This is a genomic window from Exiguobacterium sp. Leaf196 (assembly GCF_001423965.1).
Taxonomy (GTDB): Bacteria; Bacillota; Bacilli; order Exiguobacteriales; family Exiguobacteriaceae; genus Exiguobacterium_A.
Genome location: NZ_LMPV01000001.1, coordinates 246,454 through 304,124, shown reverse-complemented (window position 1 = coordinate 304,124; position 57,671 = coordinate 246,454). Strand labels below are relative to the sequence as shown.

Genomic DNA, 57,671 nt, shown 5'->3' with positions numbered 1-57,671 from the left:
CCCGTTCTGGAACGTTCGTTGCCATAACAGCCGGTCATCCGCAAGTACAAGGTATCCTGTCCCGTCTCCTCGAAATCGAAACTGCATCAATGCTTGATCTTGTTTCGAGTACTGCATGAGCCGAAGCGTCTGAATATCTTGTTCCATTAGACGAACCTCTTGTTCAAGCGGAATCCAGTCCGGTCGTTTTTCAAATAGTGCCGGCAACAACAAAACAAGTAAACAAGCAATGATTGTCAGTACCGCCGTCATCTCAAATAAGGTAAATCCTTGTTCACTTCGTAAGTTCGCCAGTCTTCGGATCATACGTATACGTCTCCTGATCACAGACGAGGGCATTCGGTTTATCGGCGGTTCCCCGATTGATCGTCTGGAGCGATTCTGGGTACTTTTTCTCTTTGGCGTAATACAAATTGACCTCCGAACGAATGACTCGAATGTTCGCCTCACAACTCACACCTTTCGCCTGATCCTTTCCACTTGTCATCGTTGGAATCAAAACGAGCAGTAACAACGAAATGATCAATAAGACGGCTGCCATCTCCAGTAAAGTGAATCCGTCCTGTCGTTTTAAGAATTGTTTCATCGTATCGTCTCCTCTGTTTAAAATGGAAGCTGCTGTATCGCTAGCTGAATCGGATAATATAAGATGAGAAACAACGTTCCTGTCATGATCGTCAATCCCCCGTACAAAATCGGCTCGATCCATAACAACTTTTTCTCTAACTCCTCTTCCATCGACTCATGCAAGAGCGTCGCTTGTTCAAGCAACAACGGACCAAGATCTCCACTTTCTCGCGCTAAATGGACGATTCCAATCGTCTCGGCTTCGATGATCTCATCTTCGCCAAGCGCTTCTGCAAGTGGTTCCCCCGCCTGTTGTTTAGCATGCAAACGAGCGTACAAATGACCTTTTTTATTCGCTTGTCCTTGCTCTAGATGACGAAAGGTCTCTTCGAGCGAAAAGCCAGCATCGATAAACGATCCTACTTCGATCGTGAATAAATAGCTGTAGTAGAGACGAATCAAACGCTGTAACGGTTTCAGTCGTAAAATACGGTTTAATGGAAAGAAGCGAAAGAAGAGGTAACCGGAGGTTAACAAAATAACGGGAATACTTGCGAGCATATATTTCGCAGAGGGGTGAAGAAGAAGATGAAGAAATGAGGGGAGAGTTTTCGGGTCCGACATCTCGAGGAGAGATGGAAATACGTAGAGGGCGTAAAAGAAGAACAGCAGGAATAGACTGGTCGCTAGAACAAGCGGATATCGGATCATCTTCCAAAACTTCGATCGCATTTCTGTTTCGAGGTCGAGCAGTTTCACGATTTGGCGAAGAACAAGCAATGGTCGCTCTGTCCTTTCTCCAACAAAAAGAAGTCGTTTTAAGGTATTCGTTAACGCAAGCGGTTCAAGGGATGCTGCAAAGGAGTCTCCTTTTTCAAGACGTTGCTCCATTTCTCCGACCACTTCCGAGAACGGATGACGCTCGAATCGTTTTAAAATGAGTAGCGTCTCTTTCGCGGAAATTCCTTTTGATAACAAGCGATGATATCGTTTTAAGAACCGACTTTGATTGCGGCTTGTAAGTTTCTGACGGTACAGCGGACATCCTCTCCTTTTCGCTCGAGATGAATGATGCGTTGACAGACAGCTAGCTCTGACTCTTCGATACCTAAACTGCGCAATCGTAATCGCGCTTCATCAATACTTCCAGCGTGTAGCGTAAACAACACGACGTGACCACTAAGGGCAGCATTCATCGTCAAACGTGCTGCCTCCCTTGTCCGCACCTCACCAAAAGCAATCCAATCTGGATCCGCTCGCAGTATTTCCTCAAAACATCGCGTAGCAGTGAAGCCTGCTTTTTCATTTAGTTCCAGTTGTAAGACGTTTGGTACCGTACATTCCACCGGATCTTCAATCGAGATGATTCGTTTTTCTTCCATTGCACTCATCAAGGAATATAACATCGTCGTCTTTCCTGCACCTGTCGATCCGGAAATGACGATACACCCATGTCGTTGTTCAGCTAACCATGCGAAGTCCAATTGATCATGTAACGTTTGTAAAGCCGTTTCTCGAGAGACTGTCGAACGATAAAAACGCCACGACATCGCATCCCCTTGTCGACTCGGTAACAACGAGACACGCATTCCCTTTTTCCCATGTGGATACAAGCCACTTTGCGGAATTCGTTCATTTTGTTCCTTTAAGTTCGCCTCATAGCGAATATGGCTGACAAGCGTCCGGTAACGTGTCAGTTCTACGTCATCTTGTTCACACAGCCCATCGCTCGTTCGACAAACGATTCGGACGCGAGTCTCGTTCGGAACGAAATGAACATCTGTTGCACCGAGTGCTTCGAATCGTTCCATGAGTTGTGTCGTCCATTCCTTCATTTCTACTCACCTCCCTACAGCAAACAATACACAAAAAAAAGAAGCCGACCAAACCGGCTTCTTTATGATACGTGTGCAATTGTCCGATGTTTACGCTTCGCTAATGTCTCAAGACCCGGTTTATCATACCCGATAACGAGTTGTTTTCCATCAGTGATGATTGGACGGCGTAACAACTTCGGATTGTCACTCATGAGGCGTAATAACTCACTGAGTTTCATGTCTTCAATATCAATGCCGAGATCTTTGAAGGCTTGACTGCGTGTTGCGAGCAAACTTTCAATCCCGTCTGTCGATAATTTTAACAGTTCCATGAGTTCATCAACTGTTGGAGCATTTCTGAACAGATGACGTTCCTCTACATCAACATGTTCCTCTTTTAACCATGATTTCGTTTTACGACATGATGTACAGCTTGGATATGTGAAAAAGACTAACTCATTCGCCATTTTTGCTCCTCCTCTCAAAGTGTGGGGTTTCATTACAGTTACTATAGCACGACATTTTGACTTTGTACACCTTTTGTACAACTATTGTACAACTTTTTTTGAAACTTCATCTTTTGTTCACAGTTATTCCTTAACAATCACTAGAACAGGATAGACGAATGATTGTTTGCTTGGTAAAATAAGTACGTATATTGACTATCTGTCGGATTTAGGGGGTTATAGGAATGGGGAGAATGTACCGCGTACTCGGTTTCTGGACTGGTATCATCGCAGTCATGGCATTTATCGGCGCATTGGGTGGCGATGCAAGCTCAAGTGAGCATACGGATTCATTTTTAGTCATGGGCTTCGTCTTCTTGGCACAAACTGTCTTTTTTGCAGCGCTTGGTTACTTGCGTTTAACTGAAAAAACGTATGTCTATATCTTTGGAGCTTACTTAACTGTATTTTTCATCGTCTTTACGTACTGGTCGAACTTCCAGATGTAATGAAAAAACTCGTCATCCTCTTGGATGACGAGTTTTTTTGCTTATAGAAACGGATTGGTTTTCATCTCTTGTCGGATCGTCGTATTTGGACCGTGACCCGGATAGACTGTCGTGTCTGCTGGTAGTTCCGCAATGAGTCGATCAAGCGAACGCATCAATACGTCTTGATTCCCACCATAAAGATCCGTTCGCCCGACGCCTTGTTGGAATAGGAGATCCCCACCGAATGCGATTCGTTCTCCCTTGAAATAGAACGTCACACTTCCTGGTGAGTGTCCTGGCGTCTCAAGTACATGCATTGAAAAGTTACCGATTGCCAATTGTCCTGGTTGTAACAGGTGATCGGCTGGCTTCATGCGCATCGGCGGCATGCCGAATTTTGCCGAACCATTCCATTCTGGATTACCAAGCCAGCCTGCCTCTTCCGCATGAACGTAGACAGGAGCTTCCGTGAAGCGTCGTAACATATCCACACCACCAATGTGGTCAAAGTGAGCATGGGTCAAAAGGATTCCTTTTAAGGTTGCTCCTCGACTTTCAATTTCATCGAAAAAACGCATATCTTCTGTTCCTGGATCAATGACGAGACACTCCTTGTCCTTAAATAACAAGTAGCCATTCTCAGATGCCATACCGGAAGTGATCATGACGATTTCCATTCTATAAAACCCCTTTTCAATAGACTCTTCCCCTACTATACACGAAATTGTCGAAAGTTCCTGCAACGCCCTCTCGACTTTATCCCGAGAGTCGGATAAACTAAAAAGTGAGATTTAAGTGAAATCTTCGTGAAATTCATAACGTGATTGTTTAAGGGGGAGTACGTCATGCATTTGGATCAACCAATCGGTTGGCTTTTCTTCTTCGTCGCACTCGTCGGTGTTTGGGCCGTCGTTCGTTCACTTAAGAAACGCCAAATGTTTCCACTCGTATTCGCAGCCCTAACTGTCGTCTTATTCGGCTGGTTTGGGATTGCGACATTGATTTACGGCGGTATTCCATCGTAATCAGAGTACGCTAAAAGAGAGGTGCCTCGAGCATCTCTCTTTTTTGTTATTTTATAAAAAGAGTAGACCTACTAGAACGTAGACCTACTCTCAGTATTATCTTACTTATTTTGAAGTTTGAAGGAAACGTAGCAAGTCGCCATAGATGACTTTATCTGAGAGTCCTAATTCTTTCTCAGATTGTTTCGTAGATTGTTTACACATTTCCGCTTGTTCCCCGTCCTTCACTTCTTCTCCTGTCTTACGGTCATAACATGTTTCTTGCGTGTAGACCGTCTTATCTGTTACGACAGAACCGTCACGGAACAACGTATAGTCTTTATGTTGTTTTGAGAAGAGATCGGTACCGAACAAGATCTCATTCTTGAAATCATGACCTAACAGATGAAGCAATGTTGGTTTGATATCGATTTGACTCGCAACATTTTCGTGTTTGACACCCTTTGTTTGACCCGGTAAATGAATGACGAACGGTACACGTTGCAGTTGCGCAACATCATACGGAGTCAACTCATCTTTGTTCATGAGTTCTGCCATCGCAGCATTATGGTTTGTTGAAATACCGTAATGGTCACCGTATACCATGAAAATCGTATCATCCCACGTACCATCTTTTTTTAGACCTTCGATGAACTTACCGAGTGCCATATCTTGATACGCTAGCGCCTGAACGTAGTGGTTCAGTGTCGTAGAACTCGTTTCAAGCGGTGGTACGAGTTCATCTTCTGGTTTTGGCATCTCGAATGGATAGTGGTTCGTTAACGTAATGAATTTCGAATAAAACGGACGTGGTAAATCTTTTAACATCGGAAGTGACTGTTCAAAGAACTTGTCATCGAGTAAGCCCCACTCCGTCAAATCTGCTGGATCCCCTAAATCATAATCCGTCTCCGAGAAGAAACGATCTACGCCGAAACTGTTATAGACGATGTCCCGGTTCCAGAATGACTTGTTATTCGCATGGAAAACAGCTGAGTAATAGCCATCTTCTTTCAACATCTCAGGTGTTGCACGGAATTCGTTCTCTCCGTTCGTAAAGAATGCAGATCCACGACCAAGTGGATAGATCGAATTCTCAAGAATGAACTCAGCATCTGACGTTTTCCCTTGTCCTGTGTTGTGATAGAAGTTATCCCATGAATGGGATTCCTTGATCAATTTATTCAAGTTCGGTGTAATTTCTTGACCGTTTGGTGCTTTTAAACCAACGGCAAATGATTGAGCTGACTCAAACGAGATGACGATGACGTTCTTACCTTTATACTTGCCGAACATCGCCGGATTGGCTGCAGCATGCTTCGAATCGATGAAGTTTTGGACTTCTGATAACTCAGAGCTATCCGCAAGTGCTTTTTGCGCAGATGTCTTCGACTGGATGAGTGCGTCATACATATGGAAGTTAAATGTTCCGATGTTCTTAACGAGTAATTCCCGGTCAAAGGCACGTGTCAATAATTCTGGACGTTCTGTCTCAGCAAGCGTCAAGTTTCCAAGGAAGACGACGACTGCTGCGACGAATGCAAGAATTGCGCGCCCACGTGACGCGACGTTTTTGGACATATCCATTTTCCGTAAGAAAAATGGTAAGATGATCAAATCGCCGACGATCAGTAAATCAGCCCAACTTAAAAGCGATGCGAGTGAAGCTGAAACCGTCTCTGCATTCGAAGTTTGGAACAATACTGGCAACGTCAAGTAATCATTAAAGAAGCGGAAAAAAATGATGTCCGCATATAAAATGATGGTTGCGACGAACAGTGTACCGTAGATGAACCATTTTTGGACATTTCCTCGGAAGAAGAAGCTAAATCCAAACATGAAGAGCGCTGAACTAATTGGATTAATTAGTAGAATGAATGCTTGCGCGGAATTCGTTACGGGAACGTTGAAGAAAAGTGTATACGCTAAATACGTTTTTAACCAAATCAATAAGGTCGCAATCCAAAAAAGCTTATGCTCTTTATAAGTACTGCGAACGCCTTGACCCATCTTTAGGCGCATTCGCGACCAGATGTTTGCGTCTTGCTGCATAAAAACCTGCCTCCTAATTTACATGTGCTTTCTGCTTTCAGTTCACACAACTTACATCATAATGTACATATACCCATATCACGTGAAAATTTTACGCTTAGTTTTACAAAAATGCAACCGGAATCCGGAAGATACTTAACAATCACACAATTACTATACGTTTGTAAACAAAAAAAAGATTCGCCGGAGCGAACCTTTCATTGAAATTGAATATTATCATTTTTTCAAGAACATTTGCTTAGCAAGCCATGCACACCCGATGACTCCAGCATCGTTTCCGAGTTCAGCAATCTTGAACGTCGTTGATCCAAAGACACGGGGTAACGCAAACCGTTCAAATTGCTGACGTAGTGGTGCAAGCAGTGTTTCACCTGCTTTCGAGACACCACCACCGATGACGATGATTTCCGGATTGATACTATTTGCTAGATTTGAAATCGCAAGTCCGAGGTGGAACGTCACTTCCTCTACAACATCCGTTGCGATACGATCGCCTTTCTCATACGCTTCAAATACATCTTTCGCCGTCACTGCTTTAATGTCATTCAGTAGCGATTCTTGTCCTTTACGTTTCTCAAGACCAAGACGGGCGATACCCGTTGCTGAAGCAATCGTCTCAAGGCATCCTTTACGTCCACATCCACACATGACGCCATCTTCAGGCAACATCGTGATATGACCGATTTCTCCTGCCATTCCGACCGTACCGTGAACGATTTGTCCGTTCGTGATCAGACCACCACCGACACCCGTACCAAGTGTGACCGCGAGTAATTCTGTTGCGCCACTACCGGCACCTTTCCACATCTCACCGATCGCTGCTGCGTTCGCATCATTTTCAAGTACTGCCGGTAAACCTGTCAACCGTTCGAATTCACCAACGAGTTCAAAATTATGCCACCCGATGTTGACTGCCTTTTCAACGACACCCGTATTAAAGTCGATGAATCCTGGCGCACCAATACCTGCTCCGACAAAATCCTCTGGTCGTTTGTTGCTTTCTTGACACTTCTCAAAAAATGATTTTGCAATATCTCCTGGAATTTGTGCACCATCATTCAGGATCACCGTCTCAATTTCCCATTTTTCTACGATGATGCCTTGCAAATCCAAAATTGCCATCTTCACTGTCGTTCCACCGATATCAATGCCGAGTAACCATTTCATTGCTCTGTCTCCCCTATGCTCATATAATGTCTACTTGTTCATTTTAACGGACACACTCGCATTGCGCAAAGGGTTGCGCAACCTTAAACATTATCGGATTGTGAACGTTTTAATTCATGTCGTAAGATGAGTTTTGCTGAATCATACTGACGTTGCTCCAAAACGCCTGCTTCTTGCAATTCATCAAGTTCGAGCATCATCATCGCAATATCTGATGCTCGATCTCCTAGATAGATGAATGTTCCATACGTCTTAAGTAACTGTTGTACATCATACAGCGTCTTCATCGACCATCGGCTCCTTTACATACGCATGTAGCAAATCATAGGTCGCTTGTAATGACGTCTCATGTGTTCGTTCGTAAGAATGGCTCGATTCAATCCCCGGACCAAATAGTCCGTGTCGAACATCATGTCCCGCACGCACTGCTGCCGAAGCGTCCGAGCTATAGAACGGATAAATATCAACTTTATATGGGATACTATTGCGTTGTGCTAGACGTGTTAGCTGATGACGTAACGCTAAGTCATACGGACCGGAACCATCTTTTGCACAAATCGAGACCGTGAATTCGTCAGAGTGCTGACCATCTCCTAACGCACCCATGTCGACCGCGATATATTCTGCGACTTCTTCCGTGAATCCAGCATTTCCACCGAACCCAACCTCTTCGTAATTTGAAATCAGGATCTGGACCGTGTGTGGCAGGTCGATGGTTTTCCATTCTTTAATCAATTCAAGCAACAAAGCAACCGATGCTTTATCATCGAGATGGCGCGATTTCACAAACCCAGTTTCCGTATAGAGGAAACGCGGATCAAACGTCACGACGTCTCCTACTTCAATCCCCGCGACGCGCGTCTCTTCGGCTGTCGTCGAACGAATATCAAGTCGGACTTCAATATTATCAGCGGACCGTTCCGTTTTGTTCGTCTCGCGTGACGTATGGACACTCGAATGATGGAAAACAACCGTACCGGAAATTGTTTGACCGTCCATCTTATGCACGAGACAGTTCTCTCCTTCGATCGCTGTCCAAGCATAGCCCCCTAATTGTGATAAACTGAGTCGTCCCGTTGGTAAAATCTCTTTTACCATTGCCCCTAATGTATCGACGTGTGCCGTCAGTAACCGCGTGCGAGTTGAGGCACCAGGCAAAGTCGCTAAGATGGCTCCTTTCTCGAGTTTTCGATACGTGATGCCTTCTGCCATCAATCGCTTTTCTACGTATGTAATCGCTTCTTTCGTCGAACCTGTCGGACTTGGAATCGAGACCAGCTCTTCAATCGTACGTATGACTTCTTTCATGTTCATTCGCTCCCTTTCAATCGGACTACAACGTGCTATCCGCTTTGTTTTCATGATAACAAATATTCATTCTTTGTCGGTACTGATATCCTACATCCACTACGCGAAAAAGCTGTAGCACTTTTTTGCTACAGCTTTTTGTCCACACCATATAATGAACTTAGACGTATTTTTTCATCCAAATATCATCACGGTATGTGCCATCTTCTAATTTTACGGAGTCTGGATCTTCGGCATATACTTCAAAGCCGAGCGATTCGTAAAGACTTTGCGCTGCTTCATTTCCTGATAATACGGCAAGAATGACTTGCTCAACGTCTGGTAACTTCTTCGCCTCGTCGATCAAGGCCTCCATTAGAGCACGACCGGTCCCTCCACGATATGCAGGCGAAACATATACTCCGGAAATCATCGCTTTGTGCGATTCACGTGACAGTTCATATGGCTTGACCTGACCAAACCCAAACAATACATCGCCGTCGAACATACCGAGCCAAATCTCATCGGAGTCGGGTTCTCCTTCTAGACCTTCTCGTACTTCGCGGAGCGGGGTTTGCTGTTCATCGTCAAACGAATGACCGAACGCATCTGGATGATTCTTTAATCCCTCAAGGCGTAGATTCCAGTATTGTTCTGCATCCTCTTTAGTTAATTTTCGAAAAGTATACATGACTGTCGATTCTCTCCTTTTTTGGGTTTCATGACGTACAAATAATAACGGAAAAACGCTTCTATCTCTTACTTAACCCTTTTCTAGTAAAATAAAACCTAGATTTTTTTCTCTTTTAATTTCACTTAAATACAGTAGTGATGTTTGCCTCTTTTTTTCTCATAACAAAAACTCAAAGGTGGACACTAAGATACAGGATCACCATTTGAGTTTTTAAGCTCTCTATTTATGAGGTTTTCGTCATGCTTTGCGCCGTTAATCTTGCAAGACAGGTTCGAGTGTCTGACGCAATACATCAGCAGAATGATGAAACTTCTTCATTTCTTCTTCCGTCAACGCGACTTCAATGATTTCCCGCACACCTTGACGATTGATGATCGCCGGTACTCCGATGTGAATGCCGGAAATCCCGTACTGCCCATCTACATACGCCCCGACCGTCAACAAACAGTTCTCGTTCCCAAGGATGGCACGCACGATTCGAACAAGTCCAAGTCCAATCGCATAATAAGTTGCTCCTTTACGTTCGATAATATGATAGGCAGCATCCCGAACGTTGATATAGATTTGATCAAGGTCTGCTTGAGAATAACGATCGTCCTCAGCAAGTAGTTCATCAATTGTTTTTCCATAAATACGGCTATTACTCCAGGCAGCGAATTCCGTATCTCCATGTTCTCCAAGAATGTAGGCATGGGCATTGCGAGAATCGATGTGAAAGTATTCTCCAAGCATTTGACGCAGACGTGCTGTATCGAGCACCGTTCCTGATCCAAATACGCGTGATTTTGGAAGACCGGAATATTTCCAAGCCAGATGTGCCATGATATCAACCGGATTGGAAGCCACGACGATGAGACCATCAAAACCAGAACCCATAATCTGACGAATCATTTCTTTCATGATCAATGCATTCTTTGCGACGAGATCGAGTCTCGTCTCTCCTGGTTTTTGAGGAGCTCCCGCCGTGATGACGACGACCTCAGCCTCTCGGCAGTCCATATAATCTCCAGCCCAGATCCGCATCGGTGAAGAACTAAACGGGGTTCCGTGGTTCAAGTCCATCGCTTCACCTTCTGCTTTTGCTTTATTGACGTCAATGATGACAAGTTCCTCACAAAGTCCGGCTGTTGACATCTGATAAGCAAAGCTTGAACCGACCGCACCTGCTCCGATTAACGCCACCCGTGTTACTTTCGCATGTAATTCCATCTCGTTATGTCCACCCTTTCATTCGTTCTAAGAGTTTGTTAACTATCTCACAAATAAATTGTAACATCTTTCACATTCTTTGTAATATGTGAAATTAATCACATTTGTCCATTTTGTGTCATCGATATCCTAACATAAGGAATTACCCTGTCATACTTTTCACTTACCAGAATCGGACGATGATAAACCCGATTCCACTCGCTAGACCACTCGTCATGACGTTTACCGCATCATTTCCAAGAAACCAAATACCCGATACGTAAGCTGTCGGTTGTCCATGATGCTCTCGTTTTTCCGTACGTTCCCCGCAAACTGAACATTCATACACGCGTTGCCACATTGCTCCAAATAGTGTATCGAGCAGACTTCCAAGGACACCGATACCTGTCACAAGTAAGGCCTCTGTCAAAGAAAGAGAGAAGATCCACTGCGCTGCTAAAGCGATGAACGCAGCTCCAGCAATTGTTCCTAACGTTCCGATTAACGACATCGCTCCGCTCGTTCCTGCTGGTACCCGTCGTAATGTTTTCAAAGACCATGGATCACGTCTTGAGAGTGGACCGATTTCCGAAGCCCATGTATCGGCATTCGATGCCGCGATGACGAATAGGAATAACAAGAGATACGCAAAATTCATCGTCATGGCGTAGGCTATAGCAGCGACGAACGCTACTCCTCCATTCGCAAGTACTTGCCATCCGTCACGTGCACCCTCTTTTTCGACGATCGCGTCCACGGATTTTTTTCTAGAACGCCCAATTTTCGATAAAAGACTCGAGCTGCCAAAGAAGAGTAAGAGCACCACTAAACCTTTCAAGCCGAATCCAAATGAGACACCACTACCGACGAGCATTGTCAAGACAGCCCCGCTTGTCGTCAACAAGCGAAAATATCGTCCAGTCCAGGCGAGAATGAGACAAAATAAAATCGTAACACTTAACATCGGATAACCTCTTGGTCCGTGACGATGAGATCAACTGGGATATCGAAGTCTTCCACTTCAAAATCTGGAAAGAGCTGTTCTGAAAAGGCGATGGATACTTTACAACCTGTGTATGTCACGAGTGCACGATCATAATAACCGCCTCCCCACCCTAAGCGATAGCCATCCCGTCGATAGGCGCGTCCCGGAACGAGACAAAATCCCGCTTGATCAAGTGTAGTGCGACGAGCTGAATCCATTGGTTCTGCGATTCCCATCTGATTATGCTGCAATTGATCTTCTGGTCTGTATTCATAAAAGACCATCTCTTCTCCGACTACTTTCGGTATCAAGACCGTCTTGTCCTCTTGCCACGCTTGTTTAATCAATATGCTTGTATCACATTCATTTCGAAATGCTAACGTGATTGCGACACAAGTCGCTTGTTGCCATTCAGGCAATAACAAAACATGTTCGTGTATTAACCGTTCCTTTTCAGCACGGTTCTCCATCACATCTAATCTTTCTTTGATCAGACGGCGTACTTTTTGTTTGTTCATAACTGTCTTCCTTTCCACAAAAAAAGCCATCACACGAAGTGACGGCTTCCATCTCAATTATTTCACTTCACGGTGAAGTGTGTGTTTACGGAGACGTGGGTTGTATTTCTTCAACTCAAGACGCTCTGGGTTGTTACGCTTGTTCTTTTTAGTGATATAAGTACGGTCACCAGTTTCAGTGCAAGCTAATGTGATTTTAACGCGCATGGAATTCCCTCCTATCTAGCTCTCGATGTATCAAGTGATTTTGCTTTACATAAGGTTAAGCATACTCAAGTATCGTACCAAGAAAGGAAAGGAATTGCAACTGTTCATCCGTTCTTTTTCGGATTCGTCACGTGTTGATATGGTTTTTCAAGGTTCTCTTCAAAACGAAGGGGTTTCTTTTCAACGTGATACTCCTGTTCCACCCCGTTGCGTGACTCTTCCCGTTCTAGATAAACGACAGCCGATTGACGCAATGCGTCTCCTTCAAGTCGTTTTAACGCAACGACCAGACCACCTGAACGATCCGGAGAACGCTCACTCTCGACATCATAAACATTACTGACGAGTGGCAACTCTTTCATCTTGGCGATTGCCTGGGCAGCTGAAGCTGTTTCCATATTGAAGTTATGGACGACTTGGAAGTCAACGATCTTCGCCAAGGCTTGCGCCTGACGCAAGAAGGCTAGATTTAACGCAGCCAGTTGATTGTATGTTTGAACGAGCGGTAGACCTGTCACTTGTACCCCGTATACATGTACACCCTCCTCGAATCGATACGCTTCAGGATGTTCCGTTACGACGTAGACGTTCTCTCCCGCTGCCGCTAGTCGTCTAGCTACATCACGAACTGGACGGTGAGATTGTTCGTAATCCCGAGTGAACATGAGAATACCATCCTTGTTCAAAGCAGCATCGCGTTTGACCGCAACATAATAGTCATGAGCCGTTAAGAAAACATCTGGTTCAATGTCTTCATCTTGCAAGAACGGATATTGTTGATAACGCCCTTCCAACCAGTCCATCGTTAATTCTTGTGCATCGAGACGACGTTCGGTTTCTTCAAAACGTAAGATATGCTCACGGAACCGGTTCGCAGCGTACTGTGCTGTCGTCTGTCCGTCTAAAATGAACGGCCAGTCACTTGAGACAGCAAGTAGATATTCTCGAATGAGCTGGCGTTTCGCCTTGACAGTCAATGCATCTTGATGACGATTTCGCGCAACGATTCCTGCTAGTCTCTTTTCGAGCTGGTGGAGATGGCGAATCATCCAGTCGTTGCGCTCGTTGATCCAGACTTCCGCATAGCCTTTTCGTCCCCACGTTCCCATCGCGACATGTGCCGTATCGATGTCTTGGAAGTGACGTTCGAGGAACATAGCTGGTGAAATCGACTCAATCGCCTGATCCTCTAGACGTTCCATCGCTTTACCAAGGAAATCAGGTCCTTCGAACCACCAGTGACCAAACAATTCAGCATCAAATGGTGCTGTGACGAGAAATGGCGGGAAGTCTTGTCCTTGATATGCATCTAAATGTTCACCAAGTGCTTGAGCAAAATCTGCTGCATGCTCACTTGTTCGTTGCCATGCCCAGTCACGTACGTAATAGTCTTTTTGATCCGTCTCACCTGTTACACGATGCAATTTCAACCCGGTATCATAACGTAAGCCTTCCGGATGCATGAACTCAGCAATTTGATCCCATTCTCGATCATAAGCGAGATCCCGATAAAACTCACGATAATCAGGATGTCCCGGATACCCGATGACAGAACTCCAGATTTTTCCGGAAATGATTTGATCACGCGGGAAGAGTGCTACGCCGTGTGGAGAATAGACGGGTGCTCCGATTCCGTGTTTTGGTGCTGGATCGGCGTTTAAAATCGAATGTTCATCGACGAACGTATAGCGAATGCCTTCCTCATATAAAATCCGATCAAGTCCTGGCGTATAGGCACATTCCGGCATCCAAAGACCTGATGGACGGAATCCGTAATGGCGTTCAAAACAGTTCAAGCCTGTCTGAATTTCAGAGCGCGCCGCTTGTTCAGACAACATGTGAGGACTGAACCCGTGTGTCGCCGTACAGGTGATCAAATCAAGATAGCCTTGCTCTTTGTAATGGCGGAATGCCCGGTTCAAATCTTTTTCCCAGTGAAGGAACGTATTCAATAAATCTTGATAGCGGTCTTGATAGAATAAAAGAGCATCTCGTTCCTTTTGGTCAAGCTCTCGTTCCAGTTCCTGACGAATCAAACGTAATGTGTCCTCGATATGCTCGATGTAGCGGTCTTGAATCAGTGGATCGGCAAGCATCTCGATGACCGGCGGTGAAATACTGACTGTCCAACCGAGCGGACGTGATAAGCGGTCGACTTCCCACAATAATGGAATGTAGGTTTCTGAAATCGCTTCATACATCCACCGTTCCTCGAGACGATGCGCCTCTTCATGACGGATATATGGTAAGTGTGCATGTAAGACGAGTGAAAAATATCCTTTTCGCATAGCTTCTCTTCCTTTCCTCTCTCTAATTCCATTATCGGACGCGATCGAAATAAGAATACGGGCGTAATACCTCGACCCATTCCGGCTGTTCGACCTCACCGTATTGCCAATGATGCACGACTTCGGCGAAGCGTCCGTCTGTGACTGATTCGTCACGTGGTGTCTCGACTGGTTTCGAACGTAGTACTGGAACGAAATCTCCATCAATCGTTTGAATGCCCCATTCAATGATGTATGTAGTATTCGGGGCAACTGGTCGAACGAACCAAGCATTCGTCATCTCAGGCAGTTCGAACTGATACGTACGATTCGCTTGTCCTTGTTCGTAATCGACGAGTGTGACGTCAATGATGCGTAACTCTTTACGGAACGAATCAAATGTCGTGTGATAATGCGTTTCTAACAACTGTTTCGACAGTTCAGACAATTCCCAGTAGACATATAACGCAGTCGGTGACTGAACGATCGCATGGAGAATATCATCTTCATAATGCGTCGCCATTCCAAACGCATCACGTTCGAGTGATGGCATCACTTGCACAGACGGTACGACATCTAATACCGGTGCAGTCGACTTTTTGGTCTGTTTGACAGTTTTTGATTTTACTTTCGGTGCTTCTACAGTTGGTTGATCTGTCAATGATTTACGATATTTGGTCCAAGCATATTTAATTTTTCCTTCAGTCGTATCCAATTGTGCTGCGATTTGTTTTGTTGTCAGCCCTTGTTCTTTCATTTTAATGATTTGCTCAAGCATTCCCAATCACCTCTCTGTCATTATTCACTTCTTTCCTATTCTACAAACGTGTTTCGAATCCCTTTACAAAAAAAGTAGGCAGAGGAAATTCCTCCTGCCTACTTAGTTCACCCATTTAAATCATAATGTTTTCCTTTTTCGAGATAGATCAGATGTTCCCCGACGTTCGTCAAGTGGTCACCCATTCGCTCGATATATCGGCAAATGTTCGTGAATTGCATGACTTCATCGACAACGATCGGTTGCAAGGACATATGACGCATATACTGACGGAGCGCCTTGTATGTCGTCTCATCGATGACATTGTCGAGATCAGACAGTGCTTTTGCTTTTTCGACATCTCCATCACGATATGCAACGATTGCGGTTTCCGTCATATCGAGTAATGTCTCAAACGCTTCCTTCAACAAGGAGATATCGATGACGTATGGAAATGTTTCGACACGAAGGACTGCTTTTGAAATATTTCCTGCATAATCCGCAATCCGCTCAAGATCCGATGAAATCTTCATCGCCGTGATGATCCGTCGTAAATCCGTCGCAACTGGTTGTTGCTTCGCGATTAAGAGGATCGCATCATCGTTGATTTCGAGTTCAAGATCATCGAGTTCATTGTCGTTCGCAATGACACCACGTGCGATATCTTGATCATATTTTTCGAGCGCCTCTGCTGTCGTTGCGATTTGTTGCATCGTTTTTCGTGCTAGTAAAAAGACTTTTTGATCGAGTATTGCAAGGTTTTCTCCAAAAATTGTACGGTTCGCTGCCATTCGTCTCGTCTCCCCTTCTTATCCGAATCGTCCTGAAATGTAATCTTCCGTCCGTTTGTCGGTCGGATTTCCAAAGATCCGGTCTGTTTGATCGAACTCGACGACTTCACCATTCAAGAAGAATGCTGTTTTGTCAGATACACGTGCAGCTTGCTGCATGTTGTGCGTGACGATGATAATTGAGTAGTCCGATTTCAACTCTTGGACGAGTTCTTCTACTTTTAATGTAGAAATCGGGTCCAGTGCCGATGTCGGCTCATCCATCAAAATGACATCCGGCTCGATCGCGAGGCAACGCGCGATACAGAGACGTTGTTGTTGACCACCCGAAAGACCATAGGCATTTTCATTTAAGCGATCTTTGACTTCATCCCAAATCGCTGCTCGGCGTAAACTACGTTCCACGATCTCATCAAGGATTTTTTTGTTTTTAACGCCATGGACACGTGGACCATATGCGATGTTATCGTAAATTGATTTTGGGAATGGATTCGGTTGCTGAAAGACCATTCCGACAGACGTCCGTAATTCTTCAACACCATACTCTTTTTCAAAGATATTACGTCCGTGATACTCAATGACACCATTCGTCCGCACGATCGGAACGAGTTCGACCATCCGGTTCAATGTTTTGATGAATGTCGATTTACCGCATCCTGACGGTCCAATAATTGCCGTAACTTCATTTTTTTTGATATCAAGATTGACATCTTTAAGCGCGTGATCGTCACCGTACCATAAATTTAAATTTTTAACGTTATAGACGCTCTCGCGTGCTACTACTGGTTGGTTCATACGCTCTGCCCCTTCTGTGACGACTGATTTCGTATTCAGCTTCGTATCCATCATCTGTCTTCCTCCTTAAAAGAAATCCCTTCTATCTCGTTCGATTAATAGCGTTTAGAAAATCGGTTCCGGATCCAGATCGCAAGCGAGTTCATCGTCAAGAGAATGACCATCAAGATGATGATTCCTGCTGCTGCAAGACCTTGGAAGTCCGCTTGTGGACGACTTGTCCAGTTATAGATTTGAATCGGTAATGCCGTGAACTCTGAAAAGATCCCTTCTGGCGCACGGGCGATGAAAATGGCAGCTCCGACCATGATCAACGGTGCTGTCTCACCGATCGCTCGGGATACAGCTAAGATGATTCCTGTAATGACTCCCGGAAGTGATGCCGGAAGAACGACTTTGAACGTCGTTTGCCATTTCGATGCACCGAGCGCGAGTGATGCATGGCGCATCGCTTGTGGCACGGCGCGAATTGCTTCTTGAGAAGAAACGATGACGACCGGAAGACTCATCAATGCGAGTGTCAAAGCTCCAGCAATCAACGTCGAACCGAAGCCCATATTACGGACGAAGAACGTTAATCCGAGTAATCCAAAGACGATCGACGGAACACCTGCGAGGTTCGAGATATTGACCTCGATGAACGATGTCATCCGACTCTTTTTTGCATATTCTTCTAAATAAATTGCTGCTCCAACACCAATGATGAAAATCATCGGGATGATCAGGAGCATCAAGAAGATCGATCCCATTAACGCTGGATAGATTCCGGCACGTTCCGCACGACGAGATGGTGCGTTTTGTAGAAATTCAAGTGATAACCACGAAGCACCGTCACGGATGACGCCGAATAGGAGAATACCTAAGACGACGAGACCGAAAAACAGACCGACGAGGAAAATGACTTTCGTTACATTGTTGACGACGAGGCGTTGGCTAATGGATTTCTTAACTGCGACCGGGTCGATGAATTTTTTTGTGACAGGTTGCTTTTCTGGTAAGGCCATCTTAATACTCCTCTCTGAAGCGGCGTGTGATCCAGTTCGCGAGTAAGTTCATCAATAACGTAAAGACGAACAAGAGCGTACCAACCGCATAGATACTGTAATATTCAACTGTTCCAAATCCAGCATCGCCTAAAGCGACCTGAACGATATACGCAGTCATCGTCTGGACCGGCTCGAGTGGATTAACAGCAGCTGTCGGATTCGAACCACCAGCGATCGTCACGATCATCGTCTCACCAATTGCCCGAGACATTCCGAGTACGATTGAAGCAATGATTCCGGACAAGGCAGCGGGAACAACGACTTTTAATGCGACTTCAAGACGTGTCGAACCAAGAGCAAGCGCACCGTCACGAATTTTTTTAGGAACAGAGCTCATCGCATCCTCAGAAATCGAGGCGATCATTGGAATGATCATGATACCGACGACGATCCCCGGACTGAGCGCATTGTAGATTTGAATGCCTGGAATTAATTTAACGAGTAGTGGTGTGACGAACGTCAACGCGAAGAATCCGAAAACGATCGTCGGAACACCAGCTAAGACTTCTAAAATCGGTTTTAAGATACGGCGTGCACGGTCTGACGCATACTCACTTAAATAAATCGCAGACGTGAGGCCGATCGGCACGGCAACTAGCATCGCAATCACGGTAATCTCAAGTGTACCGACGACAAGCGGCCAAATCCCATACTCTGGTTGAGAGTTCAGTGGATACCAGCTCGTACTGCCGAAAAATTCCTTGAACGGAACGACTTCAAAGAAATGCTCGGTTTCAATGACTAACGTGAGAATGATGCCGATGGTCGTAACGACCGAGACGAACGCACACAGGAATAAAACGATCGGCATGATGCGTTCCATGACGTTTTTCACACTGAATTTTTGCTGTCGGTTCTGTTGAATCAGCTCGCGAACCGATTTATTGGGTGTTGAATTCATCCTTCTTCGCTCCCTACTCCTTCTTGACATGAGAACGGGACCCAACCGGTACAGACTTCCCCGGTTGGGCCATCCTCATGACTCGATGATTATTTCATTGCATCTTCGATTGCTTTTGTGTTTTCATCGTAACGATCTTGTGGCATTTTGATATAACCGACTTCTTCAGCTAAATCTCCAGCGTTTTCGTTCGTGAATTTCACGAAGTCTGCCACCTGTTTTTTATCGTTCAATGATTTGTTGTTGACGTACGTGTAGATTTCACGTGACAGCGGGTAAGATAGATCCTTGATTGTTTCTGGTGTTGGATCGACAGCATCTTTTCCTTCAGCTGAAAGTGGTACTTCTTTTAACTTATCTTTATTTTCAGCGTAGTAGGCATAACCGAAGTAACCGATCGCACCTTTCGTTCCTTCAACCCCTTTGACGAGTACGTTATCGTCCTCAGACAGTTGAACGTCTTTACGCATGTCTTTCTTCTCAAGTACTTTTTCAGAGAAGAAGTCGAATGTTCCTGAATCTTTCCCTGGGCTGAAGAACTTCAGTGGTTCAGCCGGATAAGAAGAATCAACATCTTTCCAAGTCTTAACGTTTGGGTCGAGCCAAATCTTTTCGAGTTGATCAAGCGAGAGTTCTTTTACCCATGTATTATCTTTGCTGACTGCAACAGTTAGACCATCATATGCAAGTGAAAGTTTTGTATATTCGATGTTGTTCTTTTTCGCTTCAGCTGCTTCTTCTTCTTTAATTTCACGCGATGCGTTCGAGAGATCCGTTTCACCGACGACGAAGCGTTTGAATCCGCCACCCGTACCAGAGACACCGACTGTGACATTTACGTCAGGTTGTTCCGTTGAATATTCTTCACCGACAGCTTCCATGATCGGGAAGACTGTAGAAGAACCGTCGATTGCGATTTTCCCTTTTAAATCAGATGAACTAGCAGAACCGCCTTTATCGTTACCACATGCTGCCCCCACTACTGCGATTGATGCTACCGTTGTAATGAGTGCTGTTTTTTTCATCCAAGACATGATTAATTTTCCTCCTCGAAAGTATGTCGCTGACGATGCTACGACTTTTTATCCGTTTTCCTTACAAGACTTATACTACGGATGAACTATTAAAACGAAATGAATCCAACGTAAAAGAATTGTAAAGGCGTGTTTTTTAGTGTTTACAATTCGAAATCCATTACAAAAAAAGGTCAATACAAACAAAAAAAAACGAGAGTGATTGCTCACCCTCGCTTAGTTTCTAGTTAATTTGGCTTAGTCTGCCACGGTACGTCCTTTACGTTGAAGTACGCTTTGACAAGATCATGACCGATTTTCGAGTTGACAGTCTCTTGTTCCATATAAGGAAGGAACACGGCCCACGCCATCTCTGGATTGTCATACGGTGCCCAACCGACAAGATTCGAGTTCAATGAACGAACCGGTTGCCCGCTTCCGTCACGTAAGGCGATTCCGTCATCCCCATAGACGCTGACCTGTGCAGTACCTGTTTTTGCTGCAGCATCGATTCCAGTTTGTGCGATGACTTTGGCTGTACCACGCTCACCTTTTACAACACGGTGCAACCCTTCCCGGACATGATCAATATTATCTTGACTGACTTCAATCCGGTTCAGATAATTCGTTTTAAAGCTGTAATCGACTTTTTTCGTACCCTTTTCAATCGAGTTCGACGCCAATACTTCTTTTAAGAAGTGAGGCTGAACTCGATAACCACCGTTCGCAAGTGTTGAAATGTACTGCGCGACTTGAAGCGGCGTAAAGGCATCGTACTGACCAATGACTCGGTCCATCAACAACGTGACACGGTCTGGCGTCCCTTGAACACCTTTTGCTTCGTAAGGCAAATCAACACCTGTCGTCACCCCAAGACCGAACTGACTATAGTAATTCTGCATGATGGCAGCTGCTCCATCCACGCTCGCACCAGCAATCCCATTGCTCGGATATTTCGCCATCCGCATCGCAATGTTAAACATATAGACGTTCGACGAGCGCTCAAGCGCCGTTAAATCCGTAATCGGTCCCATGTTAACATATGATCCTTTTTTTGTACCTCCGATTGTGATCGGCGCATCGTTGATGACTTCGTTTTGACGAATGACACCTTCCTGTAGTCCCATCGCAACTGTCGCACCCTTGATCGTTGAACCGATTTGAAGAGACGTCAAGACATTATTAATCGCTACATCCGTGAACTTTCCAGTCGAAGGATCAAGCTTTTGACCTGACATCGCTAAAATCTCACCAGTTTGTGGATTCATGACGACGGCATATCCTTCTTTTAAATAACGACTACCCATGCCACGACCCATTTTGATCGCTTGTTGCATGATTTGATCTACTTTTTTATTGTATTCCGCATCAACGGTTAGAACGAGGTCCTTCCCGGACTCGCCTTCTTCACGTTTTGGATCACCGACCGGTTCTCCATTAAACGTTTCGTACACATCGTATGCCGGTTTCCCGCGCAGAAGATCTTCGTACTGTTGCTCAAGGAACGAAGTCCCGACACGATCATTCAAACTATATCCTTTTGCTTTGAACTCCGCTTGTTGTTCTGCCGGAATCTTCGAGTACTTTCCGAAGATGTTTCGAAGTGTTCCTTCATACGGATAAGAGCGTTCGTAAAACGGTTCAACCGATACACCTTTCAAATCTTCTAAATTTTCATCGATGATTGCCATCTCTTTTGCAGACGCACCGAGCTTGACGAGTTGTGGATCAAGCGCATAACCGACTTCCATGTTATGTTTGATCGCAATGACTTCCATCGTCTTATCATCGTAATCAATATCTTTTTTCGTGATCGCATCCAGGCGGATTTGATCTTGTTCCGCAATCGAAAGCTTACTTTGTGCTTCCGTTGAAGGATACTTCTTTTTCACTGCTGCTTGGTAACGACGATCCGACTCTTCCGTGTTCGTCGCGACCCAAAAATCCTTGATGTCACGTTCCGTGACTTTCCAGTCTTTTTTAGGCAGATCAATGATTGCTGCGAGACGCTGCGCGATTTCAATACGTTCATCTACTTTCGTCGATTGTGCGCGACGATATACAATGGAGTATTTAGAAATTGTATCGACAAGTAGACGACCATCCCGGTCATAAATCTTACCACGTGGTACTTCATACTTTGATGCAGTCATCTCCGTTTTTTGGACTTCCCGCGAAATTTTTTCACCATTGACGATTTGAACGACTCCTAGACGGAAAATCAAAATCGCAAACAATAAAAAAACGACGAAGAACATTAAATTCAGACGAAGCGGCAGATGATTACGCCGTCTTCCTCGTACGGTGATTCGTTTAGCCATGGCGTACTCCCCTATCGTTCAAAAGTCATCTTGTTTCATTATATAGAAGGAAACTTTCCATAACAACCTATCCCATGATTTTCCGCATTAAAAAAAGCGTATCGTTCACAATTGAACGATACGCTTCTTTCCATTACTTCGCGTCAGCGTAAAGCTTCGCTACGTGGTCCCAATCAACGACGTTGAAGAATGCATTGATGTAATCCGGACGACGGTTTTGATAGTTGAGATAGTATGCATGTTCCCAAACATCAAGACCAAGGATTGGCGTTTTGCCTTCCATGACTGGTGTATCTTGGTTTGGAGTCGAAACGACTGCCAATTTCCCACCGTCAACGATCAACCAAGCCCAACCAGAACCGAAACGAGTTGTTGCTGCTTTTGCGAACGCATCTTTGAATGCATCAAATGATCCGAATGCTTCGTCGATTGCTGTTGCAAGTTCCCCTGTTGGAGCAGCGCCATCGTTCTTCTTCAACAATTTCCAGAAGAATGAGTGGTTCCAGTGACCGCCACCGTTGTTACGGACTGCAGTTTGAATGTTTGCTGGGAGAGCATCCAAGTTTTGAAGAAGTTCTTCAAGTGACTTTCCTTCATGTTCTGTACCCTCAAGCGCCGTATTCACGTTCGTGACATACGTGTTGTGGTGTTTCGTGTGGTGAATCTCCATCGTACGAGCATCGATATGTGGCTCAAGCGCATCATAAGCGTAGCCGAGTTCTGGTAATTCAAATTTTGACATGTTCATGTCCCCCTTTGTGCTATTTTCGAAAACTTCAATACCCTTTAAGACTAGCAAAAGTACCTGTGTTGACGCAAGTCAAGACCCTCGGATTTACTCGACTTCTCGCGGAGCAAAAACAGAGACGCCTCCGCCCGGAACCGGGAAGACACCAAATCCTTCTTCGTCAATCACGACTGGATGATCTTGATGGTTTGTATAGTCGAACCATTCTTGACCCGCACGCTCTTCACCGACGAACATGCGTTTCTCGCACATGTCGGCGTTCGAAAGCAACACGGCACAACCTGAGTTCTCGATCTCATCGACACCAAGACGAACCCAGCCTACACAGTGCGGGTCATCAAGATAATCCTGTTGTTCTCCGTATGCTTTATGATAGCGCGTATAGAGCAGGGCATTGATCATCTCTTTTTTTCCTTCGACAGGGGTCGGTCCTTGGACGCCATAGTAATCCCCGTAAAAGACACATGGATATCCGTCCTTACGTAACAAGATCGATGCATAGGCATGTTGCTTGAACCAGTCATCCACCCATGATTCTAGCGACTCGCCAGGCTGTGAATCGTGATTGTCGACGAACGTCACGGCATTCGTCGGATGCGACTCGACGAGCGTATCCGCAAACAATGTCGTTAAATCAAATTTTTCTCCCTGCTTGGAAGCTTCATGGAATTTATAATGAAGCGGAACATCAAACAAATCAATCGTGTAGTCGACACTGTCTAGGAAATGACGGCAATCGTCGAGATCTGACTTCCAAAACTCGCCGACCATGTAAAAATCGCCTTCGCTGCTTTCCATCATCGATTTCGCGAATTCACGGACAAATTCATAGTTGATATGCTTGATTGCATCAAGACGGAAGCCTTGGCAATCGATCGTGTCCTTGAACCAGTGTCCCCAACGGATCATTTCTTCCCGTACCGTCGGATGATTGTAGTCGATGTTTGCAAACATGAGGTAATCATAATTGCCGAACTCATCATCTACTTGGTTGTTCCAATCTTTATTATTTCCGGAAATCTTAAAGATCCCTGTTTTTTCTTCGCGCGCGTCAAAATCCGTTCCATTGAAGAATTCGTGTGTCCAGACGAAATCCGAATACTTTCCATTACGACCTGGGAAAGTAAACTTCGTCCACGCATCGATTTCAAACTCTTCTGAAATTTCTTTCGATCGGTCTTCTGGATTGACTTCCACTACTTTAATCGTTTCGAGTTCGTCTGCTGCAGCTTTATGGTTCATGACAACATCCGCATAAACAGCGATATCGTTCTCATGGGCAACTTCGATTGCTTCGACCAGTTCATCCTTTGTGCCATATTTCGTCCGGACCGTTCCTTTTTGATCGAACTCGCCTAAGTCATAGACATCATAGATGCCGTATCCTGTATCTTCATCCGACTGACCTTTCGATGCTGGGGGAATCCACACGGACGTGATGCCAGCAGCACGCAATTCAGGCGCTCGTTCTTTCAAACGTTGCCAGTGCTTTCCATCATTCTCTACATGCCACTCGAAAAACTGCATCATCGTATGGTTACGTTCCATCTCTCTTCGCTCTCCCTTAGTTACTATAGTATGAATATTATTACAATACCTTTACTATTCCCCGAGCGAACAAAAATAAACGCTTCCCGTTTGCAACGAGAAGCGTTCAACCAAATGGACCCTGCAGGACTCGAACCTGCGACCGGACGGTTATGAGCCGTCAGCTCTAACCAGCTGAGCTAAGGGTCCTTAAGTAATAGTAGCGGCGGAGGGAGTCGAACCCACGACCTCACGGGTATGAACCGTACGCTCTAGCCAGCTGAGCTACACCGCCATGATGTATGTTTCTTACTCTTATTAGATTACGAGATGTGACGAAACTTGTCAATATGCTATTTCAAAAAAATAAACAGCTGATTTCATTTTTTTTCGAAATCAGCTGTTTTAAAATAAGTCTACGCTTAGTTCATTAATGCTGTCCGCTGTTCAAGGACGAGATCCGTGATGTTCACAGCGTGATCGCCGATTCGTTCAAGGTTTGAAAGTAAGTCGACGAAGATCATTCCCGCTTGTCCTGTACATTCACCAGCATTCACGCGAAGTACATGATGTTTACGGAATGAACGTTCGAATGCATCAAGTTTCCCTTCAAGTTCAAGAACTTTTCGTGCCCGCGTGACATCGTCTTCTTCGACGGCGCGAATCGCACAAGAGACGATTTCTTGTGTCAGGACATACATCTCATCAAGCTCTCGCTTCGCAGATGTGGTGAACTGAATCCGGTTGACGATCTGGAAGTCGATTAATTCAACGATATTCTCAACATGATCACCAATCCGCTCAAAGTCATTGACGGCGTGCATCAATAACGAATGATCGTTTGATTCACGTTCTGATAAATCATGTGCTGCTATTTTAACGAGATAACTCGTCACTTCTGTATTCAGGTAGTTGATCGCATATTCAATCTGCTCGGATTCTGAAACATCTTTTTTATCATGCGATTGCGTGTAACGGTGTGCTTTTGCAAGTGCGTCTTTTGAGAATTCACCCATACGCAAAACTTCAAGTTTCGCTTGGTTTAAGGCAAGCGCAGAAGATTGATTTAAGATGTTTTGATCGAGATGACGCGGTTTTGAATCGATCGTCGTATCCGTACCTGGTACGATTTTTTGAACGAGCCATGCGATTTGTGCGATGAACCAACATTGAATCAATGTGTTGACGACATTGAACGTTCCGTGTGCAAAAGCAATTTGCATTTTCGGTTCTAAACCGAGCGCGTCTGTAATCCATGCGATGAAGCTTGAGAACACTGGTAATGCGATCAAGAACAAAATTGTTCCGATGATATTGAAGATGACGTGTGCGGCGGCTGTCCGTTTGGCTGCGATCGACGCACCAAGTGCTGCAAGTACTGCCGTAATCGTTGTTCCAATGTTATCACCGAACAAGACCGGTAGTGCCGCTTTGATATCGATCATGTCACCAGCATACAACTCCTGTAAGATACCAATCGTCGCAGATGACGACTGAACAAGAACTGTAAAGATAGTTCCGACGAATACACCAAGCAATGGGTTATCCGACATCGAGACAGTCAACTCTCGGAACCAGGCACTTGATTCGAGCGGAGCCATCCCGTCCCCCATCAATGTGAGACCGTAAAACAATGCACCGAAACCAAAGAAAATCTGTCCGATATACTGAACACGTTCTTTATTGAAGAAGAAGATCAAGAAAGCACCAATGGCGATTGCCGGAAGTGCCGCTTCTTTAACATTGAACCCGATGATAAAGGCCGTGATCGTCGTACCGATGTTCGCTCCCATGACGACACCAATTGCTTGTCGTAAATTCATCAGACCTGCACTCACGAGTCCGACGACGATGACAGTCGTACCGGATGACGATTGAATCAATATCGTGACGACGATACCTGCTAAGATACCTAATAGTGGATTCGTCGTATACTTATCGAGGATATAACGTAATCGGTCTCCCGCTGTTTTTTGGAGACCATCTCCCATATACTTAATACCGAAAAGGAAAATCCCAAGTCCACCGATGAAGGTAAAAATCATTTCCTGCAAATCATAGTTCATCTTGCCAGCTCCTTTATTTGATGTGGATTGATGTGTTTGTAAAGTTTATTTTTTCGACCCCCCTATTATGTAAAGGTCTAATGAACTTGTAAACAGTTTTCCCGACATCCAATTGTTAAGGTTTTATTAATCTGTACCACTACAATAATTCCTTTATTTATGAACAAATAGACAAACCAAAAAATCTGTTATAAAACAATGGAAAGAGTGATATTCTTGTCTTTTTTACGTCAACTCATTAATTACTTACAAACTTCATTAATTCCAAACCGCTCGTTTTTACGACTTCGTCTATCAGATGTTTCTTTGTATTTCTGTGGATTGGCTTGGATTTCACTATGGACGACGATCATCGATTCCTTCTTTTTACAAAAAAATATTCCAATCGTGATTTGGTTCGTTCTCCACTTCATCTTCATCGCTATTGCGGTCTTACTGTATTTGCTCTTGATGGCATATCTGACGAAAGGATTCGTTCGTCTGTTACTCCCCCGTCCATGGGCATATCGTCAGACGTTCCCTTATACGGTTGCAACGAATCTATGGACCTTCCCCCTTGGCATGCTTCTTTACCAATTGGGGCATCATCAAATAGGAGTTGCTTTACTCATCCTCGGGCACTTCATTTACACGTTGGTGCCATTATGGATTGCCCGTTCCCCGAAACCTCGCGCGTCACGTAAATCTCGATGAGTATCAAAATCAGGCGTCCGACGGATTGACGGACGCCTTACTTTCATTAAACAATTGTAAATGTTCGATTTTCGTTCTTGTTTCTCGATTTTTAGGGAATAGTTCGATATGATAGAAAAGGTAAACATAAACAATATGGCGGTATGCCACAAAAGGAGATTTTCGATATGCCGAAAATGGTCCATCGCTCTAAGACTCGTCCCGTTCGTGTAGGGGACCTTGTCATTGGTGGAAATAATGAAGTCATCATCCAAAGTATGACGACAACTAAAACACACGACGTCGAAGCGACAGTCGCTGAAATCCTACGTCTTGAAGAAGCTGGTTGCCAAATCGTCCGCGTCGCTTGTCCAGAAGAACGTGATGCGCTCGCACTTGCAGAAATCAAAAGCCGAATCAACATCCCGCTTGTCGTAGACATCCACTTCAACTATAAACTCGCGCTCATGGCGATCGAAGCTGGCGTCGATAAAATCCGGATCAACCCAGGTAATATCGGTCGCCGCGAAAAAGTCGAAGCCGTCGTGACAGCAGCAAAAGCGAAAAACATCCCAATCCGTATTGGGGTAAACGCTGGTTCACTCGAAAAGCACATTCTCGAAAAATACGGTTATCCAACAGCACGTGGTATGGTCGAAAGTGCCTTGCACCACATCAAGATCCTTGAAGACCTCGACTTCCATGACATCATCGTTTCATTGAAAGCATCAGACGTACAGTTGGCGCTTGAAGCATATCAACTTGCTTCTGAATCGTTTGACTATCCACTTCACGTAGGGATTACGGAATCGGGTCCACTTCGTTCTGGTTCATTAAAATCAGCAGCAGGACTTGGAGCGATCCTCTCACGCGGAATCGGAAATACGGTTCGTGTATCTCTTTCAGCGGACCCTGTCGAAGAAGTAAAAGTCGCAAAAGAAGTCTTGAAATCATTTGGTCTCGCAGCCAACGCTGCGACATTGATCTCATGTCCAACATGTGGTCGGATCGAAATCGATTTGATGTCGATCGCTGCAGAAATCGAAGACTATATCGAAAATATCCAAGCGAACATCAAAGTTGCTGTTCTTGGTTGTGCAGTCAACGGTCCTGGTGAAGCACGTGAAGCCGATATCGGTATCGCTGGCGCTCGCAACGAAGGATTGTTGTTCCGCCACGGAGAAATCATTCGTAAAGTACCAGAAGCAACAATGGTCGAAGAATTGAAAAAAGAGATCGATGCCATCGTCCTCGAAAAACAGGCTGAAAAAGAAGCCGAAAAAGCAAATCACGTATAAGATAGGGCTCCTCTTTGATGAGGAGTCTTTTTTCGTATCTCGATTTCGACTATGTTATACTAAGTGAAGAAAAATTCTTAGAACGTGGGTGACTGTAAATGAAAATTGGAATCGACATCGATGGAACGATCACACATCCATCCTCTTGCTTCACTTACATGAATAAACATCTCGGAACGTCGATTGACTTCAATCAGGCGTCTGAATATGAATTGCATACGTATACGGATATGAATCAAATCGAATTTTGGGACTACATGGTGAACTCCGGTCACGAGTCAGGAATTTATCGTGAGTCCATCCCTCAAGAACATGTTCGCCACCACTTATGGAATTTGCGGAAGCAATATGATCTCCATTACGTGACAGCACGATCGGAACTCGTTCGTCCTGTAACTGAAGAGTGGATCAAACAACATGAACTTCCTCTTGATTCCTTAATCATGACGGGATCACACGACAAAGTACAAGTCGTCCGTGATTTATCACTCGATTTGTTTATGGAAGATCGATTAGAGAATGCTGTGCAGATTGCAGAAGATACATTCATCCCTGTGATTTTGTTCGACGCACCTTATAACCGTAAAGCCGTACCGAATAATGTTATTCGTGTCGCTTCATGGAATGAGGCTGTTCAAGAGATTCAAAAATTTGCACCGATTCGTTAAAACAGCCGATTAGGCTGTTTTTTCCGTTTTTCATGTTATTGAACTCTGAGATATCTTACAATGATTTTCGTTTTAAATTTTAAAATAGGAAGTGCTTCATGATGCTTGCTACAGTGAATATCTTTTTTATTAATATTTGTATTATTTTTCTCGTTTCTACGTTCGCCTTTTATCTGCTTCGTGATCGTTTACCGATTCAACCCGACTCGATGATATCTACTCGGCTGTATTTTGGTTTTGCTAATGGGATCACCGGTATTCTTCTTATGCATCATGCGATCGATTTAAACGGCGCACTGATTGATTTGCGTTTGTTACCTCTCGCTTTATCCGCTTTATTCGGTGGTAACATCAGTATCACAGTGACGGGATTAATGCTTTTGATTTATCGTTTTTTAATCGATAATGGCGATTCTATAAATGCCCTACTTAGTTCTGTCATGACGCTACTCGGTTTTTTGATGCTGTCATTTATTTGTCGTCGGTTCATTACACGGCAAGGATATTTTTTTACCGCCATCGTGACAGTCGGTTCTCTACTTGTTCTTTGGCGACTGATTACAAGTAATTCCCCTGTAGATGCCTGGAGGACGATTTATATTCCTTATTTCGTCTTAACGATTGGCGGAGCCTTTTTGTTTTATCGTTTGTCACTACTCCTGCAACAACATTTTGTTCTTTACTCTTATCAATCCTATCTCGCTTCGACCGATCAATTAACAAGGCTTGCGAATCGACATGTCATTTTGGAAAAGGTCACGACGCTTGAAAAAAACAGAGCTTCTTGGGGCGTCATCTTGTTTGACTTAGATCACTTCAAGAGTGTGAATGACACGCATGGTCACGCCGGCGGCGACGCCGTCTTGCGCCATTTTTCGATTGTATTGAATGAACATTGTCCCGCACCTATCACGGTTGGTCGATATGGCGGTGAAGAGTTCATCGTCATCATTCCAGATTGTGACCTTTACGAACCTATTCATTTAGCAGAAACAATCGTGGCAGCCGTTCAACAAACGCCATTTGTCATGCAGGATCACGCTGTATCGATCACGGTATCTGCTGGAATTGCTTACGCTCATCATCAACCCGCTGAAACGGTCTTCAAGCAAGCAGATATTGCTTTGTATGAAGCAAAAACACAAGGTCGAAATCAATATCGACTGTACCAATCATAAATACTGTATGAAAAAGCCACTTCTCTCCGAAAGGTTCGGACTGAAGTGGCTTTTTAGGTATTAATGAATCGTTCCTTCATTCGTTTTTTGTAGTAGACAGATGATTTCTTCGAGTGGTACCGGTTTAGCGAAGAAGTAGCCTTGGAACAAATGAATCCCGATTTCTTTGGCAATGCGTACTTCTTCTCCCGTCTCTACCCCCTCGACGATACATTCGACATGCATCGACTGACTCAATTGAAAAATCGACTCAAGGATCGATTGTCGTTTCTCTGATGCTCCGATTTGTTCAATGAATTGCTTTGGAATCTTTAATTGACGTAACGGTAATAAACGTTCGAGGACGTGATACGAGGCATGACCAGTCCCGAAATCATCAAGAGAAACTGGAAAATCGAGTGTTTTGATGCGCTTGAGCGCTCGATGAATCGATTGACTCTCAAAATCAAGCGACTGACTTTCCGTGATCTCGATCTTAATCTGTTGCGGCTTTAGTGCATACTTGAGTAGCGTTCGTTCAATGAATGGCATGAATGACTCACTCGTCAATTGTCGTGGCGATACGTTAACCGATAAGGTAAATTCATCCGGAACGAGACCGATCAATGCTTTACGCGTCTTACACCCTTCCTCAAAAATCCATTCTCCTAGACGAATCATCAAGTCACTTTTTTCAGCAATCGGGATGAAGACGGATGGTCGATCAGCTCCTTGCAACGAGGTCTTCCAGCGAACCAATGCTTCAAGACCAATGAATTGTTCTGATCGAACATCGTACTGCAATTGATAGACGAGGTGAAAGTCCGTTTCAATATTAGCCTGTGCTAATGATTGTGCTGCTTTGACTCGCAATTCTTGATCCTTTCGCCAGGCTTGGTCAATGCACATCACACGTTCATTTTGTTGAGCGGCTTCCTGTAGCGCAGTCAATAACTGCTGTACTCGACGCTTCCGATTGTCCGTCGCCCCTTCTCCATTATCGATGACGATGGATATGTTGACGTAGACATGATGCCCTTCGATTTCGTAAGGTATGGAAATTTCTTGACTCAATTTTTCCATCGCTTCCTTACATGCCACCTTGTCCGGCTTTTTCATGACGATCAATAACGTTCCTGCTTCGATTCGAGCAAACGCTTGATAAGGAGGTAGTTTTCGCTTGAGCCGTTCAATACATGCTCGTAACACTTGTGACTGAATGTCTTCTCCAAAATACCGTGCCAACTCATAATAATTTTCTAAATGAATCCCGACAAAAATGAGCTGTTTTTCAGGTCTTGGGAAATCGACTTCGTTCAATCCTTGACGATTCAAAACACCTGTTTCTTCGTCACAGCGTGCCGTATCGTGTAGTTGTATCGCCAAATCATTCAAACGATTTAAATTACGGATATGCAAGTGATTGATGACAAGGGCGATGGAAACACCAATTATAATCATGCCAATTCGTCCATAATGATCAGTCGGATCAATTTTCACCGTCATGGTATCGGCATTCCACATGACGTAAAAACTAGTTGCGATGGCAATGATGATGGCGTACCACATCATGATTCGTTGATACGAAATCAAAGCGATCATTAAAAACAAAAAACTGCTAGCCCAAACGGTGACCGCCGCATAAGGTAAAAAACTAATCGAAGTGATTGGAACAACGAGCAACATCAAGGACAATAAGTGGGTTTGCAACACCACGTCCATCTTACGACGACTGATATAAAAAATAAAAATCCCCATGAGGACTAAAAATGAAATAATGACAGAACGACTTAAATATGCATTCTTGATCGTCTCTTCCGTCGTCGTATAAATGATTAAAGCGCCAACAAGCATCATGAAAAGGGCAAAATTTCCGATCCACCATTGTTGTTTCCGAACAATGTCCTCCATGTATTTCCCTCCTTTCCATTAGTTTTTTCGTATATAGGTTTCGACATCGCTTGATGATACTCCTATCGTATCGAATGTGTCAATTCTTTCCTAAAAAGAAAAGTCTTCCCTCATACATGTCATGGAAGACTTTTCTCTAACATTTATTGTCCTATAACCCAAATCGTCCTAACTCTTCGATGACATCCGTTGCTAACAAACTACTTGGATGTAATCGTCGTTCAACTTGTTTTGAAGCACACGCATACCACTCCGCTCCTAGCGCTAGCGTTTTTTCGACATCTCCTGATGGATGTTGCGCAAGGAGACTCGTTAAAATTCCAAACAAGGTATCCCCGCTTCCTCCCTTTGCGAGACCACTCGATGCACCAGAGATGACAAACCCACCTCCATCTGGTTTAGCGATTAAAATGACATGGGATTTCAAAACGACAGTTACTTGATGCAAGACGGCATACTCAGTTGCTTGACCGAATAGATCATCTTGAATACTTGCAACAGTCTGATTCGTCATCCGAGCGAATTCGCCAATATGCGGTGTGACGATGATCGGCGCGGTTCGTTCTGGGTAACTTTCTTTTATTAGTGCTCCGGCATCTAATACTACCGGTAAATCACTCTCAAGTAGATGATCCACCCATGTTTCGGCTACTTCTTGCGATAAACCAGGACCGATTCCAACTGCTGATATGGAAGATAGCACGTTCTGAATCGCCGGTAACGTCTGGTCCACGACCATCGCTTCCGGTGCTTGGACGACGATCCCCTGTTTCGCAAGTGACGTCGTCGCGACTTGTAGTTTACCGACTCCCGTTCTTAGGGCTGCCCGTGTCGCAAGTTGAATGGATCCCGGCATCGTGTCACTTCCTCCAATCAATAATGCCGTTCCGTATGTCCCCTTGTGACCGTATGGTTCCCGCTTAAACAAGGAAGCCAGATCCTTCGGTGAGACACGCCATTCACCAAAAGCCGGTAATCCGATATCTAGCGTTTCTGATTCTCCATAAAACGGTGCCGTCCGTATCAAAAAGGTAGATCGTTTCATCGCATGCAATTGAAATGTCGCATCTGCTCGAATCGCTATCTCTTTGAATCCTATAGTATGGTCCGTCGGCACACCGCTCGGTACATCTATTGCATAGATGCGTGCTCCTTGCTGCTTTTGTTCCGATACGAATGTACACTGCGCCTCGAATTCCGGATTAATCCGACCTGGATCAAATCCAGTACCGTATAAGGCATCCAAAATGACATCATATCGACCACATGGTTTTTCGGCTACAAGTCCGAACGCTTCTGCATAATGAGTATGAATCGTTGCAATATCCGAACGACTCTTTCCAAACGGAGTGAATAGCGTGACATCGAATCCGTCACGTATCAGTTCGCGACCAATGACATAACCATCCCCACCATTATTGCCGGTTCCACACAAAATTAGTATTCGTTCCCTCTTCGAATGGCGCGTTTTAATCTGTGTTGCGATCTGACTTCCGGCTCGCTCCATTAACACCTCGAGCGGTAGCCCAGATGTCCGTGCCCACTCATCAATTTGTCGTGCTTCCTGTGTATCATAAATCATCATCTCATCACCTCTGTTCGACTATTCCCGTTTTAATCAGGACTAGTCGTATAAAAACAAAAAAGAGAACGTCCCGAATGGACGTTCCCTTCTATTTAAGACGTCAAGCGTTGACAATTCGCACAACGTCCATAGATTTCGAATTTATGATCTTCGACTTCAAAACCAGTCTCTTGAGCGGGTGAAATCCACTCCATCGGGCAGACATTCAACGTCTCCGTCTTGCCGCAGATTCGGCATATCAAATGATGATGGTGATGACCGGAAGCACAGGCAGCCCGATATTTCATCTCACCGTCTAATTCCGTCACTTCTAATAAGTCGATTTCCGAAAAATCATTCAAGTTTCGATAAATCGTATCATAACTTAACGAAGGATGAGACGTCCGGAGAGCTTCTGCCACTTCCCGCGCACTGACATACCGATTCACTTCAAACAGATACGATAGCAAATCCAGACGTTTCGGTGTCATTTTAAACCCAGAAGCCTTCATTCGTTCACGCGCTTGTTCGATGTTCGTCTTCATGTGTTTTACCTCCTATCCAAAAACGTTCTAATAGCATGACGATGATCAGTTCGAGCACGGCAAGTAGGACAATCATTCCGCCGGGTGCTAAATCAAACTGATAAGCCAGGATGAGTCCAAGTACTGTTGCAATCTCACCGAAGATGATAGCTAAAAAGATCGTCGTCTTAAAACTTTTTGCAATTCGAAGTGCTGCCGCAACCGGCAACGTGATTAAGCTCGAGACAAGTAAAATCCCGACGATTCGCATACTAATCGCGATCACAAGCGCAACGACGATCATAAAGAGAATGTGAACTAAACGAAGTCGGATTCCCGAGACACGTGCCTGTTCCTCGTCAAATGAGAGGAACAACAATTCCTTATAAAAGGCAAAGACGAAGATGACGACCACGACCGTCACGATAAGAATCGTGTACACATCCGTTAAGGCAACAGCCGAAACCGTTCCAAATAAGAAGGAGACGAGATCCATTGAAAAGCCGTTCGCAAGACTAATGAATGTCGCACCGAGCCCCATCCCTGTTGCCATGATGATCGGAATCGCGAGTTCTTGAAAATGCTTATACTTAGCGCGCAACCAATCAATCGTCAGTGCCGCGATGACCGACGTCACGATTCCTAAGTACAGTGGATTTAAATCCGCTAATTGCGCGACCATACCAGAAATCAAGAGACTGAGTGCAATCCCAGCTAACGTGACGTGCGAAAGTGCATCTGCGATCAGGCTCATCCGCCGGACGACGACGAACGAGCCAATCAATGGGGCCGTGAATCCAATTAAAATGGCAGCCACTAAAGCATACTGTAAAAATTTTAACGTCATGAATGCTTCGATCATTGGACACTCTTCCCTTCGTGAACGAGGACACGTCCCGGAACTGGATAGAGGGAGCGGATCGTCTGTTCATCTAGTTCCCAATACTCTTTAATGCCACAGTTACAACCTAAACGTCCATCGACCAAATGAATGACATCCGTGACGAGTTTGCTGACGAAATGGATATCATGTGTCACAAGGACGAACGTTCGCCGTTTATCTCGACGCAGTTCTTCAAGAATTTCATAAAATTCTTTCACATATCGCTGATCGACACCAACAGTTGGTTCATCTAAGATCATTAAGTCTGGATCGTTGACGAGCGCACGCGCGATGAAGACGCGTTGTTGTTGACCGCCGGACAAGTCGCCGACTTTTGAATCACGGCGTTCCCACATTCCAACTGTTTCAAGGGCAGTCCGTACTTTGTCTCGATCATCGCGTGACAAACGACGAAAAAGTCCTTTTTTAGCATACAACCCCATCTCGACGACTTCTGCGACAGTTACCGGGAAACCCGAGTTAAACGAAGCTGCTTTTTGCGAGACATAGCTGATTCGCCACCATTCATTGAATTGCGATTGGGGTTGTCCGAATAAGCGAATCGTTCCTTTCGGTTGCAATAAACCTAAGATACATTTGATCAGCGTCGATTTCCCAGATCCATTTTCCCCGACGATTGCTAAGAATTGTCCTTGTTGAACCTGAAACGAAACTTGATTCAATACCCGGCGATCTGGATAATCATAGCTGACTTGATCAATCTCGATGATTGGTGTTTCCATTTATTTTCACTCCTTCCGTTTTCGTAAAACGGAATAATTACGTCTTAATCAACTGTCTTATTATAGCGTTCGCTAATTATTGGTGCAACTCTAGCAACTTCCTATCCTCCTTTGAAAATAATCAAGGTACAATAAAGACAGAAACTAGCTGTTTCCGGCTTGTTCAGGAAGGGAAATCTTTTAATGCACGCATCGCAGAGAGGAGTCGAGGTCACTTGAAACAAGAACTTGCAGTTATCGATATCGGTTCCAACTCAATTCGTTATGTCATCTTCCATCCGATCGCTTCTGGTCGTTACATCGAGAAGATTAACATTAAAGTCGTCGCGCGTTTATCTGCTCATATCAATAAAGACGGAGCACTTGACGACGCAGGCATCTCGTTACTCGAAGAAACGTTACATCGATTTTACGAAGTCGGTGTCACCCATGAGGTCGAGGAGACGATTTGTGTCGCGACCGCTGCTATTCGTAATGCGACGAATCGAGAAGCAATTGTTAAATCCGTTACTGAAAACACACCTTTTTCCATTCAGGTTCTAACAGACGAACAAGAAGCATACTATGGTTATTTTGCTATCATCAATTCGACCTTCCTGACAGATGGGTTTTCTGTCGACATCGGCGGTGGTTCCATGGAAGTCACCTTGATCGAAAATCGCGAGATGGTAGCGTATCATAGCTTTCCATTTGGCGCCGTCACATTGACACGGCAATTCGTTTCCGACGAGACACTTAGTGCAAGTGATAAGAAGAAGTTGGTGAAATTCTTACGGGAACAATTCGAATCGATACCATGGCTAAGTGATAAAAAGCTTCCTTTAATCGGTGTCGGTGGTTCTGCCCGAAACTTCGTTCGTATCCATCAATCCAATCAGGATTATCCGCTTCGGAGCGTTCATCAATATCAAATCAAGGCGAAGGAACTCGCGAAGATGGTCGATGATCTGGAAGGGAAATCAGCGAAACAGCTATCGAAAATCGAAGGGTTATCAAAGGATCGAATCGATATTTTCCTGCCGGCATTGATTGCGATCCAAGGGTTAGCTCAACACATCGAAGCGGAAGAATTCATCATGAGCAATCTCGGTCTTCGTGAAGGTCTTGTTTACGAGTTCGACGTGCAGGACGAAGCATACCGCCGGATTGAAAACGTACGTGAGCAGAGCCTCTATCAGCTTGAAAGTGATTATAAGGTCAATCGTGATCGTGCGTCGTATATCGGAACACTTGCTAAATCGATGTACCGTCAACTCGTCACGTTAGACCTGGTATCAGAACGAGCGTCCGATTTACGCCTCCTCGATTCCGCAAGTCGTTTGTTTTATTGCGGTCAATACATTAATCCGGACACGCGATCAGACCAGACGTTTTATTTGTTGACGAACACCGAAATGAATGGCATGACGCATAAGGATCGCGTTGCGCTCTCCCTTGTCAGCTCCTATTCTTCAGCGAAACGGATGCAACAATTAGCAAAGCCGTTCAAAGAATGGTTCACGGAAGAATCACTGGACCGCTTCGACTTACTCGGTTCTTTACTCAAGTTAAGCCATGCCCTCGACGTGACGGAACGAAAAGCTGTCGATCATTTGGAACTGTTCCTTAAAAAGGACCAACTCCAATTCGTCCTCGATACAGGCGATCACGATTATGGATTTGAAGTCGAAAAAGCCGAAAAACAAAAGAAACACCTGGAACGAATCATTGATTGTACGATTACCTTCGAAACGAAAGGAGATCTTCCTTCATGAAGCTCGACATACCGGAACATTTCAATAATCGTGAGCTCAGCTGGCTCCAGTTCAACGAACGTGTACTGGGTGAAGCTTTTGACACACGCAATCCATTAATGGAACGTTTTAAGTTTCTCGGTATCTTTAGTTCCAATTTAGACGAGTTCTATATGGTAAGGGTCGGTGGCTTAAAGGATGAAGTGCTCGCTGGGTTCAATAAACCGGAAAATAAACAACAGATGACACCTAAACAACAGTTACGTGCGATCGCGTTGAAAACAAAAGAGTTAGTCGATCGGCAATACGAAGCATTTCAAGCAATCAATCAGACGTTATCAGATGAAGGCATTACATTCTTAAAATACGACGCCCTGACTTCAGAACAAACGACCTATGTAAAATCCTTTTTCCGTGAACAAGTCTTTCCGGTACTCACGCCTGTTGCTGTCGATGCCTATCGTCCGTTCCCGATGTTGTCTTCAAAATCACTTAACATCGCAACGGTTCTTGAAGCAGAAGACGGGACGAAACGAAATTTGGCACTCGTACAAGTACCTGCTGTTTTACCGCGATTCGTCGATTTACCGGTAGAAGATGACGAGACGACGGCTGTCATTTTACTCGAAGACGTCATCATCGCCTTCATTGACAGTTTATTTAAAGGCTATCGCGTGTTGTCTGCCATGCCATTTCGGATCACCCGGAATGCCGACCTTCCGTTTCACGAAGAAGGGACACACGATTTATTGAAGTTAATCGAAAAGGAATTAAAAAAACGGCGTTGGGGGGTAGCAATTCGACTTGAAGTCCAAAAAGCTGCCATCAATACTGAACTACTCAACATGCTACGTGATGTACTTGATTTGCAGGAACGCGATATCTTTGCTGTGGATGGTCCGATTGATTTGACGTTCTCCTTCGCCTTCTACAGTCAAATCGGTGTTGAATATGATCATTTGATCTATCAGACGATCATGCCGGTCGACCCACCCGCACTCGATAGTTCAAAAAATCTGTTCAATCAATTACTGGAACGCGACTATCTCTTGCATCATCCATATCATACGTTTGATCCTATCGTCCGGTTCATCGTCCAAGCGGCTAATGATCCGAACGTCCTTGCCATCAAACAAACCCTTTACCGCGTATCTGGTGACTCACCGATCATTAAAGCCTTAAAAACAGCAGCCGAGAACGGGAAACAGGTCACTGTCCTCGTCGAACTCAAAGCTCGATTCGATGAGGCGAAGAACATCGAGTGGGCAAAGCAGCTAGAAAAAGCCGGCGCTCATGTCATCTACGGATATAGTGATTTAAAGACGCACTCGAAGATCACGCTCGTCGTCCGACTCCACGAAGGAAAGATTCAGCGTTTCGTCCATCTTGGTACCGGCAACTATAATGATTCGACGGCGAAACTATACACGGATGTCGGATTATTGACGGCTCGAGAAGAAATCGCCGAAGATGCGACAAACTTCTTTAACTGGTTGTCCGGATACGGGGAACAACCCGAATGGAACGTCATCCAAACTTCACCGAACGCGATGCTTGAGAAGTTCCTGTCATTGATTGATGAAGAAATCCATCATCATCAAAAACACGGAAACGGTCGAATCGTCGCCAAGATGAATAGTTTAACGGAGAAAGACATCATCTTACGTCTCTATAAGGCATCGCGCGCCGGTGTACAAGTCGAACTTATCGTTCGTGGCGTCTGTTGTCTGCGTCCTGGCATTCCAGGTGTTTCGGAGAACATTCGCGTCATCTCGATCGTTGATCGTTATTTGGAACATTCACGCATCTTCTACTTCCATCATAACGGGCAGGATTTGATGTATGGATCAAGTGCTGACTGGATGACACGCAACATGCGAAAACGGATTGAAATCTTGTTCCCGATTATGGACGAAGAACATAAACAATATCTAAAGGATTGTCTCGCCCTCGCCCTTGCTGATAATGTCAAAGCGCGTGAGCAGACAGCCGCTGGATCCTATTATTACGTTAAAGACGGAAAACAGAGCTGCGAATCACAGTTGCTGATTCTAGATTATACGAGCGGCAAATTAAAACAAAAACCAAGTTTTACAGCTCCATTGAAACAAAAGTGGATCACAATCGAAAAGAAGGATGACAAAGTCATTCTTGATCAAAATGCCACCTGACATTTAAGATATACTTTACTTCAAATGCTGATTACAGCAGAAAGGACGAAATGTATGCTTCAGCAAATCTTGTTATCCCTTCTCGCAGGCGTCATCTGCGGAGTCGTGTTCACCGCATTGAAATTACCAATCCCTGCTCCACCCGTTTTCCCAGCCGTCGTCGGGATCTTTGGTGTCTTCCTTGGGATGAAAATCTATCTGTTTTTAGTAGAACGCTTTTTCTAATCTAAATGAAAACAGTTCTCTTTACTGCCAGCGCAGATAGAGAACTGTTTTTTTGATTCTTTTAAGGTTTTAATGATTGGATGATCAGTCATACGAGCTCTGCTTGAATAGAAAAAGCTTTTACTCACTCTCTTCCGTCGCCGCCGCCGTATCCATAGCATGCAACATCCGTTGATGTAACCACCGGTGACATGTCGGACACACCGTCTGGTATCCTTCTGATGTCAAATGCCATTCGAGTAACGACTGCCTAGACTCCTCACAATGAACACATTGACGCGCAATTTGTTCTAGATGATTTCGCTCCTTGAAGCGCTCGATTCGACGTTGTTTAGATTGTTCGAGTGTCAGCACATCGGTTTCGAAATACCCATACTGCCATGAATCAAGCAGACGTGTGCGAAACGCGCTTTCGACTGGTCCGGTTTTAAGACTAAGTTGATCGAGTGGTCGTCCAAGTAACGGATGTCGTAAATCCACACTGATGAGATCAAGACATACATAAGATCCTTCCGAATCGTCAGCAACGGTCAACCAAAACGGATCCTCTGGACGTGTCGTATACTCCGTGAACAAGACTTCTGCATACGCAATGATTCCATCAGACGTCGCAAGAAATACTTCTTCTCCCTCTGCCAGATCTGCCGGCAAATAAAACGGTTCCTTTGTTTCATAATAGTGGACAACAGCTTGTCGTATCGCAAAATTAGTCTCATCGACGACGAGTATATGACACATCACTGACACCCCTTTATGAGTTATTCGACCGGTGCTCCTAGAATCGGTAGACGCCAGTCTGCATCAAATGCACCCGAACGTAACATATCGATTTCTTGTTTATACGGTGCTACTTTTTTCTTTGGATCGAGACCAATGTAAGGTGTCTCTAGAATTTTGGGTAAATGAGCCAGGGCAGGATGATGCACGACACGGTGTAAGGCATCAAATCCAATCTCACCAAAACCAATATTTTCGTGACGGTCTTTCCGCGCACCGCGGACATTTTTCGAGTCATTCACATGGATGACACCAAGACGATCCAGTCCGACGATTCGGTCGAATTGTTCGAGAACACCATCTAGGTCGTGCACGATATCGTATCCCGCATCATGCACGTGGCATGTATCAAGACAGACGGACAGACGATCATGATGTGTGACGCCTTCAATGATCTGAGCAAGTTCCTCGAAGGTTTTTCCGATTTCCGATCCTTTTCCAGCCATCGTCTCAAGCGCTATCTTCACCTGTTCTTCGCCTGTCAATACTTCATTGAGTCCTTCAACGATCCGTTTGATTCCAACCTCTTCCCCAGCACCTACATGCGCACCTGGATGCAATACGATGTGTCGTGCTTTCTCTAGAGCTTCTGCTCGTTTGATCTCAGCTCCTAAAAACGAAACCGCGAGTTCGAATGTCTCGGGTTTTGTCGTATTCCCCAGGTTGATGATATACGGTGCGTGTACGACGATTTCTTCAATTCCATTCGCACTCATATGTTGCAACGCTTCCGGAATTCGTAACTCTTCCATCGGCTTACGGCGTGTATTTTGAGGTGCTCCTGTATAGACCATCATCGTCGTTGCACCATAAGACGCTGCTTCCTCACTGGCACCTAACAGCATTTTTTTCCCCGAAACGGAGACGTGTGAACCTATTTTCATGTTGTTTTCCACCTTTCTCTTTTTACAGTGTACCAAATCTTGAAAACGACAAGACACCCGAAAAATGTTTTTTCATTTCACGGGTGTCATCAATGGAGTTATTTTGATTTGCGGGCGTTTTCTTTACGTTGCGCGCGACCGACACCACGTTGTTCTTTGATGCGTTCACGTTTTGCTGTTTCTTTCAGCTTATATTGATGTTTCTTCTTATAACCTGGTTTAACACGTTTTTTCGCTTTTGCTGCTTCACCCGAAAGGCGACTATGCGCTGTCTTCGAGACGGCAGTCTTCATGTGCGGCTTCGCACGGCGACGTTCTTTGACTTCGACGATTTGACTGCCTTTGACATCGACGTTCGTAAATTGAATGCCACGGTCCTCTAAGCGATTGATCATACCGTTCTCGTGATCTTCAAACAGCGTGTACGCCAATCCATCTTGATCGACACGACCTGTCCGACCAACACGGTGAACGTAGAAGTCCAAGTCTTTCGGAATACCGTGGTTGATGACGTGTGAGACACCTGAAATATCGATTCCACGTGCAGCAAGATCCGTCACGATGACATACTGGTACTTCGCATCGTTGATTTCCTTGATCGCTTGTTTCCGGCGACGAGCCGGGAGATCACCGTGAAGAGAACCAACATTAAGTCCTGCTTCTAGGAACAAAGCTTCGACTTCGATTGCTTCTGCTTTTGTGTTCGTAAAGATCAGACAGATATAAGGGTTCAACGCTTTCGCGACTTTTAGCGTCAACTCTGAGCGCTCACGGTGCTTGACTGGAATCGTATGGTGAACGATTTTCTTCGCTGTCTGCTGTTTCGGATCCACATGGGCGTAACGCGGGTTGTTCATGTATTTTTTCAAAAACGGTTGCAATTTCTCAGGAATCGTTGCTGAGAAGACCATCATCTGAAGCTGTTCTGGAAGAGCTTGAGCAATCCGGTCAACTTCTGGCAAGAACCCCATATCGAGCATTTGATCCGCTTCATCGATGACGTAGTGCTTCACGAAATGCGGCTTCAATGCTTGTTCCTTGAATAAATCTAAAATACGTCCCGGTGTTCCGATGACGATTTGTGGCGAGACTTTAACACGACCAATTTGACGTTCGCGATCCATCCCACCTGTAATGAGACTCGTTTTGATGAAGTCAGGTTCTTTCACGAGTAACGATTTTAGTTCTTCATGGATTTGCCAAGCAAGTTCACGCGTCGGAGCAACGATGATCGCCTGTAATTCTTGAAGCTTCGGATCGACGTTTTGAACGATTGGAAGAAGGAACGATAACGTTTTTCCTGTTCCTGTTTGTGATTGACCGATGATATCGCGCCCCTTTACTGCAGCTGGGATGATCCGCGACTGAATGTCGGTCGGTTTTGTGATGCGGGCGTCATCGAGTGCTTCGATGACGAACGGGTGTAATTGATAATGGCTGAATCCATTCATGAATTGACACCGTCCTTTCCTTATTTGCTGAGGCATCTGCCTCTCGATTAGTTCAACATGGTTATGGGTCTACTACCGTCATACAGATAGGAGTACGTATAAAAACGATTTGGAATCTTTTTGTTTTTCGTATGAAGCTTCAATGCACTGAAGGCGACTTTCATCATCTCATCAGCACTCTGGACGACCGTCGCATCCATCGATTTCATGTCAACAGCTTCTAATATAGCACGATTCCCGTCTATGCCGACAATTATTTTTCCTTTGATGCCTGCTTTTTTCAATGCTTCGAGGACACCAAGCGCGATATCGTCATTATGACAATAGACGGCATCAAACGGAATTCCTGACTCAATCACCTGCGTCATAACCTTTTCTGAAGTGATGGGGTCGTAATCCCCATTCACGGATTCGACAATCTGAAGTTCCGGCTCACGCTCAAGACCAGTCAAAAATCCTCGGTGTCGTTCATTCGTTGTATTGACGTTTGCTGTCCCTGCGACTTCAATGATATTGGCGGTAGCTCGTCCCGTCTGCTTGATACGTTCGTGTTTAATGAATGATGCAAGTTGTTCCCCAATCAATTGATTATTTGAAGTGATTGAACTGACGACTGCATCGGAACGAATCAATCGATCGATGGCAAAAACCGGAATCCCGGCACGAGCCGCTTCTTCTAATGTATTAGCGATATAGACGTCATCTAGTGTCGTCACGAAGATCGCATCGACTTTCATCCGAATGAACTCTTGAATCTGCTCCCGTTCATTGATGCGTGAGTTATGGGAAGTCGTGACGACCGCTTCGTATTTATTGATTTTTGCCTGCGTTTTAAACGCATCTACGAGCCGTTGTGCGAACTCATGCTTATCATTAACGATCGTAAATCCAACGAGATGACGTCGTGGACTAGGATCTGGATTGACGAACAAGTTGGAAATGAACAGAACGGATGAAATCCAGACAATCAGGACGAATAACCAGGCCTTATTGAATTTCATTCCATTTGCTCCTTTCGTGGCAAGTGAACTTGAATCGTCGTACCGACGCCCGGCTTACTATCAAAGATCATTTTCCCTTTATGATCACGGACGATTTGTTTCGACATGAAGATCCCAAGTCCATTTCCGTCGACTTTCGATGTTTTGAATGCTTGACCGACATGTTCGATTTGATCTCCGTCCATACCGATTCCGTTATCCTGAACAATGAATACGACCTCTTCTGGATAGACATGGACATGCAGATGACATATGCCGTCCGGTCCTTTAAACGCAACAGCTTGTAGGGCATTTCGGACACAGTTTGCTAAAATTTGTAAGATCCCCTCTTCTGACGCATAAATCTTCGGCATAAAGGATGGTGTATAAATCTTGCAGTCCGCCTCGTAATGATGCGCTTCAGCTTCGAGGATATATGTCAATTTCTTCATTAAATCATTCATATCAATCGTTGTTTTTTGAAGCGCATTGTTCTCACCTTTTGACAGATCGAGCATCGTTTGAATCATACCATTCGCCCGATCGAGTTCTGATAAAGCAAGAACGAGCATTTCTGCATTACGATCTTTTTCCGTCGCTAACAACTGTAAGGTCATCTTAACAGGCGTCAATGGATTACGGATTTCGTGTGCGATTCCTGCTGCTAATTGACCGAGCGATGCTAATTTTTCTTGATGTAACATCGTTTGTTGCTGACTCAATTGCTCAAGACGCGCATTTTCCATCCGTTGTGCATACTCGTTATAGGCGGCAACGAGTGTCTTGACCTCATTAGATCCCGCTCGCTCAAGAACGATCGGTTTGGGTGAGGTGCTTTTCTCGATCTTATTTACAAGTTCAAGCATCGGCGCGGTCAACTGCTTCGACATCAAATAGCCGACAATTAGACTGAGGACAAGCGTTAAAGCCGCGATGATCAAATATTGTTGTCGTGTCGTATAGACCGGTTCATAAAAAACATTTCGCGGCGTTCGAACGAGTATTTTCCAATCCGTCACTTTCAAATCTTTCGCAAAGTAATACATATCTTGATTCGTACTAAAAATCTCGGAAGGTTCTAGCGATTTAAAAGCACGGTCAACCACACTTCTCGATAATACGCGCTCTTCATCTGTCACGAGATTACTGGATGTGGCTAACAATTGTTTTTTACTATTGAAGAGGTAAGCAATGGTCTGATCGTCGAACGATTCAAGTGAATTTCGAAAAACAATCGAATTCATGACGCTTAATCCACCACCAAAGACTCCGACACGCTCATTGCCGTCTCGAATCGGGACGAACATGTACGTGATAGCATCTGACTCCATCGTATATAGCTTGCTCATATGAAAATCCGTACTCGTCAACGTTTGCACAAAATCATCGTCTTTTAGGATGGTACTATTCTCCACTCGACGATCATCGCTTGAGAACCAGGTGATTTGTTTCGTCTTTCGGTCAAAATAAAAGAGACTTTTAAACCCTGTATCAATGTCTAACAATTTAGACTCCTCAATTTTCCGATTCAACTTTTTAGGGTTTTTGACATTCAACTGCAAGCTCATGATCTCTTCATGCAAATTCCCGACATTGTCGCGAATCGCATTCCCAGAGACTTCAACACTTTTTTCACTCTGTTTCTCTGTTTGTTGTTCGACTCGGGAAATCGTGACCCGGTCTGCAGTGAAGGCAAGCGCTGAAATGACAAGACAAATCAGGATGAATAAGACGGCGGTGATTTGGAAAAAATACGACCGCATCATTTTCTTTGACTCCATCCCTTCGCCTCCCTTTTGAATAATTGACAACTTCATTAGTATAGCATGTTCTGTGGCTGAAACAGACTCCTCTATTTTCATTCAGCTTCAATCAATGGTACACTCTAACTAATCATTCTTTTTCACAAAGGGAGAATCTACAACTATGCTAGTAAAAAAAATCAGCCCCCGCGGCTATTGTTACGGTGTCGTCGACGCAATGAAACTTGCACAACAAGCGGCATTGAATAAAGATTTGCCACGTCCGATCCATATTTTAGGGATGATCGTCCACAATGCTCACGTCACACGTGAGTTCGAAAACATGGGCGTCATCACTGTTGATGGTCCTGATCGCCTCGAAGCCTTAGAGACGATTCAAGAGGGAACGGTCATCTTTACAGCACACGGTATTTCACCTGCTGTTTATGCTCGTGCTGCAGAGAAGAACTTACACGTCGTCGATGCGACGTGTCCTGACGTAACGCGTACCCACGACTTGATTCGTCAAGTCGTCGCAGATGATTACGAAGTCATCTACGTCGGGAAACATGGGCATCCGGAGCCTGAAGGTGCCGTCGGCGTAGCGCCGGAACATGTTCACCTCATCGAAAAAGTCGAAGATATCGATGAACTTCCTCCTCAGCTTGCTCATAAAAAAATCATCGTCACGAACCAGACAACGATGAGTCAATGGGATGTCCAAGCTTTGATGGAACACGTTCGGAAAAAATATCCGCATGTGGAAGTACACAATGAAATCTGTAACGCAACACAAGTCCGACAAGAAGCGGTAGCAGATCAAGCAGGAGACTGTGATCTCGTCATCGTCGTCGGTGACCCACGTTCGAACAACTCGAACCGTTTGGCACAGGTATCCTTTGATATCGCAGGAACTCCTGCACATCGAATCGGCGATTTAACGGAGCTTGATTTATCATGGCTTGAAGGTGTACAGCAAGTCGGCGTCACATCAGGTGCATCGACGCCAACACCGATCACGAAAAAAGTCATCGACTTCTTACAACAATATGATCCTACTGATATTAGTACGCATGACAAGACACCATTCCTTGAACTAAGACGGATTTTGCCTAAAGTCAAAGTACTTTAATCCTAACAATCGATACAGCAAAACCGAGTCGCGATTATCATTCGCGACTCGGTTTTTTACTGCTCAAAAGATACCCTTAGCGTACTCGATTCGTTGCCTCACAAAAACTGAAACGGATTCGTATTCGCTGTTGAAATTAGTAGTTCAACGTCGATTTTTTTCTGATCGAATCGGCGCTTCAATTCGTTGACGACGCCTTCTTTCATGACCGACTCTACATGATGTCCGGGATCAACGACCGCTAGTCCAAGTGCCATCGCATCATGGGCGACATGAAAATAGAGATCACCCGTGACAAGGACATCGGCTCCGGCAAAAGCTGCTGTCGAGACATATTTATTCCCATCGCCACCGAGAACAGCGACTTTATTGATCTCCCGTGATTCGTCTCCAACGAAACGCAAGTTTTGAACACCAAACACCGTCCGAACGTGCTCTGCAAATGCTCGCAACGTCATGGGTTTCGGCAATCGACCTATCCGTCCGAGACCAAGTGGCGCTGCCGGACGTTCCTGCTTTATGAGATCATAGGCTACCTCTTCGTAAGGATGTGCCTGCTTCATCGCTCGAATGACTTGTTTCTGATCCAATTCCGTCACGATCGTCTCAATTCGGATTTCAGAAACCCGCTCGAGTTGATTCGCTTCACCGATATATGGCGTAGCCTCAGGCGACGGTCGGAATTGCCCAGTTCCATTGACATGAAACTGGCAGTCACTATAATCCCCTTCTTGCCCGGCTCCTGCTTTTGCAAGTGCTGTCGAGACACGCTCTGCAGCTTCTGTTGGTACAAAAACGCTCAACTTGTAGCGCGTATTTTCAAATGTGGGGGCGAGAACTTCACATGACTCAAGACCGATTGCCTCTGCCATCCAATCATTGACCCCTCCTGGTGTCACATCAAGGTTCGTATGCGCAGCGTACACCGCAATATCGTGCTTGATACATTTTGTGACGATGCGTCCTGTTGCGGAACGATCCGTCACATTCGCTAACTTGCTAAAAATCGGTGGATGATGCGCGATGATGAGATCAACCTTTTTTTCAATCGCTTCATCAACGACAGACTCCAAGACATCAAGTGTCACGAGCACACGTTTTACGTCCTTGTTCAACGTTCCAATATGCAAACCGATCGGATCACCCTCGAGCGCGAATTTTTTCGGAGCGAATGCTTCAAACTGCTCAATGACATAATTCCCATTCGCCATCAGCTTGTCACCTCTTCCATCTTTTGAATCAATCGTTCGATCGCTATGATTTTTTCAGATAAGATTTCCGTAGTTTGTCCTTGTTTCATCTGCTCCAAAATATACTGACGTTTTTGTTTTTCCATTTGCCACTTTGCAATGAATTCTGGCGCTCGCTCTCGCATCAACTGAGGACCAAAGAAGAGTTCCCATTGTCGTGTTGTTTCATCTTCCGAATATAAGGTTTCTTCGCCACGTTCCGCGACAAGGATTTCATAAATCTTCCCATTCTCCTCGACGATGGCTTCTGACAATAAGGCATACGAATGTGCGAGTAACCAGTTTCGGACATCGACTGCATCGACATTCGGTTGTAGAATCAAACGTTCTTCTCCCGACAATCGATCTTTCCCTTCTTCAAGGATTGAGGCAATCAATGTTCCACCCATTCCCGCGATTGTGATCGCTGTCGCTTCTCCCGGTTTCAATACCGATAGACCACTCCCGAGACGGACATCAATTTGGGACTCGAGTCCTACAAGTGCCACTTGTCCTTTTGCGGCTTCCATCGGTCCTTCATTCACTTCCCCCGCGATGGCGCGTTCGATTTTATTTTGTTGGATACAAAAACACGGTACGAATGCATGATCCGAACCAATATCTGCAAGGATGGCTCCTTGTGGAATATACGACACGACTTTTTGGAGTCGTTGATCCAATACGACGTTCATTTGCATCTTCTTCATCCTTCCTATTTTCCGAAAACTCTCTTTTAAAATAGCGGATTTACAGTAAAAAAGAAACCATCCGCCCATAAAAAAACATCCATCTCGTAACGAGATAGATGCTCTTGTTCTTATTTCTTAGCAGCTAACCATTTAGCTAGAACAGCTGCTTCTTCGTCATTCGCAAGACCGCCAGGCATTTGCCCTTTACCGTTCATTGCGATGTCCTTGATTTCATCTTCTTTCAGCTTCGCGCCGATCTTTGTTAAGTTCGGACCAACGCCGCCTTCTAAGTTTCCACCGTGACATCCTGTACATCCTTTAGATGCAAACAAGTCTTCTGGCTTCATTTCTGCAGTTGACGGCCCTTTGCGAGCTTCCTTCACCTGATCGACCCCAAAGTAAGACAATGAAATCATTGCGATGATGGCGATGACTGCGATCGCCGCAAACGGTACTAATGGATTACGCATTTGGATTCCCCCCATATTCTATACCCAACCAAGTTGGTGACTGAATGGTATTCCCCGTTACTATTCTACTGTAAAAAAAACAGGGAAGGAAGAAAAAAACGAAACTTTTTTCTCCCTTCCCACTAAAATTTCATATATTCTTCACACTTTGAATTAATCGAGGAAGTCTTTCAAGCGTTTTGAACGACTTGGATGACGAAGTTTCCGAAGTGCTTTTGCTTCGATTTGACGAATCCGCTCACGCGTGACGCCAAACACCTTGCCGACTTCTTCGAGTGTTCGAGTCCGACCATCATCAAGTCCGAAGCGAAGACGAAGGACGTTTTCTTCACGATCCGTGAGTGTATCTAACACATCTTCGAGTTGCTCTTTTAAGAGTTCATATGCAGCAGCATCCTGTGGTGCTGTCGCATCTTGATCCTCGATGAAATCACCGAGGTGTGAATCGTCTTCTTCCCCGATCGGTGTCTCAAGAGAAACCGGCTCTTGCGCAATTTTCAGGATTTCACGAACTTTTTCCGGCGTGATTTCCATCTCTTTCGAAATCTCTTCCGGTGAAGGTTCGCGTCCGAGATCTTGCAAAAGTTGACGTTGGACACGAATCAATTTATTGATCGTCTCAACCATATGAACCGGAATCCGGATCGTCCGTGCTTGGTCGGCAATCGCACGTGTGATCGCTTGACGAATCCACCACGTTGCATACGTCGAGAATTTATATCCCTTCGTATAGTCGAATTTCTCGACCGCCTTGATCAGACCCATGTTACCTTCTTGAATCAAATCAAGGAACAACATACCGCGTCCGACATACCGTTTAGCGATCGAAACGACGAGACGTAAATTTGCTTCCGCTAGACGTTTTTTCGCTTCCTCATCGTTTTGTTCGATTCGTTTCGCGAGTTCAACTTCGTCTTCTGCATTCAACAAATCCACGCGTCCGATTTCTTTTAGATACATCCGGACAGGGTCATTGATCTTAACGCCGGGTGGAACAGACAAATCGTTCAAATCCGCCTCTTCCTTTTCATCTCCTGTACCGTCATTGTTAACCTTGATACCTTCTGTTTCAAGCAATTGAAGGAATTCCTCGAATTGCTGAGCATCCATTGATTCGAACGAACTCAGTTTGTCTTCGATTTTCTGGTGCGACAATTCACCATTCTTATGTCCGAGCGCGATGAGTTCCTCTTTCGCGAGACGGAGTAATTCAGCTTCTGATCTTGCTTTTTCTGCCATCGAACCATACACTCCTTCCACATCATGCAGCAGGTCATCGATCTTTTAAACGACGCTTTCGTTCAATGATCGCCTGCATCAGTTCCGCTTGGGCACGGATATCTGTTTGTTGATTCAATCGTGATTTTTCTTCTTCGAGCAATCGACGTTGCTGTTCGTTCTGGACGGCACGAATGTAATGACTGAGTAAGTCAGGATCATATTCAGGCATCAGCATGAACTCTAGATCCACTACGATTCGTTGCAGGGAAGCATCATGGAGCATCGTCAAAAAACGATCTGGACTTCCTTGCGTACCTGTCCCATAAAATTCATATAACTTGCCGGCAATCAATTGATGTGCCGGATCATTGAATTGGACACCCAGCTGCTCACGCACTTCTAGACATACTTCTTCGGAACGGATCATGTAGGCAAGCAAGAAGCGTTCTGCCTTTTTCCAGTTCGCGAACGTTCGATCAGGAGGTGCTGTCGGTACAGCGGTCGGGCGATCGGAAACGATTTGTTCTCTTTTCGGCTGTTGAACGGTTGGACGCACTTGTGCGATCAAGGAATCTTTCGAGAGTTTAAATTCCTCAGAAAGTTTTCCTAAATAGATGTCCCGTAACAACGGATTGGATGTTCGACCAATCTCTTCAAGCATAGTTTCAATATATCGAACGCGTTCTCCTTCTAATCGCAAGTTTTTTCCTTGTCGAAAATAAAAAGATTTGAATTCAAGACTTGAAACCCGTTTTTGTTCGATCCAGTGTAAAAACGTCTCTTCTCCCTGGTTCCCAATAAAAGAGTCAGGGTCTTCGCCATCCGGTAAGCGGATGACGGAACAGTCGACGGCAACGGCCTCAAGCAACTGTAAGGCTTTTAGCGTCGCAGCGCGTCCTGCTTTGTCTCCGTCATAACAAACAATGACTTCATCGACGATGCGTGCCAGGTTTTGGGCATGAACAGGCGTTAACGCTGTTCCTAAAGAAGCTACCGTATAAGGTATACCCGCTTGAGCAACACGCACAACATCAAGATTTCCCTCAACAAGGACGACTTGTTTGATTTTACGCATCGCCCCTCGTGCTTGAGCAAATCCAAATAACAGTTCACTTTTATTGAACAAAGGGGTTTCCGCTGTATTAACATACTTTGGGTCACGACCGTCAATCGAACGACCACTAAATCCGACGATCGTGCCATCACGATCGGAAATAGGGAACACGACCCGACCGTTGAATCGATCTCGATAATCACCATCACGTCCGATTGAAATCAATCCCGCTTCGACCATCTCATCTAAATCAAACCCACGTCGTGCCAAGGAATCCACTGTAAAACGATCTTGATCCGGTGCATACCCGAGTCGAAACTCACGCATCGCCCCCTCGCGTATACCGCGATTTTCTAAATAGATTCTTCCGGCGTCGCCTGCTTCCGTTTGAATCAGCACCTCGTGATAGAGCTCGGTGACGATTCGATGCGCTTCACGCATGCGGAACTTCTTTTCCTGTTCAGGCGTCGATTCCGACTGCTCGAATCGGTCTGGTTCTAGCTCTGGAAGTGTGACGTCGCTTCGGTCGGCTAATTTCGAAACGGCTTCCTTGAAACTCATTCCTTCTGTTTCCATGACGAAAGTAATTGCATTTCCTCCTGCACCACATCCAAAACAGTAGTACATTCCTTTATCAGGAGAAACAGAAAAGGAAGGTGATTTCTCAGAATGAAACGGGCAAAGCCCTGAATATCGATTCCCTTGTTTTTTTAATTCTACACGTTCTGAAATCAATTCGACGATGTCCGTTGCTTGGCGGACCTGATCGACGATTTCATCAGGAATTCGCTTCATTCCGTCCTCTCCCCTTTCCTTGAGAACTTATCCTTACATGACCATACCCGCAATGAAACGGAACGATGACTCGTTCCGTTTCATTAGAAAAAGGGCATTATCTCATTTATCAGCTAAACAAGTATACTATGTTCCTGACTGCTTGACTAGTCATGCGCTTTCCCGGAAATTCCGGTCAAAATCAAATTCGCCGTCTCTTCGACTGCTTTATTCGTCACATCAATAATTTGGCATCCGATTCGTTCATATAAATTCCGTGCGTATTCAAGTTCCCGGTTGATTCGGTCCATCTGCGCATAGGCTGCTTCAGGTTTGAGTCCTAATGAACGCAATCGTTCCATTCGGATATCGATCAACTTTTCCGGTGAGATGAGTAGTCCAAAACATTTTTCTTTTGGAATATCGAATAGCTCTGCCGGTGGAATCGATTCGGGTACGAGTGGTACATTTGCTACTTTATATCGCTTTAAGGCTAAATACTGCGAGAGCGGCGTTTTAGATGTACGCGACACACCGATCAAAACGATATCGGCGCGTTTAATTCCTTTTGGATCACGTCCATCGTCATACTTAACAGCGAATTCGACCGCTTCGATTTTCCGGAAATATTCCTCATCTAAGCGATAGATTAATCCAGGTTCTTCCTTCGGTTGCATCTGCAAACGATCTTCCATCGTGTCAAGCAATGGACCAAGTAGATCAATCGCCTTTACACCGTGGGCACGCGCTGTGTCTGCAAGCAGACGACGATGCGTCGCATGAACGATCGTAAAAGCGATCGTTGCTTGTTCTTCTTTTGCATGAAGAACCAAGTCATAAATGACTTGATCATCATCGACGAACGGAATGCGGACCGTTTCGATGGCTTGTTCCGGGAACTGAATAGCAGCTGCGCGGACGACGAGTTCACACGTCTCTCCGACAGAATCACTCACGACATAAATCCGTTGACGCATCAGGAGCCCCCCTTAAATTTCTTCATCACGTGCTAAAGCGACCAACACTTTCGTCATGTTCGTTTTCGTCATTCGACCGACGACTTTCAAGACCCCATTCTCTTCTTCGACGACTGGCATCGAATCAATCTGTTTTTCGATCAGTTTCATGCCGGCACCAATTAACGTTTCCGATTTTTCACAGACTGTCAAATTTGGCATTCGTGTCATGATGATATTGACCGGTAACGAGTCTAATTCTTGATTACCGATTGCCGCACGTAGAAAATCCTTACGTGATAGCACACCGACCAACGCATGGTCCTTGCTGACGACAAACAGCGAACCGACATCTTCTAGGAACAAGTGGACGATTGCATCATACACAGTCATCCCTTCATGAATGACCTTTGCTGATGACATGAATTCGCCGACGGTCAAGGTGTCCAGTTTCTCATGAAGCATGGAAGCATTTTTCTTTCCGACATACATATAGCCGACACGTGGGCGCGCTTCTAACATGCCGGTCATCGTTAAAATCGACAAATCAGGTCGTAACGTCGCTCGTGTCAGGGAGAGCGCTGCAGCAATCTGCTCTCCCGTGATCGGACCATTCTCTTTGACGATTTGGAGTATCTTTTTTTGCCGTTCATTTAACTTCATCGGCTCATCCGTCCTTTTTCTTTACGCTAAAGTGAGTGCATTGAACCGAGCGACTGATTCGATTGCTTCTGCAAATCGTTTCATTTCGCTAAGACGGTTCGTACGGACCGTTTCGTCATCCGTCATGATCATCGTACCGTCAAAGTAGGCTGTGATCGATGGAACGGTTGCCTCAAGTGCCTCAAGTGCACGTGCATAGTCAAGTGACGCGATAGCTTGATCGACCTCTGGTAAGGCTTTCTCAATCGCCTCATGCAATTCGCGTTCCGCATCATTTTCAAAGAGCGCTGGATTAACAGTTGTGACACTTTCTGCTTTTTTCGAGATGTTCAAGACACGGCTTAATTGTTCGACCGTTTTCTTGAACGATTCTTTTTTCGTCGCCTCTTCGAGCATGGCAGCACGCTGTTCATTCGCTTCGACTGTCAACATATGGTCAAGAGCGGCTTCGACGACATCATGACGGAAGTCCATTTCCGATAGACGGTACTTCAAACGTTGCGCAAAGAAATCTTGTAATGCGGCTTGTACTTCTTCGGCATCCTTCGTATAAAGACCTGCTGCTACCTGTTCAGACACGACGAAGGCAATCAGTTCAGTCAATGTCAAGTTCAACTTACGATCCGATAAGATTTGCACAATTCCTTGTGCTTGACGACGCAATGCATACGGATCCGCTGATCCACTTGGAATCATGCCGACACCGAAGAATCCAGCGACGCTGTCCATCTTATCAAGGATCGCGTAGAGTGTCCCTGTCGGTGTCTCCGGACTTGCATCACCCGCGAAGCGTGGCATGTAATGTTCGCGAATCGCAGCAGCGACTTCCGGATCCTCGTTTTTCATGTTCGCATAACGTTCACCCATCAGACCTTGTAATTCCGTGAATTCATAGACCATCTGACTGACGAGGTCGAATTTATAAATCTGACCCGCGCGTTCGACACGTGTTTTGTCTGCGCCGACACGGTCAGCAAGTGCGAGTGCCATTTGACGTACACGACGGACTTTTTCACCTGTCGTTCCTAATTTTTCATGGAAGACGATTTTATCAAGACGTTTCGCCTGTTCATCAATGTCTGCTTTTTTATCTTCTTCATAGAAGAACTGAGCATCTGCTAAACGGGCACGAATGACTTTTTCGTTTCCGCGAGCAACGTTTTCAAGATGGGTTGCGTTCCCGTTTCGTACTGTCACGAAATAGTGGAGCAACGCACCGTCACGTTTGACTGGGAAGTACCGTTGATGTTCTTTCATCGTCGTGATCAAGACTTCTTCCGGCAACTCAAGATACGCTTCATCGAATGCACCGAACAAGGCTGTCGGATATTCGACGAGATTCGTGACTTCTTCAAGTAAAGACGCATCGATCGGTACTTCGAATTGTTCACGCGCCGCAAGCGCCGCGATTTGTTCTTCGATTAATTGACGACGAGCTTCATAACTGACGATGACGTGCTCTCCTGCGAGCGCTTCGACATAGGCATTCGGACGAAGAATCGTGATGTCTTGCCCAAGGAAGCGATGCCCACGAGACGTCCGACCTGTTTCGACGGATGCGACTTCAAACGGGATGACTTGATCGTCAAGAAGAGCAATTAACCAGCGAATCGGACGCATGTAGCGTAACGATTGTGTGCTCCAACGCATGTTTTTCGGGAACGTCATCGCTTCAACGACTTGTTTTAATCCGGGAAGTAGATCGGCTGTCGCTTGTCCAGTTTCCTTACGCGTCGCATAGAGGTATTCGACTCCCTTTTCTTCCCCAAGGAAGAGATCGTCCGTCGTGAGTCCTTTACCACGCGCGAATCCTTCTGCAGCTTTCGTCCAGTTCCCTGCTTCGTCCATCGCGATCCGTTTTGCGGGTCCTTTTAATGTCTCTTCGAGGTCGCTTTGACGTGCTGCGAGACCCTTGACATATACTGCAAGACGGCGTGGTGTCGAGAAGGATTCGACGCTTGTGAACTCAATCCGTGCTTCTTCAAGGAAACGCGTCACGCGTTCCTTGAGTTGTGTTTCGGATTGAAGGACGAATCGAGCCGGCATTTCTTCTAAACCGATTTCAAGTAATAATTCATGCATGTGACTCACCTGCTTTCGACTTGATCAATGGGAAGCCAAGACGTTCCCGTTCTTCGATGAAACTTTGCGCACAACGGCGCGACATGTTCCGTACACGATGGATGAATCCTGTGCGTTCCGTGACGGAAATCGCCCCCTTCGCGTCGAGAAGGTTAAAGGTATGCGAACATTTCAAGATGTAATCATATGCTGGGAAAACGAGATTCTCATCCAAGGCACGATTCGCTTCTTTTTCATATTGATCGAATAATGTAAAGAGTAAAGCGACATCTGATGTTTCAAATGTATACTTCGAATGTTCGAATTCCGGTTGATAGAAGATATCACCGTATTTGAACCCATCTGTCCAAACGAGATCAAAGACGCTCTCGACATCTTGGATGTAAGAAGCGAGACGCTCGATTCCGTAAGTGATCTCTACTGCGATTGGATTACACTCGATTCCACCGACTTGTTGGAAGTACGTGAATTGTGTAATTTCCATTCCATTTAGCCATACTTCCCAGCCGAGACCAGCAGCACCGAACGTTGGGTTCTCCCAGTTATCCTCTACGAAACGGATGTCATGTTCGAGTGGATTGATCCCGAGCAACTCGAGACTTTGTAAGTACAATTCCTGAATGTTGTCAGGTGATGGTTTCATGATGACTTGGAATTGATGGTGTTGATACAGACGGTTCGGGTTTTCTCCATAACGACCATCAGCCGGACGGCGTGATGGTTCTGTATAACAAACGTTCCACGGTTCCGGTCCGAGACTCCGTAAAAACGTCATCGGATTCATCGTACCGGCTCCTTTTTCTACGTCGTATGCTTGCATCGTCAAGCAGCCTTGTTCTGCCCAAAATTTTTGTAATGTCAAGATCATGTCTTGTACTGTCATCTTCACGACTTTCACCTCCGAAATGATTAAGGAACGCAAAAAACGCCCCTATGTACAACAATCGTTGCACATAGGGACGAGACGAGCCCGCGGTTCCACCCTACTTGCATGCATCGCATGCCACTCTTTTTGACAAAAAACACTCCGAAACGCCGTTCGCGCCCCTCTCACTCCCAGCTCACACCACCCTGGAATCGCTTGATTGAGAAAAAAGACGGTACTCCTTTTCGTCATCGTGTTCATTTAGTTACTTCTTCCGCATTCATTCTACCGAACCCGCTTGTTGCTGTCAATCGTTGCCGAAATCAATCAACTGGTCGAGGACACGTTTTGAACGCAGACGTAACCCGCTGTAGCGTTCCATATAAGCATCCATGATTTGACGCAATAGACGCTTCGTTTCTGGCTTTACCGTCACGGTACCAATCCGTGAGAAATCATAGACGGAAAACACATAGAGCATCTTCGCAACTGCCTCTG

General features: G+C 45.1%; 56 protein-coding genes and 2 tRNA genes (2 of these 58 only partly in view). 10 read left to right on the top strand and 48 right to left on the bottom strand.

All coding sequences use genetic code 11. The annotated features are described in order from the left end of the window. The 5 genes from ASG02_RS01580 to ASG02_RS01560 form a co-directional block, all read right to left on the bottom strand. Nucleotides 1-306, bottom strand: the 5' portion of a protein-coding gene (locus tag ASG02_RS01580) for a prepilin-type N-terminal cleavage/methylation domain-containing protein (protein ID WP_035409128.1). 156 nt of this gene lie to the left of the window's left edge; only the first 306 of its 462 coding nucleotides appear in the window; it begins with the start codon at nucleotides 304-306; its stop codon lies off the left edge, out of view. Further along, nucleotides 275-586: a competence type IV pilus major pilin ComGC gene (locus ASG02_RS01575; RefSeq protein WP_023467559.1), complete on the bottom strand. Its 312-nt coding sequence runs from the start codon at nucleotides 584-586 to the stop codon at nucleotides 275-277. Before ASG02_RS01575 ends, ASG02_RS01580 begins: the two co-directional genes overlap by 32 nt. Before the next feature lie 17 nt (nucleotides 587-603). Then, on the bottom strand, nucleotides 604-1,545 hold the full coding sequence (locus tag ASG02_RS01570) for a type II secretion system F family protein (RefSeq protein WP_056060200.1): 942 nt from the start codon (nucleotides 1,543-1,545) through the stop codon (nucleotides 604-606). A 14-nt stretch (nucleotides 1,546-1,559) separates the two neighbouring features. Further along, entirely contained in the window at nucleotides 1,560-2,402 is an 843-nt protein-coding gene (locus ASG02_RS01565; protein WP_056060197.1) for an ATPase, T2SS/T4P/T4SS family, read from the bottom strand. 62 nt (nucleotides 2,403-2,464) lie between these two features. Beyond that, nucleotides 2,465-2,851, bottom strand: coding sequence for a Spx/MgsR family RNA polymerase-binding regulatory protein (locus tag ASG02_RS01560; protein ID WP_035409130.1), 387 nt, complete (start codon nucleotides 2,849-2,851; stop codon nucleotides 2,465-2,467). A 224-nt stretch (nucleotides 2,852-3,075) separates the two neighbouring features. Between ASG02_RS01560 and ASG02_RS01555 the strand changes: the two genes are divergently transcribed. Continuing rightward, nucleotides 3,076-3,339 carry a DUF2626 family protein gene (locus tag ASG02_RS01555; protein ID WP_023467555.1) on the top strand — a complete coding sequence of 88 codons (264 nt, stop codon included), beginning with the start codon at nucleotides 3,076-3,078 and terminating at the stop codon, nucleotides 3,337-3,339. Nucleotides 3,340-3,380: 41 nt separating this feature from the next. Here ASG02_RS01555 and ASG02_RS01550 read toward each other — a convergent pair whose 3' ends face one another. After that, nucleotides 3,381-3,998 carry an MBL fold metallo-hydrolase gene (locus tag ASG02_RS01550; RefSeq protein ID WP_035409132.1) on the bottom strand — a complete coding sequence of 206 codons (618 nt, stop codon included), beginning with the start codon at nucleotides 3,996-3,998 and terminating at the stop codon, nucleotides 3,381-3,383. 168 nt (nucleotides 3,999-4,166) lie between these two features. Here ASG02_RS01550 and ASG02_RS01545 point away from each other — a divergent pair, with 168 nt between their 5' ends. Continuing rightward, nucleotides 4,167-4,346, top strand: coding sequence for a DUF2759 domain-containing protein (locus tag ASG02_RS01545; protein ID WP_035409134.1), 180 nt, complete (start codon nucleotides 4,167-4,169; stop codon nucleotides 4,344-4,346). A 105-nt stretch (nucleotides 4,347-4,451) separates the two neighbouring features. On the opposite strand, the gene ASG02_RS01540 is transcribed toward ASG02_RS01545, so the two are convergent. From ASG02_RS01540 to ASG02_RS01435, 22 genes are all read right to left on the bottom strand, one after another. Further along, a complete protein-coding gene (locus ASG02_RS01540; RefSeq protein WP_056060194.1) occupies nucleotides 4,452-6,377 on the bottom strand; it encodes an LTA synthase family protein in 1,926 nt (641 codons plus the stop codon). Nucleotides 6,378-6,593: 216 nt separating this feature from the next. After that, nucleotides 6,594-7,544, bottom strand: coding sequence for an ROK family glucokinase (locus ASG02_RS01535; protein ID WP_056060191.1), 951 nt, complete (start codon nucleotides 7,542-7,544; stop codon nucleotides 6,594-6,596). 83 nt (nucleotides 7,545-7,627) lie between these two features. Next, nucleotides 7,628-7,831 (bottom strand): YqgQ family protein, encoded by a 204-nt coding sequence (locus ASG02_RS01530; protein ID WP_035409139.1) that lies wholly within the window; start codon nucleotides 7,829-7,831, stop codon nucleotides 7,628-7,630. Then, the gene (locus ASG02_RS01525) at nucleotides 7,815-8,852 is read right to left on the bottom strand and encodes a M42 family metallopeptidase (RefSeq protein ID WP_082478637.1); all 1,038 of its coding nucleotides are present in this window, start codon (nucleotides 8,850-8,852) and stop codon (nucleotides 7,815-7,817) included. The genes ASG02_RS01530 and ASG02_RS01525 overlap by 17 nt, the downstream gene beginning before the upstream one ends. A gap of 160 nt (nucleotides 8,853-9,012) precedes the next feature. Continuing rightward, entirely contained in the window at nucleotides 9,013-9,522 is a 510-nt protein-coding gene (locus ASG02_RS01520; protein WP_035409143.1) for a GNAT family N-acetyltransferase, read from the bottom strand. Between the two features lie 255 nt (nucleotides 9,523-9,777). Then, nucleotides 9,778-10,734 carry an L-lactate dehydrogenase gene (locus ASG02_RS01515; protein ID WP_056060185.1) on the bottom strand — a complete coding sequence of 319 codons (957 nt, stop codon included), beginning with the start codon at nucleotides 10,732-10,734 and terminating at the stop codon, nucleotides 9,778-9,780. Nucleotides 10,735-10,897: 163 nt separating this feature from the next. Beyond that, on the bottom strand, nucleotides 10,898-11,677 hold the full coding sequence (locus ASG02_RS01510; RefSeq protein ID WP_056060181.1) for a DUF92 domain-containing protein: 780 nt from the start codon (nucleotides 11,675-11,677) through the stop codon (nucleotides 10,898-10,900). Continuing rightward, on the bottom strand, nucleotides 11,671-12,216 hold the full coding sequence (locus ASG02_RS01505) for a 5-formyltetrahydrofolate cyclo-ligase (protein ID WP_056060179.1): 546 nt from the start codon (nucleotides 12,214-12,216) through the stop codon (nucleotides 11,671-11,673). The genes ASG02_RS01510 and ASG02_RS01505 overlap by 7 nt, the downstream gene beginning before the upstream one ends. 57 nt (nucleotides 12,217-12,273) lie before the next feature. Beyond that, nucleotides 12,274-12,423, bottom strand: coding sequence for a 50S ribosomal protein L33 (rpmG, locus tag ASG02_RS01500; RefSeq protein ID WP_012369771.1), 150 nt, complete (start codon nucleotides 12,421-12,423; stop codon nucleotides 12,274-12,276). 104 nt (nucleotides 12,424-12,527) lie between these two features. Further along, nucleotides 12,528-14,711, bottom strand: a complete 2,184-nt coding sequence (locus ASG02_RS01495; RefSeq protein ID WP_035409150.1) for a 1,4-alpha-glucan branching protein domain-containing protein — start codon at nucleotides 14,709-14,711, stop codon at nucleotides 12,528-12,530. A gap of 31 nt (nucleotides 14,712-14,742) precedes the next feature. After that, nucleotides 14,743-15,468: a DUF4912 domain-containing protein gene (locus ASG02_RS01490; RefSeq protein ID WP_056060176.1), complete on the bottom strand. Its 726-nt coding sequence runs from the start codon at nucleotides 15,466-15,468 to the stop codon at nucleotides 14,743-14,745. 107 nt (nucleotides 15,469-15,575) lie between these two features. Continuing rightward, complete coding sequence (phoU, locus tag ASG02_RS01485) at nucleotides 15,576-16,238, bottom strand: phosphate signaling complex protein PhoU (RefSeq protein WP_035409154.1); 663 nt, start codon at nucleotides 16,236-16,238, stop codon at nucleotides 15,576-15,578. 18 nt (nucleotides 16,239-16,256) lie between these two features. Then, nucleotides 16,257-17,033: a phosphate ABC transporter ATP-binding protein PstB gene (gene pstB / locus ASG02_RS01480; protein WP_052019099.1), complete on the bottom strand. Its 777-nt coding sequence runs from the start codon at nucleotides 17,031-17,033 to the stop codon at nucleotides 16,257-16,259. Between the two features lie 95 nt (nucleotides 17,034-17,128). Next, the gene (gene pstA / locus ASG02_RS01475; protein WP_035409158.1) at nucleotides 17,129-18,037 is read right to left on the bottom strand and encodes a phosphate ABC transporter permease PstA; all 909 of its coding nucleotides are present in this window, start codon (nucleotides 18,035-18,037) and stop codon (nucleotides 17,129-17,131) included. A 1-nt stretch (nucleotide 18,038) separates the two neighbouring features. Then, nucleotides 18,039-18,980 carry a phosphate ABC transporter permease subunit PstC gene (gene pstC, locus ASG02_RS01470; protein WP_035409160.1) on the bottom strand — a complete coding sequence of 314 codons (942 nt, stop codon included), beginning with the start codon at nucleotides 18,978-18,980 and terminating at the stop codon, nucleotides 18,039-18,041. Between the two features lie 89 nt (nucleotides 18,981-19,069). After that, the gene (locus ASG02_RS01465) at nucleotides 19,070-20,014 is read right to left on the bottom strand and encodes a PstS family phosphate ABC transporter substrate-binding protein (RefSeq protein ID WP_035409162.1); all 945 of its coding nucleotides are present in this window, start codon (nucleotides 20,012-20,014) and stop codon (nucleotides 19,070-19,072) included. 227 nt (nucleotides 20,015-20,241) lie between these two features. Beyond that, the gene (locus ASG02_RS01460; protein ID WP_056060174.1) at nucleotides 20,242-22,314 is read right to left on the bottom strand and encodes a penicillin-binding protein 2; all 2,073 of its coding nucleotides are present in this window, start codon (nucleotides 22,312-22,314) and stop codon (nucleotides 20,242-20,244) included. Nucleotides 22,315-22,447: 133 nt separating this feature from the next. Next, nucleotides 22,448-23,056, bottom strand: coding sequence for a superoxide dismutase (locus tag ASG02_RS01455; protein ID WP_035409166.1), 609 nt, complete (start codon nucleotides 23,054-23,056; stop codon nucleotides 22,448-22,450). A 93-nt stretch (nucleotides 23,057-23,149) separates the two neighbouring features. Continuing rightward, nucleotides 23,150-24,610 carry an alpha-amylase gene (locus ASG02_RS01450; protein ID WP_056060171.1) on the bottom strand — a complete coding sequence of 487 codons (1,461 nt, stop codon included), beginning with the start codon at nucleotides 24,608-24,610 and terminating at the stop codon, nucleotides 23,150-23,152. Nucleotides 24,611-24,725: 115 nt separating this feature from the next. Further along, nucleotides 24,726-24,799, bottom strand: a tRNA-Ile gene (locus ASG02_RS01445). An 11-nt stretch (nucleotides 24,800-24,810) separates the two neighbouring features. Next, nucleotides 24,811-24,884 (bottom strand) — tRNA-Met (locus tag ASG02_RS01440). A 127-nt stretch (nucleotides 24,885-25,011) separates the two neighbouring features. Then, a complete protein-coding gene (locus ASG02_RS01435) occupies nucleotides 25,012-26,655 on the bottom strand; it encodes a Na/Pi cotransporter family protein (protein ID WP_056060168.1) in 1,644 nt (547 codons plus the stop codon). Nucleotides 26,656-26,862: 207 nt separating this feature from the next. Between ASG02_RS01435 and ASG02_RS01430 the strand changes: the two genes are divergently transcribed. The 4 genes from ASG02_RS01430 to ASG02_RS01415 all read left to right on the top strand — a co-directional run bounded on the left by ASG02_RS01430 (nucleotide 26,863) and on the right by ASG02_RS01415 (nucleotide 30,471). Next, nucleotides 26,863-27,348 carry a hypothetical protein gene (locus ASG02_RS01430; RefSeq protein ID WP_056060164.1) on the top strand — a complete coding sequence of 162 codons (486 nt, stop codon included), beginning with the start codon at nucleotides 26,863-26,865 and terminating at the stop codon, nucleotides 27,346-27,348. Between the two features lie 167 nt (nucleotides 27,349-27,515). Continuing rightward, the gene (ispG, locus tag ASG02_RS01425; RefSeq protein ID WP_035409173.1) at nucleotides 27,516-28,625 is read left to right on the top strand and encodes a flavodoxin-dependent (E)-4-hydroxy-3-methylbut-2-enyl-diphosphate synthase; all 1,110 of its coding nucleotides are present in this window, start codon (nucleotides 27,516-27,518) and stop codon (nucleotides 28,623-28,625) included. 98 nt (nucleotides 28,626-28,723) lie between these two features. Next, on the top strand, nucleotides 28,724-29,293 hold the full coding sequence (locus ASG02_RS15640) for a hypothetical protein (RefSeq protein ID WP_231496878.1): 570 nt from the start codon (nucleotides 28,724-28,726) through the stop codon (nucleotides 29,291-29,293). A 98-nt stretch (nucleotides 29,294-29,391) separates the two neighbouring features. Beyond that, entirely contained in the window at nucleotides 29,392-30,471 is a 1,080-nt protein-coding gene (locus tag ASG02_RS01415) for a diguanylate cyclase (RefSeq protein ID WP_056060160.1), read from the top strand. A gap of 60 nt (nucleotides 30,472-30,531) precedes the next feature. Here ASG02_RS01415 and ASG02_RS01410 read toward each other — a convergent pair whose 3' ends face one another. The 5 genes from ASG02_RS01410 to ASG02_RS01390 form a co-directional block, all read right to left on the bottom strand. Then, a complete protein-coding gene (locus ASG02_RS01410) occupies nucleotides 30,532-32,361 on the bottom strand; it encodes a GGDEF domain-containing phosphodiesterase (protein WP_056060158.1) in 1,830 nt (609 codons plus the stop codon). Nucleotides 32,362-32,512: 151 nt separating this feature from the next. Next, nucleotides 32,513-33,943, bottom strand: coding sequence for a bifunctional ADP-dependent NAD(P)H-hydrate dehydratase/NAD(P)H-hydrate epimerase (locus ASG02_RS01405; protein WP_056060155.1), 1,431 nt, complete (start codon nucleotides 33,941-33,943; stop codon nucleotides 32,513-32,515). Between the two features lie 95 nt (nucleotides 33,944-34,038). Next, the gene (locus ASG02_RS01400; protein WP_035409180.1) at nucleotides 34,039-34,470 is read right to left on the bottom strand and encodes a Fur family transcriptional regulator; all 432 of its coding nucleotides are present in this window, start codon (nucleotides 34,468-34,470) and stop codon (nucleotides 34,039-34,041) included. Then, a complete protein-coding gene (locus ASG02_RS01395; protein WP_035409182.1) occupies nucleotides 34,442-35,311 on the bottom strand; it encodes a metal ABC transporter permease in 870 nt (289 codons plus the stop codon). Before ASG02_RS01395 ends, ASG02_RS01400 begins: the two co-directional genes overlap by 29 nt. Further along, complete coding sequence (locus ASG02_RS01390) at nucleotides 35,308-36,075, bottom strand: metal ABC transporter ATP-binding protein (RefSeq protein WP_035409184.1); 768 nt, start codon at nucleotides 36,073-36,075, stop codon at nucleotides 35,308-35,310. The genes ASG02_RS01395 and ASG02_RS01390 overlap by 4 nt, the downstream gene beginning before the upstream one ends. Nucleotides 36,076-36,290: 215 nt before the next feature. Between ASG02_RS01390 and ASG02_RS01385 the strand changes: the two genes are divergently transcribed. From ASG02_RS01385 to ASG02_RS01375, 3 genes are read left to right on the top strand one after another with little or no spacing between them, the layout of a single operon-like run. Then, on the top strand, nucleotides 36,291-37,829 hold the full coding sequence (locus tag ASG02_RS01385) for a Ppx/GppA family phosphatase (protein ID WP_056060152.1): 1,539 nt from the start codon (nucleotides 36,291-36,293) through the stop codon (nucleotides 37,827-37,829). Continuing rightward, nucleotides 37,826-39,979 (top strand): RNA degradosome polyphosphate kinase, encoded by a 2,154-nt coding sequence (locus ASG02_RS01380; RefSeq protein ID WP_035409188.1) that lies wholly within the window; start codon nucleotides 37,826-37,828, stop codon nucleotides 39,977-39,979. The genes ASG02_RS01385 and ASG02_RS01380 overlap by 4 nt, the downstream gene beginning before the upstream one ends. A gap of 54 nt (nucleotides 39,980-40,033) precedes the next feature. Continuing rightward, a complete protein-coding gene (locus ASG02_RS01375) occupies nucleotides 40,034-40,204 on the top strand; it encodes a XapX domain-containing protein (protein WP_023467523.1) in 171 nt (56 codons plus the stop codon). 120 nt (nucleotides 40,205-40,324) lie between these two features. Here ASG02_RS01375 and ASG02_RS01370 read toward each other — a convergent pair whose 3' ends face one another. From ASG02_RS01370 to ASG02_RS01350, 5 genes are all read right to left on the bottom strand, one after another. Then, nucleotides 40,325-40,942, bottom strand: a complete 618-nt coding sequence (locus ASG02_RS01370) for a hypothetical protein (RefSeq protein WP_056060149.1) — start codon at nucleotides 40,940-40,942, stop codon at nucleotides 40,325-40,327. 20 nt (nucleotides 40,943-40,962) lie between these two features. Next, nucleotides 40,963-41,865, bottom strand: coding sequence for a deoxyribonuclease IV (locus tag ASG02_RS01365; RefSeq protein WP_035409192.1), 903 nt, complete (start codon nucleotides 41,863-41,865; stop codon nucleotides 40,963-40,965). 98 nt (nucleotides 41,866-41,963) lie between these two features. Beyond that, nucleotides 41,964-43,316 carry a DEAD/DEAH box helicase gene (locus ASG02_RS01360; RefSeq protein WP_035409194.1) on the bottom strand — a complete coding sequence of 451 codons (1,353 nt, stop codon included), beginning with the start codon at nucleotides 43,314-43,316 and terminating at the stop codon, nucleotides 41,964-41,966. Between the two features lie 47 nt (nucleotides 43,317-43,363). Further along, on the bottom strand, nucleotides 43,364-44,317 hold the full coding sequence (locus tag ASG02_RS01355) for a sugar ABC transporter substrate-binding protein (RefSeq protein WP_056060147.1): 954 nt from the start codon (nucleotides 44,315-44,317) through the stop codon (nucleotides 43,364-43,366). Then, on the bottom strand, nucleotides 44,314-46,077 hold the full coding sequence (locus ASG02_RS01350; RefSeq protein WP_056060144.1) for a nitrogen regulation protein NR(II): 1,764 nt from the start codon (nucleotides 46,075-46,077) through the stop codon (nucleotides 44,314-44,316). Before ASG02_RS01350 ends, ASG02_RS01355 begins: the two co-directional genes overlap by 4 nt. 145 nt (nucleotides 46,078-46,222) lie before the next feature. On the opposite strand from ASG02_RS01350, the gene ASG02_RS01345 reads away from it, so the two are divergent. After that, nucleotides 46,223-47,170, top strand: coding sequence for a 4-hydroxy-3-methylbut-2-enyl diphosphate reductase (locus ASG02_RS01345; protein WP_035409199.1), 948 nt, complete (start codon nucleotides 46,223-46,225; stop codon nucleotides 47,168-47,170). 98 nt (nucleotides 47,171-47,268) lie between these two features. Here ASG02_RS01345 and ASG02_RS01340 read toward each other — a convergent pair whose 3' ends face one another. From ASG02_RS01340 to recO, 10 genes are all read right to left on the bottom strand, one after another. Beyond that, nucleotides 47,269-48,381: a Nif3-like dinuclear metal center hexameric protein gene (locus ASG02_RS01340; protein ID WP_056060140.1), complete on the bottom strand. Its 1,113-nt coding sequence runs from the start codon at nucleotides 48,379-48,381 to the stop codon at nucleotides 47,269-47,271. Then, complete coding sequence (locus ASG02_RS01335; protein WP_056060136.1) at nucleotides 48,381-49,097, bottom strand: tRNA (adenine(22)-N(1))-methyltransferase TrmK; 717 nt, start codon at nucleotides 49,095-49,097, stop codon at nucleotides 48,381-48,383. Before ASG02_RS01335 ends, ASG02_RS01340 begins: the two co-directional genes overlap by 1 nt. 119 nt (nucleotides 49,098-49,216) lie before the next feature. Continuing rightward, nucleotides 49,217-49,558: a cytochrome c550 gene (gene cccA, locus ASG02_RS01330; protein ID WP_056060134.1), complete on the bottom strand. Its 342-nt coding sequence runs from the start codon at nucleotides 49,556-49,558 to the stop codon at nucleotides 49,217-49,219. A 153-nt stretch (nucleotides 49,559-49,711) separates the two neighbouring features. Beyond that, nucleotides 49,712-50,797, bottom strand: a complete 1,086-nt coding sequence (gene rpoD, locus ASG02_RS01325; RefSeq protein ID WP_023467512.1) for an RNA polymerase sigma factor RpoD — start codon at nucleotides 50,795-50,797, stop codon at nucleotides 49,712-49,714. A 34-nt stretch (nucleotides 50,798-50,831) separates the two neighbouring features. Beyond that, nucleotides 50,832-52,628 carry a DNA primase gene (gene dnaG, locus ASG02_RS01320; RefSeq protein WP_056060131.1) on the bottom strand — a complete coding sequence of 599 codons (1,797 nt, stop codon included), beginning with the start codon at nucleotides 52,626-52,628 and terminating at the stop codon, nucleotides 50,832-50,834. A 146-nt stretch (nucleotides 52,629-52,774) separates the two neighbouring features. Then, nucleotides 52,775-53,584, bottom strand: coding sequence for a pyruvate, water dikinase regulatory protein (locus tag ASG02_RS01315; RefSeq protein WP_035409206.1), 810 nt, complete (start codon nucleotides 53,582-53,584; stop codon nucleotides 52,775-52,777). A 12-nt stretch (nucleotides 53,585-53,596) separates the two neighbouring features. Further along, nucleotides 53,597-54,226, bottom strand: a complete 630-nt coding sequence (locus ASG02_RS01310) for a helix-turn-helix transcriptional regulator (RefSeq protein WP_029341036.1) — start codon at nucleotides 54,224-54,226, stop codon at nucleotides 53,597-53,599. Between the two features lie 21 nt (nucleotides 54,227-54,247). Further along, complete coding sequence (gene glyS, locus ASG02_RS01305; RefSeq protein ID WP_056060127.1) at nucleotides 54,248-56,308, bottom strand: glycine--tRNA ligase subunit beta; 2,061 nt, start codon at nucleotides 56,306-56,308, stop codon at nucleotides 54,248-54,250. Beyond that, the gene (glyQ, locus tag ASG02_RS01300) at nucleotides 56,301-57,191 is read right to left on the bottom strand and encodes a glycine--tRNA ligase subunit alpha (protein ID WP_029341034.1); all 891 of its coding nucleotides are present in this window, start codon (nucleotides 57,189-57,191) and stop codon (nucleotides 56,301-56,303) included. Before glyQ ends, glyS begins: the two co-directional genes overlap by 8 nt. A 289-nt stretch (nucleotides 57,192-57,480) precedes the next feature. Then, nucleotides 57,481-57,671, bottom strand: the final stretch of a protein-coding gene (recO, locus tag ASG02_RS01295; RefSeq protein WP_035409211.1) for a DNA repair protein RecO. 559 nt of this gene lie beyond the right edge of the window; only the last 191 of its 750 coding nucleotides appear in the window; its start codon lies off the right edge, out of view; its stop codon occupies nucleotides 57,481-57,483.

Coding starts and splice junctions, on each gene's coding strand:
- ASG02_RS01575 (WP_023467559.1), bottom strand. CDS start 586: ATGAAACAATTCTTAAAACGACAGGACGGATTCACTTTACTGGAGATG.
- ASG02_RS01565 (WP_056060197.1), bottom strand. CDS start 2,402: ATGAAGGAATGGACGACACAACTCATGGAACGATTCGAAGCACTCGGT.
- ASG02_RS01560 (WP_035409130.1), bottom strand. CDS start 2,851: ATGGCGAATGAGTTAGTCTTTTTCACATATCCAAGCTGTACATCATGT.
- ASG02_RS01555 (WP_023467555.1), top strand. CDS start 3,076: ATGGGGAGAATGTACCGCGTACTCGGTTTCTGGACTGGTATCATCGCA.
- ASG02_RS01550 (WP_035409132.1), bottom strand. CDS start 3,998: ATGGAAATCGTCATGATCACTTCCGGTATGGCATCTGAGAATGGCTAC.
- ASG02_RS01545 (WP_035409134.1), top strand. CDS start 4,167: ATGCATTTGGATCAACCAATCGGTTGGCTTTTCTTCTTCGTCGCACTC.
- ASG02_RS01540 (WP_056060194.1), bottom strand. CDS start 6,377: ATGCAGCAAGACGCAAACATCTGGTCGCGAATGCGCCTAAAGATGGGT.
- ASG02_RS01535 (WP_056060191.1), bottom strand. CDS start 7,544: ATGAAATGGTTACTCGGCATTGATATCGGTGGAACGACAGTGAAGATG.
- ASG02_RS01530 (WP_035409139.1), bottom strand. CDS start 7,831: ATGAAGACGCTGTATGATGTACAACAGTTACTTAAGACGTATGGAACA.
- ASG02_RS01525 (WP_082478637.1), bottom strand. CDS start 8,852: ATGAAAGAAGTCATACGTACGATTGAAGAGCTGGTCTCGATTCCAAGT.
- ASG02_RS01520 (WP_035409143.1), bottom strand. CDS start 9,522: ATGTATACTTTTCGAAAATTAACTAAAGAGGATGCAGAACAATACTGG.
- ASG02_RS01515 (WP_056060185.1), bottom strand. CDS start 10,734: ATGGAATTACATGCGAAAGTAACACGGGTGGCGTTAATCGGAGCAGGT.
- ASG02_RS01510 (WP_056060181.1), bottom strand. CDS start 11,677: ATGTTAAGTGTTACGATTTTATTTTGTCTCATTCTCGCCTGGACTGGA.
- ASG02_RS01505 (WP_056060179.1), bottom strand. CDS start 12,216: ATGAACAAACAAAAAGTACGCCGTCTGATCAAAGAAAGATTAGATGTG.
- rpmG (WP_012369771.1), bottom strand. CDS start 12,423: ATGCGCGTTAAAATCACATTAGCTTGCACTGAAACTGGTGACCGTACT.
- ASG02_RS01495 (WP_035409150.1), bottom strand. CDS start 14,711: ATGCGAAAAGGATATTTTTCACTCGTCTTACATGCACACTTACCATAT.
- ASG02_RS01490 (WP_056060176.1), bottom strand. CDS start 15,468: ATGCTTGAGCAAATCATTAAAATGAAAGAACAAGGGCTGACAACAAAA.
- phoU (WP_035409154.1), bottom strand. CDS start 16,238: ATGGCAGCGAACCGTACAATTTTTGGAGAAAACCTTGCAATACTCGAT.
- pstB (WP_052019099.1), bottom strand. CDS start 17,033: ATGAACCAACCAGTAGTAGCACGCGAGAGCGTCTATAACGTTAAAAAT.
- pstA (WP_035409158.1), bottom strand. CDS start 18,037: ATGGCCTTACCAGAAAAGCAACCTGTCACAAAAAAATTCATCGACCCG.
- pstC (WP_035409160.1), bottom strand. CDS start 18,980: ATGAATTCAACACCCAATAAATCGGTTCGCGAGCTGATTCAACAGAAC.
- ASG02_RS01465 (WP_035409162.1), bottom strand. CDS start 20,014: ATGTCTTGGATGAAAAAAACAGCACTCATTACAACGGTAGCATCAATC.
- ASG02_RS01460 (WP_056060174.1), bottom strand. CDS start 22,314: ATGGCTAAACGAATCACCGTACGAGGAAGACGGCGTAATCATCTGCCG.
- ASG02_RS01455 (WP_035409166.1), bottom strand. CDS start 23,056: ATGTCAAAATTTGAATTACCAGAACTCGGCTACGCTTATGATGCGCTT.
- ASG02_RS01450 (WP_056060171.1), bottom strand. CDS start 24,610: ATGGAACGTAACCATACGATGATGCAGTTTTTCGAGTGGCATGTAGAG.
- ASG02_RS01435 (WP_056060168.1), bottom strand. CDS start 26,655: ATGAACTATGATTTGCAGGAAATGATTTTTACCTTCATCGGTGGACTT.
- ispG (WP_035409173.1), top strand. CDS start 27,516: ATGCCGAAAATGGTCCATCGCTCTAAGACTCGTCCCGTTCGTGTAGGG.
- ASG02_RS15640 (WP_231496878.1), top strand. CDS start 28,724: ATGAAAATTGGAATCGACATCGATGGAACGATCACACATCCATCCTCT.
- ASG02_RS01415 (WP_056060160.1), top strand. CDS start 29,392: ATGATGCTTGCTACAGTGAATATCTTTTTTATTAATATTTGTATTATT.
- ASG02_RS01410 (WP_056060158.1), bottom strand. CDS start 32,361: ATGGAGGACATTGTTCGGAAACAACAATGGTGGATCGGAAATTTTGCC.
- ASG02_RS01405 (WP_056060155.1), bottom strand. CDS start 33,943: ATGATTTATGATACACAGGAAGCACGACAAATTGATGAGTGGGCACGG.
- ASG02_RS01400 (WP_035409180.1), bottom strand. CDS start 34,470: ATGAAGACGAACATCGAACAAGCGCGTGAACGAATGAAGGCTTCTGGG.
- ASG02_RS01395 (WP_035409182.1), bottom strand. CDS start 35,311: ATGATCGAAGCATTCATGACGTTAAAATTTTTACAGTATGCTTTAGTG.
- ASG02_RS01390 (WP_035409184.1), bottom strand. CDS start 36,075: ATGGAAACACCAATCATCGAGATTGATCAAGTCAGCTATGATTATCCA.
- ASG02_RS01380 (WP_035409188.1), top strand. CDS start 37,826: ATGAAGCTCGACATACCGGAACATTTCAATAATCGTGAGCTCAGCTGG.
- ASG02_RS01375 (WP_023467523.1), top strand. CDS start 40,034: ATGCTTCAGCAAATCTTGTTATCCCTTCTCGCAGGCGTCATCTGCGGA.
- ASG02_RS01370 (WP_056060149.1), bottom strand. CDS start 40,942: ATGTGTCATATACTCGTCGTCGATGAGACTAATTTTGCGATACGACAA.
- ASG02_RS01365 (WP_035409192.1), bottom strand. CDS start 41,865: ATGAAAATAGGTTCACACGTCTCCGTTTCGGGGAAAAAAATGCTGTTA.
- ASG02_RS01360 (WP_035409194.1), bottom strand. CDS start 43,316: ATGAATGGATTCAGCCATTATCAATTACACCCGTTCGTCATCGAAGCA.
- ASG02_RS01355 (WP_056060147.1), bottom strand. CDS start 44,317: ATGAAATTCAATAAGGCCTGGTTATTCGTCCTGATTGTCTGGATTTCA.
- ASG02_RS01350 (WP_056060144.1), bottom strand. CDS start 46,077: ATGGAGTCAAAGAAAATGATGCGGTCGTATTTTTTCCAAATCACCGCC.
- ASG02_RS01345 (WP_035409199.1), top strand. CDS start 46,223: ATGCTAGTAAAAAAAATCAGCCCCCGCGGCTATTGTTACGGTGTCGTC.
- ASG02_RS01340 (WP_056060140.1), bottom strand. CDS start 48,381: ATGGCGAATGGGAATTATGTCATTGAGCAGTTTGAAGCATTCGCTCCG.
- ASG02_RS01335 (WP_056060136.1), bottom strand. CDS start 49,097: ATGCAAATGAACGTCGTATTGGATCAACGACTCCAAAAAGTCGTGTCG.
- cccA (WP_056060134.1), bottom strand. CDS start 49,558: ATGCGTAATCCATTAGTACCGTTTGCGGCGATCGCAGTCATCGCCATC.
- rpoD (WP_023467512.1), bottom strand. CDS start 50,797: ATGGCAGAAAAAGCAAGATCAGAAGCTGAATTACTCCGTCTCGCGAAA.
- dnaG (WP_056060131.1), bottom strand. CDS start 52,628: ATGAAGCGAATTCCTGATGAAATCGTCGATCAGGTCCGCCAAGCAACG.
- ASG02_RS01315 (WP_035409206.1), bottom strand. CDS start 53,584: ATGCGTCAACGGATTTATGTCGTGAGTGATTCTGTCGGAGAGACGTGT.
- ASG02_RS01310 (WP_029341036.1), bottom strand. CDS start 54,226: ATGAAGTTAAATGAACGGCAAAAAAAGATACTCCAAATCGTCAAAGAG.
- glyS (WP_056060127.1), bottom strand. CDS start 56,308: ATGCATGAATTATTACTTGAAATCGGTTTAGAAGAAATGCCGGCTCGA.
- glyQ (WP_029341034.1), bottom strand. CDS start 57,191: ATGACAGTACAAGACATGATCTTGACATTACAAAAATTTTGGGCAGAA.